General features: G+C 59.5%; 52 protein-coding genes, 1 tRNA gene and 1 pseudogene (2 of these 54 running past the window's edge). 34 read left to right on the forward strand and 20 right to left on the reverse strand.

The genetic code is table 11. The annotated features are described in order from the left end of the window. Together MRBLMR1_RS16900 and MRBLMR1_RS16905 are read right to left on the reverse strand one after the other, a co-directional pair. Nucleotides 1-81, reverse strand: partial view of a YcxB family protein gene (locus MRBLMR1_RS16900; protein WP_148142815.1) — the 5' portion only. The gene continues 417 nt to the left of window position 1, outside the view; 81 of the gene's 498 nt are visible here — the first part of the coding sequence; it begins with the start codon at nucleotides 79-81; the stop codon falls past the left edge of the window. Between the two features lie 34 nt (nucleotides 82-115). Beyond that, on the reverse strand, nucleotides 116-727 hold the full coding sequence (locus MRBLMR1_RS16905; RefSeq protein WP_246435939.1) for an invasion associated locus B family protein: 612 nt from the start codon (nucleotides 725-727) through the stop codon (nucleotides 116-118). 380 nt (nucleotides 728-1,107) lie between these two features. Here MRBLMR1_RS16905 and coxB point away from each other — a divergent pair, with 380 nt between their 5' ends. The 11 genes from coxB to MRBLMR1_RS16960 all read left to right on the forward strand — a co-directional run bounded on the left by coxB (nucleotide 1,108) and on the right by MRBLMR1_RS16960 (nucleotide 10,762). After that, nucleotides 1,108-2,034: a cytochrome c oxidase subunit II gene (gene coxB, locus MRBLMR1_RS16910; RefSeq protein WP_148144089.1), complete on the forward strand. Its 927-nt coding sequence runs from the start codon at nucleotides 1,108-1,110 to the stop codon at nucleotides 2,032-2,034. Between the two features lie 14 nt (nucleotides 2,035-2,048). Beyond that, nucleotides 2,049-3,743, forward strand: coding sequence for a cytochrome c oxidase subunit I (ctaD, locus tag MRBLMR1_RS16915; protein ID WP_148144088.1), 1,695 nt, complete (start codon nucleotides 2,049-2,051; stop codon nucleotides 3,741-3,743). Nucleotides 3,744-3,803: 60 nt separating this feature from the next. Further along, nucleotides 3,804-4,760: a heme o synthase gene (cyoE, locus tag MRBLMR1_RS16920; RefSeq protein ID WP_500065343.1), complete on the forward strand. Its 957-nt coding sequence runs from the start codon at nucleotides 3,804-3,806 to the stop codon at nucleotides 4,758-4,760. Continuing rightward, on the forward strand, nucleotides 4,760-4,897 hold the full coding sequence (locus MRBLMR1_RS16925) for a cytochrome c oxidase system small membrane protein (RefSeq protein ID WP_112504814.1): 138 nt from the start codon (nucleotides 4,760-4,762) through the stop codon (nucleotides 4,895-4,897). Before cyoE ends, MRBLMR1_RS16925 begins: the two co-directional genes overlap by 1 nt. Nucleotides 4,898-4,937: 40 nt before the next feature. Continuing rightward, nucleotides 4,938-5,552: a cytochrome c oxidase assembly protein gene (locus MRBLMR1_RS16930; protein WP_148144086.1), complete on the forward strand. Its 615-nt coding sequence runs from the start codon at nucleotides 4,938-4,940 to the stop codon at nucleotides 5,550-5,552. Nucleotides 5,553-5,611: 59 nt separating this feature from the next. Then, nucleotides 5,612-6,490, forward strand: a complete 879-nt coding sequence (locus MRBLMR1_RS16935) for a cytochrome c oxidase subunit 3 (protein ID WP_148144085.1) — start codon at nucleotides 5,612-5,614, stop codon at nucleotides 6,488-6,490. Between the two features lie 224 nt (nucleotides 6,491-6,714). After that, on the forward strand, nucleotides 6,715-7,494 hold the full coding sequence (locus MRBLMR1_RS16940; protein ID WP_148144084.1) for an SURF1 family protein: 780 nt from the start codon (nucleotides 6,715-6,717) through the stop codon (nucleotides 7,492-7,494). A 75-nt stretch (nucleotides 7,495-7,569) separates the two neighbouring features. Next, complete coding sequence (ispH, locus tag MRBLMR1_RS16945; protein WP_500065346.1) at nucleotides 7,570-8,622, forward strand: 4-hydroxy-3-methylbut-2-enyl diphosphate reductase; 1,053 nt, start codon at nucleotides 7,570-7,572, stop codon at nucleotides 8,620-8,622. A gap of 284 nt (nucleotides 8,623-8,906) precedes the next feature. Then, on the forward strand, nucleotides 8,907-9,884 hold the full coding sequence (locus MRBLMR1_RS16950; protein WP_148144082.1) for a homoserine kinase: 978 nt from the start codon (nucleotides 8,907-8,909) through the stop codon (nucleotides 9,882-9,884). Further along, the gene (gene rnhA, locus MRBLMR1_RS16955) at nucleotides 9,881-10,348 is read left to right on the forward strand and encodes a ribonuclease HI (RefSeq protein WP_148144081.1); all 468 of its coding nucleotides are present in this window, start codon (nucleotides 9,881-9,883) and stop codon (nucleotides 10,346-10,348) included. Before MRBLMR1_RS16950 ends, rnhA begins: the two co-directional genes overlap by 4 nt. 105 nt (nucleotides 10,349-10,453) lie before the next feature. After that, nucleotides 10,454-10,762 (forward strand): Dabb family protein, encoded by a 309-nt coding sequence (locus tag MRBLMR1_RS16960; RefSeq protein WP_148144080.1) that lies wholly within the window; start codon nucleotides 10,454-10,456, stop codon nucleotides 10,760-10,762. Between the two features lie 75 nt (nucleotides 10,763-10,837). On the opposite strand, the gene MRBLMR1_RS16965 is transcribed toward MRBLMR1_RS16960, so the two are convergent. Both MRBLMR1_RS16965 and MRBLMR1_RS16970 read right to left on the reverse strand, forming a co-directional pair. Then, on the reverse strand, nucleotides 10,838-11,323 hold the full coding sequence (locus MRBLMR1_RS16965) for a peroxiredoxin (protein ID WP_148144079.1): 486 nt from the start codon (nucleotides 11,321-11,323) through the stop codon (nucleotides 10,838-10,840). A gap of 131 nt (nucleotides 11,324-11,454) precedes the next feature. Beyond that, nucleotides 11,455-12,297 carry a protein-disulfide reductase DsbD domain-containing protein gene (locus MRBLMR1_RS16970; RefSeq protein WP_148144078.1) on the reverse strand — a complete coding sequence of 281 codons (843 nt, stop codon included), beginning with the start codon at nucleotides 12,295-12,297 and terminating at the stop codon, nucleotides 11,455-11,457. A 161-nt stretch (nucleotides 12,298-12,458) separates the two neighbouring features. Here MRBLMR1_RS16970 and MRBLMR1_RS16975 point away from each other — a divergent pair, with 161 nt between their 5' ends. From MRBLMR1_RS16975 to MRBLMR1_RS16985, 3 genes are all read left to right on the forward strand, one after another. After that, the gene (locus MRBLMR1_RS16975; RefSeq protein WP_148144077.1) at nucleotides 12,459-13,064 is read left to right on the forward strand and encodes a YqgE/AlgH family protein; all 606 of its coding nucleotides are present in this window, start codon (nucleotides 12,459-12,461) and stop codon (nucleotides 13,062-13,064) included. A gap of 87 nt (nucleotides 13,065-13,151) precedes the next feature. Continuing rightward, nucleotides 13,152-13,343, forward strand: a complete 192-nt coding sequence (locus MRBLMR1_RS16980) for a CsbD family protein (protein WP_148144076.1) — start codon at nucleotides 13,152-13,154, stop codon at nucleotides 13,341-13,343. Between the two features lie 140 nt (nucleotides 13,344-13,483). Then, entirely contained in the window at nucleotides 13,484-14,545 is a 1,062-nt protein-coding gene (locus tag MRBLMR1_RS16985) for a putative zinc-binding metallopeptidase (RefSeq protein WP_148144075.1), read from the forward strand. Nucleotides 14,546-14,697: 152 nt separating this feature from the next. Here the strand turns inward: MRBLMR1_RS16985 and MRBLMR1_RS16990 are convergent. From MRBLMR1_RS16990 to thrC, 4 genes and pseudogenes are all read right to left on the reverse strand, one after another. Further along, nucleotides 14,698-17,508: pseudogene (locus tag MRBLMR1_RS16990) on the reverse strand (EAL domain-containing protein); the annotation flags it as partial. A 98-nt stretch (nucleotides 17,509-17,606) separates the two neighbouring features. Further along, on the reverse strand, nucleotides 17,607-18,218 hold the full coding sequence (locus MRBLMR1_RS16995; RefSeq protein ID WP_148144074.1) for a GNAT family N-acetyltransferase: 612 nt from the start codon (nucleotides 18,216-18,218) through the stop codon (nucleotides 17,607-17,609). Nucleotides 18,219-18,237: 19 nt separating this feature from the next. Continuing rightward, nucleotides 18,238-19,533, reverse strand: a complete 1,296-nt coding sequence (locus MRBLMR1_RS17000; RefSeq protein ID WP_148144073.1) for a M16 family metallopeptidase — start codon at nucleotides 19,531-19,533, stop codon at nucleotides 18,238-18,240. Between the two features lie 22 nt (nucleotides 19,534-19,555). Next, nucleotides 19,556-20,950 carry a threonine synthase gene (thrC, locus tag MRBLMR1_RS17005; protein WP_148144072.1) on the reverse strand — a complete coding sequence of 465 codons (1,395 nt, stop codon included), beginning with the start codon at nucleotides 20,948-20,950 and terminating at the stop codon, nucleotides 19,556-19,558. Between the two features lie 125 nt (nucleotides 20,951-21,075). On the opposite strand from thrC, the gene MRBLMR1_RS17010 reads away from it, so the two are divergent. Together MRBLMR1_RS17010 and MRBLMR1_RS17015 are read left to right on the forward strand one after the other, a co-directional pair. After that, a complete protein-coding gene (locus MRBLMR1_RS17010; RefSeq protein ID WP_148144110.1) occupies nucleotides 21,076-21,639 on the forward strand; it encodes a PilZ domain-containing protein in 564 nt (187 codons plus the stop codon). Nucleotides 21,640-21,774: 135 nt separating this feature from the next. Next, nucleotides 21,775-24,564 (forward strand): autotransporter outer membrane beta-barrel domain-containing protein, encoded by a 2,790-nt coding sequence (locus MRBLMR1_RS17015; protein WP_500065353.1) that lies wholly within the window; start codon nucleotides 21,775-21,777, stop codon nucleotides 24,562-24,564. A gap of 1 nt (nucleotide 24,565) precedes the next feature. Here the strand turns inward: MRBLMR1_RS17015 and MRBLMR1_RS17020 are convergent, their stop codons facing one another. Next, complete coding sequence (locus tag MRBLMR1_RS17020; RefSeq protein WP_148144070.1) at nucleotides 24,566-25,255, reverse strand: HAD family hydrolase; 690 nt, start codon at nucleotides 25,253-25,255, stop codon at nucleotides 24,566-24,568. Between the two features lie 110 nt (nucleotides 25,256-25,365). Then, entirely contained in the window at nucleotides 25,366-26,058 is a 693-nt protein-coding gene (locus tag MRBLMR1_RS17025; protein WP_148144069.1) for an ArsR/SmtB family transcription factor, read from the reverse strand. Between the two features lie 116 nt (nucleotides 26,059-26,174). On the opposite strand from MRBLMR1_RS17025, the gene MRBLMR1_RS17030 reads away from it, so the two are divergent. Both MRBLMR1_RS17030 and MRBLMR1_RS17035 read left to right on the forward strand, forming a co-directional pair. Further along, nucleotides 26,175-26,504 carry an NIPSNAP family protein gene (locus tag MRBLMR1_RS17030; protein ID WP_148144109.1) on the forward strand — a complete coding sequence of 110 codons (330 nt, stop codon included), beginning with the start codon at nucleotides 26,175-26,177 and terminating at the stop codon, nucleotides 26,502-26,504. Beyond that, a complete protein-coding gene (locus tag MRBLMR1_RS17035; protein WP_148144068.1) occupies nucleotides 26,501-26,848 on the forward strand; it encodes an antibiotic biosynthesis monooxygenase family protein in 348 nt (115 codons plus the stop codon). The genes MRBLMR1_RS17030 and MRBLMR1_RS17035 overlap by 4 nt, the downstream gene beginning before the upstream one ends. 6 nt (nucleotides 26,849-26,854) lie before the next feature. On the opposite strand, the gene MRBLMR1_RS17040 is transcribed toward MRBLMR1_RS17035, so the two are convergent. Beyond that, the gene (locus tag MRBLMR1_RS17040; RefSeq protein WP_183822931.1) at nucleotides 26,855-28,495 is read right to left on the reverse strand and encodes a Na+/H+ antiporter; all 1,641 of its coding nucleotides are present in this window, start codon (nucleotides 28,493-28,495) and stop codon (nucleotides 26,855-26,857) included. A 220-nt stretch (nucleotides 28,496-28,715) separates the two neighbouring features. Here MRBLMR1_RS17040 and MRBLMR1_RS17045 point away from each other — a divergent pair, with 220 nt between their 5' ends. Continuing rightward, entirely contained in the window at nucleotides 28,716-29,225 is a 510-nt protein-coding gene (locus tag MRBLMR1_RS17045; protein WP_148144066.1) for a DUF6622 family protein, read from the forward strand. A 101-nt stretch (nucleotides 29,226-29,326) separates the two neighbouring features. Here the strand turns inward: MRBLMR1_RS17045 and MRBLMR1_RS17050 are convergent, their stop codons facing one another. Further along, nucleotides 29,327-29,917: a TetR/AcrR family transcriptional regulator gene (locus MRBLMR1_RS17050; RefSeq protein WP_148144065.1), complete on the reverse strand. Its 591-nt coding sequence runs from the start codon at nucleotides 29,915-29,917 to the stop codon at nucleotides 29,327-29,329. 157 nt (nucleotides 29,918-30,074) lie between these two features. Here MRBLMR1_RS17050 and MRBLMR1_RS17055 point away from each other — a divergent pair, with 157 nt between their 5' ends. The 3 genes from MRBLMR1_RS17055 (at nucleotide 30,075) to MRBLMR1_RS17065 (ending at nucleotide 33,427) form a co-directional block, all read left to right on the forward strand. Continuing rightward, nucleotides 30,075-30,833 carry an SDR family oxidoreductase gene (locus MRBLMR1_RS17055; protein WP_148144064.1) on the forward strand — a complete coding sequence of 253 codons (759 nt, stop codon included), beginning with the start codon at nucleotides 30,075-30,077 and terminating at the stop codon, nucleotides 30,831-30,833. Nucleotides 30,834-31,063: 230 nt separating this feature from the next. Next, complete coding sequence (locus MRBLMR1_RS17060) at nucleotides 31,064-32,173, forward strand: hypothetical protein (protein WP_500065357.1); 1,110 nt, start codon at nucleotides 31,064-31,066, stop codon at nucleotides 32,171-32,173. A 123-nt stretch (nucleotides 32,174-32,296) separates the two neighbouring features. Beyond that, nucleotides 32,297-33,427 carry a site-specific DNA-methyltransferase gene (locus MRBLMR1_RS17065; RefSeq protein WP_148144063.1) on the forward strand — a complete coding sequence of 377 codons (1,131 nt, stop codon included), beginning with the start codon at nucleotides 32,297-32,299 and terminating at the stop codon, nucleotides 33,425-33,427. A 127-nt stretch (nucleotides 33,428-33,554) separates the two neighbouring features. Here MRBLMR1_RS17065 and MRBLMR1_RS17070 read toward each other — a convergent pair whose 3' ends face one another. Continuing rightward, nucleotides 33,555-33,878 carry a hypothetical protein gene (locus tag MRBLMR1_RS17070; protein ID WP_148144062.1) on the reverse strand — a complete coding sequence of 108 codons (324 nt, stop codon included), beginning with the start codon at nucleotides 33,876-33,878 and terminating at the stop codon, nucleotides 33,555-33,557. Between the two features lie 179 nt (nucleotides 33,879-34,057). Between MRBLMR1_RS17070 and MRBLMR1_RS17075 the strand changes: the two genes are divergently transcribed. Next, the gene (locus MRBLMR1_RS17075; protein WP_148144061.1) at nucleotides 34,058-34,825 is read left to right on the forward strand and encodes a S24 family peptidase; all 768 of its coding nucleotides are present in this window, start codon (nucleotides 34,058-34,060) and stop codon (nucleotides 34,823-34,825) included. Between the two features lie 25 nt (nucleotides 34,826-34,850). Here the strand turns inward: MRBLMR1_RS17075 and MRBLMR1_RS17080 are convergent, their stop codons facing one another. Both MRBLMR1_RS17080 and mutY read right to left on the reverse strand, forming a co-directional pair. Continuing rightward, nucleotides 34,851-35,465, reverse strand: a complete 615-nt coding sequence (locus MRBLMR1_RS17080; protein ID WP_148144060.1) for an HAD family hydrolase — start codon at nucleotides 35,463-35,465, stop codon at nucleotides 34,851-34,853. A gap of 14 nt (nucleotides 35,466-35,479) precedes the next feature. After that, on the reverse strand, nucleotides 35,480-36,571 hold the full coding sequence (gene mutY / locus MRBLMR1_RS17085) for an A/G-specific adenine glycosylase (protein WP_148144059.1): 1,092 nt from the start codon (nucleotides 36,569-36,571) through the stop codon (nucleotides 35,480-35,482). 93 nt (nucleotides 36,572-36,664) lie between these two features. Here mutY and MRBLMR1_RS17090 point away from each other — a divergent pair, with 93 nt between their 5' ends. The 5 genes from MRBLMR1_RS17090 to MRBLMR1_RS17110 all read left to right on the forward strand — a co-directional run bounded on the left by MRBLMR1_RS17090 (nucleotide 36,665) and on the right by MRBLMR1_RS17110 (nucleotide 45,025). Next, nucleotides 36,665-37,183, forward strand: coding sequence for a DUF721 domain-containing protein (locus tag MRBLMR1_RS17090; protein WP_500065360.1), 519 nt, complete (start codon nucleotides 36,665-36,667; stop codon nucleotides 37,181-37,183). A gap of 143 nt (nucleotides 37,184-37,326) precedes the next feature. Beyond that, entirely contained in the window at nucleotides 37,327-38,028 is a 702-nt protein-coding gene (locus tag MRBLMR1_RS17095) for a DsbA family protein (protein WP_148144057.1), read from the forward strand. 36 nt (nucleotides 38,029-38,064) lie between these two features. Next, nucleotides 38,065-41,526, forward strand: coding sequence for a chromosome segregation SMC family protein (locus MRBLMR1_RS17100; protein ID WP_148144056.1), 3,462 nt, complete (start codon nucleotides 38,065-38,067; stop codon nucleotides 41,524-41,526). Between the two features lie 379 nt (nucleotides 41,527-41,905). Beyond that, nucleotides 41,906-44,578, forward strand: a complete 2,673-nt coding sequence (ppdK, locus tag MRBLMR1_RS17105; RefSeq protein WP_148144055.1) for a pyruvate, phosphate dikinase — start codon at nucleotides 41,906-41,908, stop codon at nucleotides 44,576-44,578. Between the two features lie 87 nt (nucleotides 44,579-44,665). Further along, nucleotides 44,666-45,025, forward strand: coding sequence for a VOC family protein (locus MRBLMR1_RS17110; RefSeq protein WP_148144054.1), 360 nt, complete (start codon nucleotides 44,666-44,668; stop codon nucleotides 45,023-45,025). Nucleotides 45,026-45,031: 6 nt separating this feature from the next. Here MRBLMR1_RS17110 and MRBLMR1_RS17115 read toward each other — a convergent pair whose 3' ends face one another. Next, a complete protein-coding gene (locus tag MRBLMR1_RS17115) occupies nucleotides 45,032-45,301 on the reverse strand; it encodes a hypothetical protein (RefSeq protein WP_148144053.1) in 270 nt (89 codons plus the stop codon). Nucleotides 45,302-45,507: 206 nt separating this feature from the next. Between MRBLMR1_RS17115 and MRBLMR1_RS17120 the strand changes: the two genes are divergently transcribed. Next, on the forward strand, nucleotides 45,508-46,401 hold the full coding sequence (locus MRBLMR1_RS17120; protein ID WP_148144052.1) for a DUF1499 domain-containing protein: 894 nt from the start codon (nucleotides 45,508-45,510) through the stop codon (nucleotides 46,399-46,401). A 42-nt stretch (nucleotides 46,402-46,443) separates the two neighbouring features. Here the strand turns inward: MRBLMR1_RS17120 and MRBLMR1_RS17125 are convergent, their stop codons facing one another. After that, nucleotides 46,444-47,355, reverse strand: a complete 912-nt coding sequence (locus MRBLMR1_RS17125; RefSeq protein ID WP_148144108.1) for an MBL fold metallo-hydrolase — start codon at nucleotides 47,353-47,355, stop codon at nucleotides 46,444-46,446. A 163-nt stretch (nucleotides 47,356-47,518) separates the two neighbouring features. Between MRBLMR1_RS17125 and MRBLMR1_RS17130 the strand changes: the two genes are divergently transcribed. After that, nucleotides 47,519-47,593: transfer RNA gene (locus tag MRBLMR1_RS17130), tRNA-Gln, on the forward strand. A gap of 4 nt (nucleotides 47,594-47,597) precedes the next feature. Here the strand turns inward: MRBLMR1_RS17130 and MRBLMR1_RS17135 are convergent. From MRBLMR1_RS17135 to MRBLMR1_RS17145, 3 genes are all read right to left on the reverse strand, one after another. After that, entirely contained in the window at nucleotides 47,598-48,590 is a 993-nt protein-coding gene (locus tag MRBLMR1_RS17135; protein ID WP_500065364.1) for a GNAT family N-acetyltransferase, read from the reverse strand. A gap of 388 nt (nucleotides 48,591-48,978) precedes the next feature. After that, nucleotides 48,979-50,067: a glycosyltransferase family 4 protein gene (locus MRBLMR1_RS17140; protein WP_148144051.1), complete on the reverse strand. Its 1,089-nt coding sequence runs from the start codon at nucleotides 50,065-50,067 to the stop codon at nucleotides 48,979-48,981. Nucleotides 50,068-50,076: 9 nt separating this feature from the next. Continuing rightward, nucleotides 50,077-51,486 carry an NAD(P)-binding protein gene (locus MRBLMR1_RS17145; RefSeq protein WP_148144050.1) on the reverse strand — a complete coding sequence of 470 codons (1,410 nt, stop codon included), beginning with the start codon at nucleotides 51,484-51,486 and terminating at the stop codon, nucleotides 50,077-50,079. 406 nt (nucleotides 51,487-51,892) lie between these two features. Here MRBLMR1_RS17145 and MRBLMR1_RS17150 point away from each other — a divergent pair, with 406 nt between their 5' ends. The 4 genes from MRBLMR1_RS17150 to MRBLMR1_RS17165 form a co-directional block, all read left to right on the forward strand. Further along, the gene (locus MRBLMR1_RS17150) at nucleotides 51,893-53,332 is read left to right on the forward strand and encodes a lipopolysaccharide biosynthesis protein (RefSeq protein ID WP_148144049.1); all 1,440 of its coding nucleotides are present in this window, start codon (nucleotides 51,893-51,895) and stop codon (nucleotides 53,330-53,332) included. A gap of 315 nt (nucleotides 53,333-53,647) precedes the next feature. Then, complete coding sequence (gene rfbF / locus MRBLMR1_RS17155) at nucleotides 53,648-54,421, forward strand: glucose-1-phosphate cytidylyltransferase (RefSeq protein ID WP_148144048.1); 774 nt, start codon at nucleotides 53,648-53,650, stop codon at nucleotides 54,419-54,421. 21 nt (nucleotides 54,422-54,442) lie between these two features. Beyond that, on the forward strand, nucleotides 54,443-55,003 hold the full coding sequence (locus MRBLMR1_RS17160; RefSeq protein WP_148144047.1) for a dTDP-4-dehydrorhamnose 3,5-epimerase family protein: 561 nt from the start codon (nucleotides 54,443-54,445) through the stop codon (nucleotides 55,001-55,003). Then, nucleotides 55,000-56,072: the 5' portion of a DUF4910 domain-containing protein gene (locus MRBLMR1_RS17165; RefSeq protein WP_500065367.1), read on the forward strand. 259 nt of this gene lie beyond the right edge of the window; only the first 1,073 of its 1,332 coding nucleotides appear in the window; it begins with the start codon at nucleotides 55,000-55,002; its stop codon lies beyond the right edge, outside the window. Before MRBLMR1_RS17160 ends, MRBLMR1_RS17165 begins: the two co-directional genes overlap by 4 nt.

Below are 56,072 nucleotides of genomic sequence, written 5' to 3' on the forward strand. Positions count from 1 at the left end.
CCAGACGAAGGCGCGGATCGCATCGCGCACGATATCGTCATCATATCGAACGGTGAAACGGTGGCTGCCTGCAAGGCCCATGGTCTTCCTGTCCTTCGACGCAGCTATCCGATGATCAGGGAAGTGCGTCGTAACCGGGGCCAAAACCGTTGAGTTCGACGGGAATGCCGACACGGTCCTGATCGGAGGATTCGCGCAGTGCGAACACGGCGTTCTTGCCGGCGCGCAGGATACGCATCAGTTCCTCGTCGATTTCCACTTCGACATAGCAGCCTTCAGAGAAGCAGCGGGTGAAATAGGCGCGGCCGATATTGTTGTTATCGACGTAAAGCTCCATGCCGTCCTTCAGGAGAACGCCAAGCGGTGCGAGAATGCGCAGGATACGCGCCTTGCGGTCGGCCGTCTTGAGCACGACGACCGAAAGCCCGACTTCCGGCCGGTCCTCGGCAATGACGTTCTGCATCAGCGCGCATTGCTCGGCGGAAGCGCCTGCCGGCCTGTCACAGATCACCGACCACGCGCCATGGCTTTCCTTCACATTGCCGGGCTGCTGTCCGGAAGGGCCAGGGGTGGGGGCGGGTGCCGGAGCCTGCGCGCTCGGGGCGGGACCTTTCGGTGCGGCACTCGGCACCGGCGGCGTCTGTGCCGGCTGTGCGAATGCGGTGGAGACCGTGCCCAGCGTCAGGAGGGCAATAAGGCTTGCGCCGATGAGGGAGGGACGACCCATGGAAACCTCTGGTTCGAATCAATGCGGCTTATCCTGTCTTTCGCGGTGCGAATTGGAAAGCCTTGCCGAGTTTTCAGCGGAGTACGGCGAAAGTAGGACCCTGTTCAAGTCACAAGGACGTCGCCGGCTTCAAAATCTGGTGGAATTTGTCAGCCGAAAGAGCATATCCTCATTGCAGGCTGCGACTCTGTGGAGGGAGGTGTGGTCTATTACGGAGGGAAATCAACCAGAGGATGTCGCGCGTCCACAATGCGCAAAATGCCGCAGGGGCATTTGTCGCAAGACGTTGCGGATATAAGCAAACTATGGTTGAACCAAGCTATAGCTTGGAGACTGCGTAAGAGTTGATCTGGATCACATGCGTGGGGAGAAAGTTTGTGATGAACAGGGCTTATGCGATGATGATGGCGATCATCTGTCTTATCACCGCCCCGATTGCGGGGCTGGTAAGCGCTTCGGTGGCGCATGCGGACCAGCCGCATCCCTGGCAGATGGGGCTTCAGGCGCCGGCAACCGAAATTATGCACCAGATAAGCTGGTTCGAGAAGTACACGCTCTGGTTCATCGTTCCGGTCACGCTTTTCGTTCTGGCCCTGTTGATCATCGTCGCTGTGAAATTCCGCGCCGACAAGAACCCGACGCCATCGCGCACTAGCCATAACACGACGATCGAGATCGTCTGGACGGTGGCGCCGGTCCTGATTCTCTTCATGCTGGCCATCCCGTCCTTCAATCTTCTGAACGCCCAGCTGGAAATTCCCGAAACCGACATGACGGTGAAGGCCACCGCCACCCAGTGGCAGTGGAATTACGAATATGAGGGATCCGGCCAAGGGGAGGGGGCGTCGCCTGTCGCTTTCGACAGCTACCTGTTGAAAGAACCCGATCGCGCCGCGGCCGGCAAGACGGACATAGCCGTTTATCCGCGCCTTCTCGCCGTCGACAATGAGATGATTATCCCGGTCGGAAAGACGGTACGCCTTCTCGTGACAGCCGCTCCGACCGACGTCATCCATGCTTTCGCCATGCCGGCCTTCGGTGTGAAGATCGATGCCGTGCCAGGGCGCCTTAACGAAACCTGGTTCCGCGCCGAACGCGAGGGCCTTTATTACGGGCAGTGTTCCGAGCTTTGTGGCAAGGACCACGCCTATATGCCGATCGCCATCCGCGTCGTCTCGGACGAGAAATACACCGCCTGGCTCGCCGCCGCCGCCAACGATCTGCCGGGAGCCTACAAGGCGCTTCTGGCATCTGCGGACAACAAAAATGCAGCCGGCGTCGATGTCGCTGCAAACGACGTCAAGTAAGGGAGGCGAGATCAATGGCTGAAACGACACATCACGACGACCATTCCCATCGCGCTGCTTATGACGACGCGCATGCGCATGGCGAACATCACCACAAGCCGGGCTTTGCCGCCCGCTGGCTGTTTTCGACCAATCACAAGGATATCGGCACGCTCTACCTGATCTTCGCGATCATGGCCGGCATTATCGGCGGCCTTCTGTCGGTCGCCATGCGCATGGAACTGCAGGAGCCGGGTATCCAGATTTTCCATGGCCTTGCCTCGATCGTTTACGGTTTCGAGGGTGATGCCGCGATCGATGGCGGCAAGCACATGTTCAATGTGTTCACCACCGCCCACGCGCTGATCATGATCTTCTTCATGGTCATGCCGGCGATGATCGGCGGTTTTGCCAACTGGATGGTGCCGATCATGATCGGCGCGCCGGACATGGCTTTTCCACGTCTCAACAACATTTCCTTCTGGCTGATCGTCCCGGCCTTCCTTCTTCTTGTCTTGTCGATGTTCGTCGAAGGACCGGCAGGCGCCTATGGCGCGGGCGGCGGCTGGACCATGTATCCGCCGCTTTCGACCTCCGGCCATCCGGGACCGGCAGTAGATCTCGCGATCTTCTCGCTCCACGTCGCCGGTGCCTCGTCCATTCTCGGCGCGATCAACTTCATCACCACCATTTTGAATATGCGCGCGCCGGGCATGACGCTGCACAAGATGCCGCTGTTTGCCTGGTCTGTTCTGGTAACCGCATTCCTTCTGCTCCTGTCGCTTCCGGTTCTGGCCGGTGCCATCACCATGGCGCTGACCGACCGTAACTTCGGCACCACATTCTTCTCGCCGGAAGGGGGCGGTGACCCGATCCTCTACCAGCATCTGTTCTGGTTCTTCGGCCACCCGGAAGTCTACATCCTCATCCTGCCCGGCTTCGGCATCGTCAGCCACATCGTCTCGACCTTCTCGAAAAAGCCGGTCTTCGGTTATCTCGGCATGGCCTATGCCATGGTGGCGATCGGCGCTGTCGGCTTCATCGTCTGGGCCCACCACATGTACACGGTCGGCCTGTCGCTCGATGCGCAGCGTTATTTCGTTTTCGCCACGATGGTGATCGCGGTGCCGACAGGCATCAAGATCTTCTCCTGGATCGCGACCATGTGGGGCGGCTCGATCACGTTTGCGACACCGATGATCTGGGCGATCGGCTTTATCTTCCTGTTCACCGTTGGCGGCGTCACCGGCGTGCAGCTGGCCAATGCCGGCCTCGACCGCTCGCTTCACGATACCTATTACGTTGTGGCTCATTTCCACTACGTCCTATCGCTCGGCGCGGTCTTCGCCATCTTTGCCGCCTGGTATTACTGGTTCCCGAAAATGTTCGGCTACATGTATAACGAGACGATCGGCAAGCTGCATTTCTGGGTCATGTTCATCGGTGTGAACCTGGTCTTCTTCCCGCAGCATTTCCTCGGCCTTGCCGGCATGCCGCGCCGTTATATCGACTATCCGGATGCTTTCGCCGGCTGGAACTACGTCTCATCGGTCGGTTCGTATATCTCCTTCGTGGGTGTACTCATCTTCCTGTTTGGCGTATGGGAAGCCTTCGCCAAGAAGCGGGTTGCCGGTGATAACCCCTGGGGCGAGGGTGCGACCACGCTGGAATGGCAGCTGTCGTCGCCGCCGCCCTATCACCAATGGGAACAGCTTCCCCGCATCAAGTAAGAATTCCGATCCGGGTGCTGCCTTGGCAGCGCCCGGCATCTCGTCAGGATCTGAATTGAAATGACTGTTATCGATTCCACCCAAGCGATGTCGCAAGAGGAAGGAAAGCTCCTTTCCGAAGCCGATGCGCGCGATTTTTTCGCGCTGCTGAAGCCGCGCGTCATGTCGCTGGTGGTTTTCACCGCCTTTGCCGGCCTTGTTCTCGCGCCCGGTGAGATCAACCCGGTTCTGGCGATCATCTCCATCCTCTGCATCGCCGTTGGTGCCGGCGCCTCCGGCGCGCTCAACATGTGGTACGATGCCGATATCGATGCCGTGATGACGCGCACCGCAGAGCGCCCGATCCCCGCCGGTCGCATCCGCCCTAATGAGGCACTTGCCTTCGGCCTGACGCTCTCGGCCTTCTCGGTCGTCATCCTCGGCCTTGCTGTCAACTGGTTTGCCGCCGGCCTGCTCGCCTTCACCATCTTCTTCTATGCCGTCGTGTACACGATGTGGCTGAAACGCTCGACGCCGCAGAACATCGTCATCGGCGGTGCTGCAGGCGCATTCCCGCCCATGCTCGGCTGGGCCTGTGTTACCGGTGGCGTGTCGCTCGACAGCGTCATCCTGTTCATGATCACCTTCATGTGGACCCCGCCGCATTTCTGGGCGTTGGCGCTGTTCAAGATGCGCGATTACGGCTCCGTTGGTATCCCGATGATGCCGAATGTCGTTGGCCAGCGCTCGACCAAGATCCAGATGGTCGTCTATTCGGTCCTGATGGCCGCCGTCGTCGCCGCACCGACCGTCACCGGTCTTGCCAGCGTCGGCTACGGCCTCTTTACCGGCATTCTGAGCCTCATCTTCATCTACTATTCCATTCTCGTGCTGCGCATGGCCGAGGATGACGAGAAGATGCTGCCGGCCAAGAAGCTGTTCTTCTATTCGATCTTCTATCTCTTCGCGGTCTTCTCCGCGCTGATCTTCGACCACATGGCGGCCGGTCTCGGCCAGTTCCTCGGAGGGTTTCTGTGATCGATACCGTCAAGCTCAGCGAGACGCAGAAAAAGTCACGACGAAACCGCAATGTGGCGCTCGGCCTCGTTCTCGCGGGGCTTTGCGTGCTTTTCTACATCATCACGCTGGTCAAGGTCGGCGGGTTCTGGAACTAGGCCGATAGACGGAGCCGAATGGAGCTAAGGGAGGAGCGACATGGCAGGCGGAATTCAGGGCGGGCATTCAGGCCAGGCAAAGCGGGTCAGCAACGCCTCGATCTTTGCCGGTTGCGCCGTATTTGTTTTCGGCATGGTTGGCGCCGCTTACGCGTCTGTTCCGCTCTACCGTCTCTTCTGCCAGATCACCGGCTATAACGGCACAACCCAGCGGGTAGAGCAGTATTCGTCGACCGTGCTCGACCGCACCGTTCAGGTTACCTTCGATGCAAACATATCAAGCGGCCTGAACTGGGATTTTAAGGCGGCGAAAGCCGTGCAGCCGAAGATCGGCGAGACCATCCAGGTCGAATACACGGCGACCAACCGCTCAGCCGTCGCCACCACCGGCACCGCCGTCTTCAACGTCACGCCGATGGAAGCCGGTGCCTATTTCAACAAGGTGCAGTGCTTCTGCTTCACCGAGCAGACGCTTGCGCCTGGCGAAAGCGTTTCCATGCCCGTCGTCTTTTACGTCGATCCGGAGATCGTCAAGGCGGAGGAAACCAAGAATATCAGAACGATCACCCTATCCTATTCCTTCTATCCGAGCGAGCCGGCAAAGCCGGTCGCTGCGGTGAAGACGGATGAGATAAAGGGTGAAAGCAAGCTTTGAGAGGAGCGCTTGCGGAAATTTCCGCATGCGGTGGAGAGGCATTTATCGGGGATTTTGACATGGCAGACGCGCATCAGAAGAATCACGACTACCACATCATCGATCCGAGCCCTTGGCCGCTCCTGGCCGCGATCGGCGCCTTCGTCATCACCTTCGGTGGTGTCGGTTACATGCGCTATCTCAAGGGCGCCGAGTTCCACATGTTCGGCCTCAACTGGGCCACCCCCTGGGTGTTCTTCATCGGCCTGGCGATCATCCTCTATGTGATGATCGGCTGGTGGGCGGACACGATCAAGGAAGGTGATGAAGGCCATCACACGCGGGTCGTCTCGCTGCATCTGCGTTACGGCATGATCATGTTCATCGCCTCCGAAGTGATGTTTTTTGTCGCCTGGTTCTGGGCCTTTTTCGATGCGAGCCTCTATCCCAACGAGGCGATCCAGGCCGCCCGCGTCGAAGCGCTCGGCGGTCAATGGCCGCCCAAGGGCATCGAAGTTCTTGATCCCTGGCACCTGCCGCTCTACAACACGATCATCCTGCTTCTCTCCGGCACCTGCGTAACCTGGGCGCATCACGCGCTCCTGCACAACGACCGCAAGGGACTGGTTACCGGCCTTGCGCTGACGGTCGCGCTCGGCATCCTGTTTTCCGCCGTGCAGGCTTATGAATATGCCCACGCACCCTTCGAATTCGCCAATTCGATCTATGGCGCCACCTTCTTCATGGCCACCGGTTTCCACGGTTTCCACGTGCTGATCGGCACGATCTTCCTGATCGTCTGCCTGATCCGCGCCATTAATGGCGGCTTCACCCCGGAACGTCATTTCGGCTTCGAAGCAGCCGCCTGGTACTGGCACTTCGTCGACGTCGTCTGGCTGTTCCTGTTCTTCTCGATCTACATCTGGGGCGGCTGGGGCGCACCGCTGGCGCATTTGTGAGGTTTTTTTGGGCAGCTGCCCCTCATCCGCCTGCCGGCACCAACCGGGGACGGGTCGCTTGCCCCGTCCCGTCCTCCGGACCCCCGTAATGACGGGGAGAAGGGCGCAAGCCGCGGCCCTATGCTTCAATCGTGGCACGTTCCCTCGCCCCGTTTACGGGGAGAGGGTTAGGGTGAGGGGCTAGTTCTCCGCGTGTGACTTTGTTTGAGATTGGTCGTAGCAAGATGAGAACCAACGTCGTCACGACCAACTCACGCAAGAAAACCTCATTGAAAACCATCCTCACCACCGCCCTTATCCTCCTCTCACTCGCCATCCTGCTCACCCTCGGCACATGGCAGGTAGAGCGGCTCTATTGGAAGGAGGGCCTTCTCGCCGATATTACCGAGCGCCGCGCAGCCCAACCGGTATCGCTTGCGCAGATCGAGCAGAGAGCTGCGGCTGGCAACGATATCGAATACCGCCGCATCACGCTTTCCGGCACATTCGATCACACGAAGGAACGGCATTTCTTCGCCACCTTCGAAGGCCGCACCGGCTTTTACGTCTACACGCCGCTGACGCTGGCGGACGGCCGCAAGATCTTCGTCAACCGCGGCTTCGTGCCCTACGAGATGAAGGAGCCGGTAACACGAGCGGAAGGCGAGGTTTCCGGCGAACAGACGATCACCGGTTACGCTCGCGCAAAACTCTCCGGCAAGCCGTCCATGCTGGTGCCGGATAACGATCTCTCCAAGAACATCTTCTACTGGAAAGACCTCGATGCCATGGCCGCAAGCGATGGGCTCTCCGACGTCATTGCCTTTTTCGTCGATGCCGATGCATCCGTCATCAATCCCGGCGGCTGGCCGAAGGGCGGTGTGACGCAATTCGACCTTCCCAACAACCATCTCCAATATGCCGCGACATGGTATGGTCTCGCCGCAGCATTGCTGGCCGTGGTTTTCGGCATGTGGTGGCGCAGCCGCAAACCCGCCTCATCACCGGCCGGAGAAGGGCGATAACGACATTTTCTGTTGGCGCGCCTCAATTGCCTCGCCTATATGAGGCTTCAGGCATTTTCCAACAGCGGATGCGGAATGAACATTCAGGTCACCAAACCGGCTCTTTCGATCAGGCTTTGCGGTCCGCGTGGTTTCTGCGCCGGGGTCGACCGGGCGATCCAGATCGTTGTTCTGGCGCTGAAACAATATGGTGCGCCGGTCTATGTCCGCCACGAGATCGTCCATAACCGCTATGTCGTCGAGGGACTGGAAGCCAAGGGCGCCGTCTTCGTCGAGGAACTGCACGAGATCCCCGAAGAACATCGCCAGCAGCCGGTCGTATTCTCCGCCCACGGCGTGCCGAAATCCGTGCCGGAAGATGCGCAGGCCCGCAATCTGTTCTATCTCGATGCGACTTGCCCGCTTGTGTCCAAGGTTCACAAGCAGGCCATGCGCCACCAGCGCCTTGGTCGCCATGTCGTGCTGATCGGCCATGCCGGCCATCCTGAAGTCATCGGCACGATGGGGCAGCTGCCGCCCGGAACCGTTTCGCTCGTTGATACGATTACCGATGCCGAAGCCTATATGCCGGAAGATCCTGACAATCTCGGTTTCGTCACCCAGACGACGCTCTCGGTCGATGATACGGCAGGCGTCATCGCCAAGCTGCAGGAGCGTTTCCCCAATCTTCAGGCTCCGGCGGCCGACAGCATCTGCTACGCCACCACCAACCGCCAGGAAGCGGTGAAGGAAGCGGCTCCCGGCTGCGATCTCTTCATCGTCGTCGGCGCACCGAATTCGTCCAATTCCAAGCGTCTCGTCGAAGTGGCCTTGAGGGCAGGGGCCAAGCGCTCGTTGCTCGTCCAGCGCGCCTCCGAGCTGAACTGGGACGAGATCGGCAGGATCCGCACGCTCGGCCTCTCTGCCGGTGCATCCGCCCCGGAAGTCATCGTCGACGAGATCATCGCCGCCTTCAAGGAACGGTTTTCAGCCGAGATCGAGCTGGCCATCACCGCCGAGGAAACCGAAAACTTCCTCGTCAACCGCGAGCTTCGCAGTGTTCCGCTGACTGTGGAGGATATGGCGTGGGTTAACGGCGATCGGCCGCTGTCGGCGAGCGCTGACGAAGCGAAGCAACTTGCTGAGTAATTGGCTGCCCCTCATCCGCCTGCCGGCACCTTCTCCCCGTAATGACGGGGCGAAGGACGCGAGCCGCGAGGTTTTGGCTTCTCTCCGACGTTGAGTGTGGCAAGTCCCCTCGCCCCGTTTACGGGGAGAGGGTTAGGGTGAGGGGCAAAGCCGCAACCGCCGAGGCATGAGAAAGCCGCCGCACCACAATTTCGCAATTCCACTTCCCACACGATGCCCGGCAAGGCAGATGGGGTTACACTTCCGGCAGATGATTCTGCCCCTTGACCGACTGTGAGACCGCCTTGGCCGTTTATACCGACATCACCGAAACCGACCTCAAGCACTTTCTGGCGCAATATGACGTCGGTGAGCTGACCTCCTACAAGGGCATTGCCGAAGGCGTGGAAAACTCCAACTTCCTGCTGCATACGACGAAGGATCCGCTGATCCTGACGCTCTATGAAAAGCGGGTGGAGAAGTCGGACCTGCCGTTTTTCCTAGGCCTCATGCAGCATCTTTCGGAACGCGGCTTGTCCTGCCCGTTGCCTTTGCCGCGCCGTGATGGCGAGCTTCTGGGCGAGCTTTCCGGCCGTCCGGCAGCGCTCATCTCCTTCCTTGAAGGCATGTGGCTGAGAAAGCCGGAAGCAAAACATTGCCGCGAAGTCGGCAAGGCGCTGGCCGGCATGCATCTTGCCGGTGAGGGGTTCGACATCAAGCGGCCGAATGCTCTGTCGCTCGAGGGCTGGAAGGTCCTGTGGGAAAAGTCGGCCGAGCGTGCCGACGAGGTCGAGACGGGCCTTGAAGCGGAAATCACCGCCGAACTCGCCTATCTCGAAGCCCATTGGCCGAAAAACCTGCCCGCAGGCGTCATCCATGCCGATCTCTTCCAGGACAATGTCTTCTTCCTGGGCGACGAGCTTTCCGGCCTGATCGACTTCTATTTCGCCTGCAACGACCTGCTCGCCTATGACGTCTCGATCTGCCTCAATGCCTGGTGCTTCGAGAAGGATGGCTCCTACAACGTCACCAAGGGTTCGGCACTGCTCGAAGGCTATTGCTCGGTGCGGCCGCTTTCGGATGAAGAACGCGAAGCGATGCCGGTTCTCGCCCGCGGTTCGGCGTTGCGCTTCTTCCTCACTCGCCTATACGACTGGCTGACGACGCCGGAAGGCGCGCTGGTGGTCAAGAAGGACCCGCTCGAATATCTGCGAAAGCTGCGCTTCCACCGGCAGATTTCATCGGTCGCCGAATATGCACCGGCAATCGAGGTGGCGTCATGAAGCAGGTCGAGATTTTCACCGATGGCGCCTGCTCCGGAAATCCCGGCCCCGGCGGCTGGGGTGCCATCCTGCGTTACGGTGAAACCACCAAGGAGCTGAACGGCGGCGAGGCGGAAACCACCAATAACCGCATGGAGCTTCTGGCCGCCATCTCCGCGCTCACCGCATTGAAAAGCGAATGCGAGGTCGATCTCTACACCGACAGCAAATACGTGATGGACGGCATCTCCAAGTGGATCTTCGGCTGGAAGAAAAACGGCTGGAAGACCGCCGACAAAAAGCCGGTGAAGAATGGTGAACTCTGGCAGCAGCTCGATGCCGCCAACCAGCGCCACAAGGTCAAGTGGCACTGGGTCAAGGGCCATGCCGGCCATCCGGAAAACGAACGCGCTGACGAACTCGCCCGCCTCGGCATGGAGCCGTTCAAGAAACCCAATCTTGGCCGGTCGCTTCTGGTAAAATAACCCGCCTTCGACGTCGCTCAGCCGCATCAGACCCGACTTGCCATTGCGGCGTCACCGCCTATGGTGATCGTGGCCAAATCGGGGCACGACAACGGGAGACCACGCATGATCCTTCACTGTGTTTTTCTGCGCTTCAAGTCGTCGGTACAGGACGCCGAAAAACAGGAAATCTACGCGGCGATCGCAGGCCTTCAGAACACGCTTTCGGGCATCGTTGATGTCAAATTCGGTCCGAACATATCGTCCGAAGGTTTGAGCGGTGGCTTTCTGGATGGCTTTATCGTGACATTCGAAAGCCCGGAGGCGCGTGATACCTATCTCGCGGCTCCGGATCATCTTGCCGTTGCCGAACGTATCGTCGCCTCCGCCGATGGTGGCCTGTCCGGCCTTATCGTCTACGATCTCGCAGCGTAGCCGCACCAATTTAGTTCACAATGCAAAGGGCGCCATCTGGCGCCCTTCGTCATTCTACAAATCCCGTCAGTTAGATCAAAGCTGTTCCAACATCGCCGCGGCACCCGAGACGGTGGCCTGGCCGGGGCTTTCCTCGATGTTGAGCGACTTCACCACGCCGTCCTCGACCAGCATGGAATAACGCTTCGAGCGCACGCCGAGCCCACCGCCGGAGAGGTCGATGTCGAGGCCCATGGCCTTGGTGAAGGAGGCGTCGAAATCGGCGAGAAAGTGGATCTTGCCGAGCGCGTTGGACTGTTGCGCCCAGGCGCCCATCACATGCCAGTCGTTGACGGCAACGACAGCGATATCATCGACGCCGCGTGCAAGAATGGCATCGCGGTTTTCAATGTAACCAGGCAGATGGTTGAGCGTGCAGGTCGGCGTGAAGGCGCCGGGTACGGCAAACAGCACGACCTTCTTGCCGGCGAAAAGACCGCTGGTCGTCACTTCCACCGGGCCATCTGCCGTCTTTTCCTTGAATGTTGCTTCCGGAAGCTTTTCGCCCACTGCGATCGTCATGTCGTCTCTCCTGCCAATGATCGCCCATGCGATCGTTCGCGGCACTATAAAGTTGGCGAATGACAAGACAAGAGAGGGCAGGGAGAACTGTCGATCAGTTTGCGATCACGGCATGCGGCGCCCGGAAAGGCTCACTCGAAGGCGAGCGAAGTCTCCATGGCGCGCTTGCCGGCAAGCACGAGAATTCCCCAGTGCTTACCCTTCATGTCATAGCCTTTCGGCAGCTTGCCGACCGGCATCTCGACGGAATAGCTGTCTTCGATGCGTTCGCCCTTGGTCTCGTTGAACAGCACATGTCCTTCCGGCCCGGTGACGATCACCTGCGGCTTCTTCGGTGCGTCCTTGGGTAATTGCAGCCGCAGCCGCAGCGTGTCGCCGTCGGCGGAAACGGAATAATGCGTGACGGCAAAATCGTCGGACGGATGTTCCGGCAGCTTGCCTTCCGCATCGTTGATGATCATCGCCTCGGCAAAGGACGTGCCGGCATCGGCCTTGAGCCCGAGGTTGAATTCGGCCTGGAAGGGAATGCAGATGTTTCGGCAGATGCCGATAAAGGCGGAGGCCGTGATTGCCGATGGTTGGTTCGGGTTCGTCACCGAAAGCTCGAAGGGAAAGCTGACGGCTGTATCATAGCCGATATCGCGCACGTCACCATTGTCGAAACGACGTGGCACCGGATAGGAGATCTTGCTGAGGCTGACGTCGGATGTCTCGGGAAACGAGATATGCGGCGGTATGCCTGCATCGCCCGGTTCGCGCCAATAGGTGATCCAGCCGGCCTTGGGCTCGATTTGCAGCGCGCCGCGCACGGTGCCGCGCGCATCAGGCGCCAGCGCAACGATCCTCATGCGCCCGCCCTCATTGCTCACCCAGTCGGTCGTTTCTGCCTGTACTGAGACCGGCATGAAGGCAGAGGTAAGCAGAAGTGGGATGGCGATGAAAAGGCGGCGGGTGGTGAAAGCGGTCGAGATCATGAGAACGGATTTATCCCAGCAATCCCATGCTCGCCAGCCACGTCTGATGAAAACCAATCATTTTCGGTTGAATGATCCCGTAGACTGCCCCATGTTGCCTTGGAAGGGTCGCCTGATGCGGCCGCCGCTACACGGCGCTTTAAAGGCACACGGGAGGCTCGATGGGAATTACGGCGCTCAAAGACAAGCGTGAACGCGGATTTCTCGACGGCCAGTTCCTGATCGCCATGCCCGGTGTTCAGGACGGTAGTTTCGCTCGCAGTGTTGTTTATATCTGCGCTCATTCATCAACCGGTGCTATGGGCTTCATCATCAACAGGCAGCAGGAACTCTCATTCCCCAACGTGCTTGAACATCTGAAGATCGTCGAGGAACCTCACACCGCTTTTCTTTCGGAACAGGCGCGTTATTTTCCGGTTCTTTACGGCGGTCCGGTGGAAACGGGCAGGGGCTTTGTTCTGCATTCCGACGATTTTTCCTGCGAGTCCTCGATCCCTGTCAGTGACGAGATTTCACTCACCGCAACGCTTGATATTCTAAGGGCGATCGCGGAAGGCCGGGGGCCGACGCGGGCAACTCTGCTTCTCGGCTACGCCGGATGGGGGCCGGGACAGCTTGAGGCCGAAATCAGCAACAACGGCTGGCTCAATTGCGCATCGCAGGATGACATCATTTTCGATCCTTGCGTTGATGCCAAATACGAACGCGCGCTTGCCCTTATGGGCGTCAGCCCGGAAATGCTTTCGACCGAAGCAGGACATGCCTGATCTGTTTCGGTGGAACGATATCCACCCTTCAGAGTTCTATTATCGCAAGGCGTTGAACAACGTCGAAAGAGATAAGGAGAACAAGGAATGGGTAGCACCAGCGATAAGATGGCAGGCAAGGGCAACGAAGTTGCCGGTAAGATCAAGCAGGCCGCAGGTGACATGACCGATAATCCGAAGCTCAAGGCGAAGGGCAACGCCCAGGAAGCCAAGGGCCATGCTCAGCAGGCTAAGGGCAAGATCAAGGAAGCGGGCAAGGATTTCGTTGACCGCATGTAATGTCTGGGACCTGACCAAATCCCGGTAATGTCGGACGGCATAGTCCGAAAAAATGATCTCCAGTCATTTGATAAACCTGTTTCGGCACTGCCGGAGCAGGTTTTCTCTATTCCCCTCCCTCCATCGATGCGGACCAGCCCATGCGCCTCTACGATTGCGATCACTGCGGACAGCCTATCCATTTCGACAACCGGGACTGCATGAATTGCGGCTCCCGTTTGGCCTTCGTGCCGGAGGCGCTTGCCATGCATGCGCTGCAGCCTGTCGAAGGCGAGGAGGTCTGGTCGCTATTCGCCAACCCGCAGCGGAAGGTCCGGCTTTGCGCCAATGCCGGCATGGATATCTGCAACTGGACCGTTCTCGCGGACGATTCCAATCCCTTTTGCCCGGCCTGCCGCCATAACCGTCTGGTACCGGATGCCTCCACCGAGGAGGGATTGCGGCAATGGCGGCGCATCAGCCAGGCTCAGCGTCACCTCTTTTATTCCATGCTGAAATGGAACCTGCCGCGCATCAACCGCGATGAGGATCCTGCAGGCGGTCTCGTTTTCGATTTTCTCGTTGACGAGATCCAAGCCGACGGAACGGTAAAGGCCGCATTGACCGGCCACGAAAACGGCCTCATCGCGATCCGTGCAGCCGAGGCGGACGATGCGACGCGTGAGCAGATCCGCGTGTCGATGAACGAACCTTACCGCACTATGCTCGGCCATTTCCGGCACGAGACCGGCCATTACATCTGGGACAAGATGGTCCGCGACGGCGGCAGGCTGGATGAATTTCGCGCGGTATTCGGTGACGAAACCGTGGATTACGGCGAGGCGCTCAAACGCAATTACGAGGAAGGCCCGCCACCGAACTGGCAGGAATTCTTCATCTCTACCTATGCAAGCTCGCATCCATGGGAGGATTTCGCCGAGAGCTTCGCCCACTATGTCCATATAGTCGACACGCTGGAAACGGCACGAGCCTACGGCATGTCGATAGACCCGCGCAGGCACGAAGAACTATCGGCGGAAGTGGATTTCAATCCCTATCGCGCCGACAGCGCCGAACAGCTCGTGTCCGCCTGGATCCCCTTCAGCCTGGCGATCAACGGTATCCACCGCTCGATGGGGGTGCCTGACCTTTATCCGTTCATCCTGACGCCGGCCGTGACGGCAAAGCTGCAATTCGTGCATGATCTGGTGTTGAGACGGTAGGGCGGAAACGACCCCTCCCAATCCTCTCCACAAGGGAGAGGGGTTAACCCGACCGCCTCGTCGGACCACAATTGCGGTAGGGGGCGTGCCACGGGTTTTCTCCCCGCTTGTTGGCGAGATGGCCGGCAGGCCAGAGGTGGACCTGGGGGAAGTTACGCCCGTTTCGTCAGCGGAAACCGTTCCTTCAGTAACCGCAGCATGGCTTCGCTGGTGGCAGGCGGGCCGAACAGGTAGCTCTGGCCGTAGTGGCAGCCCATCTTTGCAAGCTCCATCGCATGCTCATCCGTCTGGATGCCTTCGGCGACGACTGTCATTTCCAGCCCGCGGGCCATGGCGATAACGGAGCGCAGCAGGATCGAGCCCTTTTCGCTCATGTCGCTGACAAGCGTCTTGTCGAGCTTGATCATGTCGAACGGAAACTGGGTCAGGTAGGCGAGTGAGGAATAACCGGTGCCGAAATCGTCGAGTGCAAGGCTTAGGCCGGTCTCTTTCAGCTTGGCGAGGATCAGGCGAGCCTGTTCCGGGTTTTCCATCATCAGGGATTCAGTCAGTTCCAACTTCAACTGGTGCGGATTGACCTGAGTCTTCGAAATCAGTGCCCTGACATCGTTATAAAGGTCCGCATTCAAAAGCTGTGCGCTGGACAGGTTGACGGAAACGAAGATCGGCACTTCACCGGTCTGCTCCTGCCATGAAACAAGGTCCAACGCCGCACGCTCCATTGCAAACACGCCGAGAGGGCCGATAAGGTCCGACATTTCGGCGATCGGAATGAATTCAGCAGGCGGGATGCTGCCACGCTTGGGGTGTTCCCATCGCATCAGCGCCTCGAAGCCGGCGATCTCGCCGTCCTTCAGCGATATGATCGGCTGATAGGCGAGCGACAGTTCCTTGCGCTCCAATGCGCGGCGAAGATCCGTTTCGATCTGCAGGCGGTCGGTGCCGGACGTGCGGAAGATCGGCCGGAACGGCTCCACCTTATTACCGCCGCCGCGCTTGGCCCGATACATTGCAAGTTCCGCATCCGCCAGAAGCCCCGCAGCGCTTTCCTGCTGGTCGACGAAGGACGCAAGCCCGATCGAGGCGGTCAGCACGATCTCGCGATTGGCATAATTGATCGGCACCATGATGGCCTGCGATACGGCTTCGGCAAAATCGGCGATCTTCGCAGGGTCGCGCTCGGAAACAAGGATCAGGCCGAACTGGTCGCCGGCAAGGCGTGCCAACGTATCCTGCGGCTTCATTAGGCGCCGAAGACGCCGGGTAATCGCGATCAGCATGTTGTCGCCTGCCGCAATCCCGAGGCTGTCGTTGACCTGCTTGTAGCGATCGAGATCGATTGCCATCACGGTCGGGCGCACGGTGTCGCCGCTGGCGGCAAGCGTCAGCACGCCCTGCAGGCGATCGAGGAAAATCTGCCGGTTCGGCAAGCCTGTCAGGTTGTCGTGCAACGCATCCTGCAACAGCCGTTCGACCGAATTTTTCTGTTCGGTCACATCGACAATCGTGCCGACACAGCGGATGATCTCGCCGTTCGAGCCAAGCACGGGCCGCGCACGGATCTGCAGCCAGTGAAAATGTCCATCCTCGGCGCGAATGCGGAATTCGTGATGCAGGCGGCCGCGGCGATGTTCGAGCAGCACGTCGAGCGTGGCACGGAACCGGTCGCGGTCGTCGGGGTGGAGGCGGGGAACCCAGTTGCGCACCGGACCATGCATGGCGCCGGCCTCAAGCCCGAGACGGCCCGAAATATCTGGGGTCGTGACGACACGATCACGCGCGACATCCCAGTCCCACACGGTATCGCCGGAGCCGGTCAGCGCCAGCGATTGACGCTCCAGGTCGGAAAACAGTCCTTGCTGGTAAGCACCGCCGGCAAAGGCGTGCTGCATCACAGTGAAGCCGATCAGTAGCACGATCAGAACCAGACCGCCGCCCAGCGCCGGCTGGATAATGTCGTTGTCGAGCTGTCCCGTCACTGTCAGCCAGCTGCCGAACAGCCAGACGAGGATCAGCGTCCAGGTCGGCACCAGCAGGATCGCGCGGTCGTAGCGGTTGAAGCCGAGATAGATGATCAGCAGGATGCCGACCGTACCCGTCAGCGCGAAGGAAAGCCGGGCAATACCTGCGGCAACGGAAGGATCGTAGATTGCCACGCCCCCAAGCAGGACGAGACCGACGACCCAGGCAAGCGTCGCGTAACCCAGATGCACATGCCAGCGGTTGAGGTTCAGATAGGTGAACAGGAAGATGACGAGCGACGAGGCGAGCGCCACTTCCGCACCCGCACGCCATATTCGCTGGTCGCTGGATGTGATGGTGATCAGCTTGTCGAGGAAGCCGAAGTCGACGCAGATATAGGCGAGCACGGCCCAGGCAAGCGCTGCCGCCGCCGGTAGCATCGATGTGCCCTTGACGACGAACAGGATCGTCAGAAACACCGCCAGAAGACCCGCAATGCCAAGCACTATGCCGCGATAGAGTGTGAACGAGTTGACCGTATCCTTGTAGGCGTCCGGCTGCCAGAGGTAGATTTGCGGCAGCGAAGGGCTGGCCAGTTCGGCAACAAACGTGATCGTCGATCCCGGATTGAGCGTGATGCGGAACACGTCTGCATCGGGGCTCGGCAGACGATCGAGCGAGAAACCTTCCGATGGAGTAATCGCGGTAATACGCTGCGAACCGAGATCCGGCCAGAACACCTTCGATCCGACAAGGCGAAAATGCGGTGCGACGATGACGCGCTCCAGCTGCTCTTCCGAGACGTTGGAAAGTGCAAAAACCGCCCAGTCGCCCTGATGCCCAGGATTGCTGGATCTGACTTCGATGCGTCGCCGAATCCCGTCACCGCCCGCCGCCGTGGAAACCTGGAAAGCCTCACCCTGATTGGTATAGATGTCGGTCGTGGCCGTCAGGTCGAGCGCCGTGTCGTCACGCGAGATTTTCACCGGCTCGGCGGCACGCGCACCGTTAAGCCCGAAGGCCAGAATGGCGACGATCATCATCAGCAGAAACTTCAGGCCAAAGGCCCGATACGCAGAACTAAAACGCATACCGTCAATCATGGTCCGACCATTTCCCCGAATTCGCCGTCTTCCGGCAACCGGGAAAACATCATGTGGTCGCGCCATTCGCCGTTTATTTTGAGATACTTCCGCAAAAGACCTTCCCGCTCGAAGCCGGCTTTTTCTAGAAGCCGCATGCTTTTCCAATTGTCCGGAATACAAGCTGCCTCGATCCGGTGCAACTGAAGTCCGCCATAGATATACGGGATTGCCACTCTCAATGCGGCCAACATATGGCCTTGGCCCGCATGTTTTTCACCCATCCAATATCCGATCATGCAGCTTTGTGCTGCACCCCGGCGAATATAGCCGATGGTAAGTCCCCCGAGCAGGGTCATGTCGTCCTTGCGGAAAAGCAGCATCGGCATGGCGAGACCGGACGCACATTCCTGGTTTGCGCGCAGGATTCGGGCGCGAAACGAGCTTTCCGTCAGTTCGTCGGCCCGCCAGGTCGGTTCCCACGGCTGAAGGAAGCTGCGGCTCTCGGAACGCAGCCGATACCATTGCTTGTAATCGGAATTATGCGGCAGCCTCAAAAGATGCTGAGGTCCGGATAACTCGGGCGTGTCCGGCTGACGGGACAGAAACCGAAACACCGATCTACCCATTGTGCTTCGGAGCCTCTGTTCAGCTGGCGGCTTTTGCCTTGATGACAGGTGAGGATAGAGCCGAGGCGATATCGGACATCGGCGCGAGCTTCTCGATCGGGCCAACGGCCGAAAGGGTCGGTACGGTGTCGAAGAACAGGCGGCCTGCCAGATCGGTCAGCCGCTCGGTGGTAATGCCTGCGAGACGCTCCATCATCTCTTCGTTGGGGATAGAGCGACCATAAAGCATCATCTGCCGGGCGATCTGGCCGGCGCGGGCGGCCGGGCTTTCCTGACCCATGAGCAGCTGCGCGCGAATTTGTGCGCGAGCCCGGTCGATTTCCACCTGATGGATCGTGTCGGCAGACTTGTGCAACTCGTCGATGATGACCGGGATCAGCTTTGGCAGATCGTCGGCACCGGTTGCCGCGTGAATGCCGAAAATGCCGGTATCGGAAAAGCCCCAGTGGAAGGCATAAACCGAGTAACAGAGGCCGCGATGCTCACGCACTTCCTGAAACAGGCGCGAAGACATGCCGCCGCCAAGGATATTGGCGAGGATCTGCGAACAGTAGAAATCGCGCATGTGATAGGCCTTGCCCTCGAAACCGAGCAGGACCTGTGTATCCATGAGGTCGCGTTCCTCACGAATATCGCCGCCGATATAGCGTGCAGCATCAAAGACGGGCGGTGCGCTGGGCGAAGTTGGCAGACCGGCAAAACGCTCTTCCACCTGTTTGCAGAAGGTCTGGTGGTCGACCGCACCGGCGGCCACCACGAACATCCGGTCGGTCGTATAATTGCGCGAAAGGTAGCCGCGAATCTGACTCGGCGTGAAGCTTTTCACCCGTTCCGGTGTGCCGAGGATGGCGCGACCGATCGTCTGGCCGCGATAGGCGACTTCGGAGAATTTGTCGAAGACCACATCGTCGGGCGTGTCGTTGGCCGCACCGATTTCCTGCAGGATCACGTGCTTTTCGCGGCGCAGTTCTTCCTCGTCGAATTCCGACTCCGTCAGGATATCGGCAAGGATATCGACCGCCAGCGGCACATGATCCTTGAGCACGCGCGCATAATAGGATGTGGTTTCTGTAGAGGTCGCCGCATTCAGCTCTCCCCCGACATCCTCGATCTCCTCGGCGATGTCGCGGGCGCTGCGCCGTGCTGTTCCCTTGAAGGCCATGTGCTCGAGCAGGTGGGCGATGCCATGCTCTTCTTCGGTCTCGTTGCGAGAACCCGACTTGATCCACACGCCGAGTGCCACGCTTTCCAGATGTGGCATGCTTTCGGTGACGACAGTCAGCCCGGAGGGGAGCCGGGTAATCTCTACATTCATACTATGTCTTTCCGGCGCGCCGTTACTTGGTCCGTGCGTTGCTGCCGATAAAGGTCTCGACGGCTTTCAGCTCCGGTTCAAGTATATCGAAGCGCTCCTCCCTTTGCATAAGATCAGACAACCATGATGGGAGCGCCGGATCAATTCCGCAAGCGGATTTTACCGCAGCCGGGAATTTGGCCGGATGCGCCGTCGACAGCGTTACCATCGGGCTGGATGGCTTGGCATTCTTCGCGGCGACGAAGACGCCGGTTGCCGTATGTGGGTCGAGAAGGTAACCGGTGGCCGAAAGCGTCTCGCGGATCGTGGCGGCAACTTGGCGTTCGGTAGCACGTCCGGCGCGGAACTCGCGCTTGATCGCCTTCAGCGCCTTTTCCTTGATCTCGAACGAACCGGATTGCTTCAACCCGTCCATTGAGCGGCGCACTGCAGCGTCGTCGCGATCATAGGCTTCGAACAGGAGGCGTTCGAAATTGGATGAAATCTGGATGTCCATCGAAGGCGAGGTCGTCGCCTTGACGCCCTTCATCTCGTAACGGCCGGTCTTCAGCGTGCGGGCCAGGATGTCGTTGTCGTTGGTGGCAATCACGAGGCGATCGATCGGCAGGCCCATCTTCTTGGCCACATATCCGGCAAAGATATCGCCGAAATTGCCGGTCGGCACGGTAAACGAGATTTTCCGGTCCGGCCCGCCGAGAGAAACAGCGGCGGTGAAATAATAGACGACCTGGGACATGATGCGCGCCCAGTTGATCGAGTTGACGCCCGAAAGCTTGACCTTGTCGCGGAAGGCAGCGTCGTTGAACATCTCTTTGACGAGGTTCTGGCAGTCGTCGAAATTGCCCTTCACCGCGATCGCATGCACGTTCGACGCGGTCGATGAGGTCATCTGCCGCTGCTGAACCGGCGAGACCTTTTCATGCGGGAAGAGAATGAAGATGTCGGTGCGCTCGCGGCCGGCAAAGGCATCGATCGCAGCACCGCCGGTATCGCCCGATGTGGCGCCGACGATCGTCGCGCGTTCACCGCGCTCGGCAAGAACGTGGTCCATCAGGCGCGCAAGCAATTGCATCGCCACGTCCTTGAAGGCGAGTGTCGTGCCGTGGAAGAGTTCGAGAATGAAATCGTTCGGCCCGACCTGCACCAGCGGCACCACGGCCGGGTGGCGGAAAGTGGCATAGGCCTCGTCGATCATGGCCTTCAGCTTGTCATCGGCAATCTCGCCATCGACGAAAAGCGACAGGATCTCGAACGCGACTTCCTGGTAGGATTTGCCACGCAGGGCACGGATCTGTTTTTTCGAAAGGGTAGGCCATTTGCGCGGGACATACAGGCCGCCGTCTTTTGCAAGCCCGGCCATGAGCGCATCCCGAAAGCCGAGAGCGGGTGCTGTACCACGGGTAGAAATGTATTCCACGACCTTGAATCCCTAATCGATTTTTGTTCTGACCGCTGATATAGACTATCGAAATCGGCGGTGAAAGACCGGAAAATGCCGGGTCGGTACCGTATCGGAAACGAGGCTGCAAAGGGTTGAGTAACGTGGTTGGCAAGTTCTCTCGCGGTTTTCTGACGTTGTCTTTGGTGGCTGGCTTAGGTGGCTGCAATTCTGCTTCGCAGGGACTGGACCTGAGTTCCAACGCTGCTCCTGCCAATGCCCAGCCGGTCCAGGCTGTCGTGCAGGCCTATTGCCCACAGGTGGTTATGCGTGACCAGGATGCCGTCTATCGCTCCTATGCGCGCGGCGGGCAGGATAACCCTGACAAACTTCTCTACCAGGCCTCGTTCAACGACGCGACGCGCCAGTGCACGGCAAACGAAACCACGATGACCATTAATCTCATCGCCCAGGGCCGTGTCGTGCAGGGACCTGCCGGCACGCCGGGTTCCGTCACCCTGCCGGTTCTGGTCGAAGTGGTCGATGGTGACAACGTGCTCTATTCGCAGAAGGTGGCCTTCCCGGTCGAGATCCCGGTGGGCGGCACACAGTTCATCTTCTCCAAGGCCGACGTGCAGATCCCGAACAATGCAGGCGGCGCAACGCGTTTCACCCGCGTTCGTCTCGGTTTCGACACCGGCCCGGCCAAGAAGCCGCGCCGGTCCTGATTTCGACCTTGTGAAAGAACCGCCAGCCGCTGCGGGAAACGGTCGCCATTAAGGCTCCGTTAACCATAATTCCTTAACTCATATTAGCAGATCATTAAGGGTGCTTCGCCCTGAACTGCCCTGCGTGAGGTGGGAATGTCTGCTCCGGCGATCTCGGCGGGCGCGAAACGGCGTCTCAAGCTATACACGGCTATCGTCTCGGTGGCCTGGCTGTTGCCGGCTGCCGCCTCGGCGCAATCCACCTGGACGGGCACCTCCGATAATGACTTCTCCAACGGCGCCAACTGGACACCGGCAGCACCCGGTGCGACCGGCAGTGCCGCAATTGGTTCCGGCGCACCGACCGTCTCGACGGATACGACCGTCAGCACGGTCGATGTTTCCGGCGGCACGCTGCATGTTGACGCCGATCTTTCGGCGGCCGGCGGTACCAGCCTTGCCGATCCGGGGCGCATCGAAATCTCCACTGGCGGAAGGCTATCCTCGGATGTCGGGATGAGTGGCGGCAATCTCGCCAATTCAGGCACGCTGGACGGCAACCTGCATATGACCGGCGGCGAGACGGTCAACGACGGCACGATCACCGGCACCGCGACCATCGACGACGGCAAGCTCACCAACAATTTTGTCGTAACCAATGTCGATGTGTCGGCCGCTGCCGAATTCGTCAACAACTCTGGCGCTGAGGCAGGAAATGTCACCAATGCCGGCACGTCGTCGAATGCCGGAACGATAACGTCGCTGACCAACACGGGCGGCTCCTTCACCAACAACAGCGGCGGCAGGATTACCGGCGATACGAACGTCATCGGCGGGACGGTGACCAATAATTTCGTCGTCACCTATGTGGATGTCGCGGCTGCGGCGATTTTCGTCAACAACTCGGGCGCGACTGCAGGTGCCGTCACCAACGCCGGCACATCGTCGAATGCCGGCACGATTGCCTTACTGACCAATGCTGGTGGAACTTTCACCAACAATGCCGGCGGCACGATCACTGGAACGACGGTGATTTCCGGCGGTACTTTGACCAACAATTTCGTCGTTACCGATGTGGACGTGGCCGCCGCTGCAATCTTCGTCAACAATACCGGTGCCTCGGCAGGCGATGTGACGAATGCCGGCAATTCCTCGAACGCCGGCACGATCGCCTCGCTGACCAACACCGGCGGCACTTTCACCAACAACGATGGCGGCACGATCACCGGTAACACCGTGGTATCCGGCGGCACGCTCGTCAACAATTTCGTCGTCACCGATGTCGATGTTGCGGCAGCAGCCAGCTTCGTCAATAACTCGGGCGCGACGGCGGGTGATGTCACCAATGCCGGCAGCGCCTCGAATGCGGGAACGATTGCCTCGCTCACCAATACCGGCGGCACGTTCACCAATAGTGATACCGGCACGATCACCGGCGACGCGACCATAGTCGATGGCACGCTGGTCAACGACGGTACCATCGGCGGCACGATCGGTATCGGCTCGGACGGCGTGCTGACCGGCTCCGGCGCGATCGGCGGGCTGACCGTTGGCTCCGGCGGCACCTTCGCCCCGGGTCCAGGTATCGCGACCGTTGCAGTGAACGGCGATGTCACCTTCGAAAAGGGCTCTACCTATCAGGTTGAAACCGATGCATCCGGCCTGTCCGACCGCCTCGATGCCGCCGGAAGCGTGACGATAAACGGCGGCACGGTTGATGTCCTGGCCGGGTCGGGCACCTATTCTCTGGCCACCACCTACACGATCCTGACCGGCGACAGCGTCACCGGCACCTTCGATGAGGTCAATTCCGATCTGGCCTTCCTGTCGCCGATCCTCAGCTACGACCCGACCACGGTGACATTGGGCCTTTACCGCAACGACGTCGATTTCGCCGATGTGACGGAGACGCGCAATACGCGCGCGACGGCCGAGGCGGTCCAATCTCTCGGTGCCACCAATTCCGTCTTCCTCGGCGTGCTTCCGCTGAACGCTACCGGTGCCCGCGATGCCTTTTCGCAACTGAGCGGCGAGCTGCATGCCTCGCTGAAAAGCCAGTTGCTGCAGCAGGCAGGCCTTGCCCGCGAGGCGGTGATCGACCGGATCAACGGCAATGTACCGGTTAAGGAAACCGAAGGCGGCGCAAGTTTCTGGATGACCGGGATCGCCGCGACCGACCGCTTCGACAGCGACGGCAATGCTGCAGATATGAATGGCCATATCGCGGGCCTGTTTGCCGGCATCGACGCCGGCGTCTCGGAGCATTGGCGTATCGGCGGCCTGTTCGGTTACACGAATGCGTCTGCGGGCACCGATGCCGACTGGGACAGCTATAGTGCCGGCCTGTATGCGGCAGCGGAATGGGGAAAGCTCAACTTCACGACGGGCGCGATCTATTCGAGAAACGATATCTCCACCGAACGGAATATCGCTTTCAGCGCATTCGAGGACCAGCTTGAGGCCGATTACCAGAGCGCGACGCGGCAGGTTTTTGCCGATCTCGGCTGGCGCGAGAAGGTCGGTGCCGCCACGCTCGAACCCTTTGCCAATCTCGCCTATATCAATCTCGAAACCGATGGTTTTCGCGAACAAGGCGGTGCGGCAGCGCTTTCGGCAAACGGCAACACGGATGACGTGACGCTGACCACCCTTGGCCTCAGATGGTCCGCCGATATCGGCAATGAGGATCTGCCGACGACGTTTTCCGGCATGCTGGGATGGCGTCACGCGATCGGCGATCTGACGCCATCCTCGCGGTTTGCCTTCTCGTCCGGCAGCCCCTTCGTCATTGAAGGCGTCTCACTGCCGCGCGATACGGCCGTGCTGGAGGCTTCACTCACCGCGCAGATCTCCAAGACGACACGGGTTAAGCTCAGTTATTCAGGCGAATTCGCCCACTCCTTTGCCGCCCATGCGGCAAAGGCCAGTCTGGTCGTAGATTTCTAAATCAGATCGCGTCGGCCCATTCGCCGAGTGCGGCAACCACGGCCGGCAGGTCCTGCATGCGCGAGATCACCGTTTCGGCACCCGCATCCGTCAGGCGGTCAGCGTGGCTCGGATAGGTATGCGATGCGCCGGTAAAGCCGACGACCCGCATGCCCGCAGCTCTGGCAGCGTGGACGCCATGGGTCGAATCCTCGACCACCAGGCAGCGCGACGGATCGACACCGAACTGCTGCGCGCCATGCAAAAAGATGTCCGGCTTCGGCTTGACCCGATCCGGTCCCAGATCCTTGGCCGAATAGATATGCGGCGCGAAATAGGGTTTGAGGCCGACCTTGGTCAGCATCATGTCCAGCCGTGCGCTGGAGGAATTGGAGCAGATGCAGCGCTGTGTCGTCAGCCGGGCAAGTGCGAACTTCACGCCCTCGATGATCTTCACATCGCGTTCCAGCCGGGCATCGAGCAGCTTTTCCGACTTGTCGAGCAGCGAGGCGGAAAGCGGAATATCGGCTTCCTTCTCGATGCTAAGCAGGATGTTCTTCCAGGTCATGCCGGCAAAACGCTCACCCATTTCCTCGACGCTGATCGGGTAACCGGCTTCCGTCAGCAGCTGGGATTCCACCCTTGCAGCAATGATTTCGGAATCGACGAGCACGCCGTCGCAATCGAAGAGGATGAGGTCGAAACCGCTCATGATGGAGATATACCCTTTTAAGACGTCAGCCGCCTTCTAGCGGATGGGTGCCGGAAGCTCAACCAGTACGGTCGCATGGCTGGGTCAATCGGGGCGGGAGGCTGCTCACTTCAATATGGGGTATCGAGCGGGAACTGTAGCAAAAACCTCCGCTCGCCTTCGGGCGAAAAGAGTACCGCACGGCTCTCCTCGCTGCGTCGCGCCCAGCCCTGGGCGAGCATATGGGCAAGCAGCGCCTTGCCGAGCGTGCCTGCCAGATGCGACCGGCGCTCGCTCCAGTCGAGGCAGGATTTGCACAAGGGGCGGCGGCTGGAGGCGAGGGCTGATAAATCGATGCCGAAGGCTGAGAGCTGCGCGCGGCCCTTTTCCGTCACCGAAAGGTTCTCCCCATCCGATGCGATCTCGCCATGGCAGACGAAACTGTCGAGCATCCGCACGCCGAAATCGCCGGCAAGGTGATCGTAGCAGACGCGCGCCTTTCTGAGCGCCGGGTCCTTTGGTCCCGGCCTGTAACGCAGATGTCCGCGGCTTGAGGCAAACCCCATCATCGTTTCGATCAACCGGGCTGCCGCTTCGTCGGCCAGCGCGAAATAGCGATGCCGCCCCTGCTTGCGCTGGGATAAAAGCCCGCCGGCCTCAAGTTTGGAAAGATGTGTGCTCGCCGTCTGCAACGTGATCCCGCCAATGGCTGCAAGCTCGGTCGCGGTCAGCGCCCGCCCACCGGTGAGTGCTGCCAGCATGTTGGCGCGGGCGGGGTCGCCGATCAGAGCGGCGATCTGGGCAATGTCTGGACCTTCGTTCATGCGAAAGCTTCTAGCATGTTTTTGCAATCGATACTTCGATCGCTATCGAAGCATTCTCGCTAACCAGCATGGCAAAACACCCCCGTCACGAGGAAAACGAACCCAAGGGAAATGCCATGATCACCTGCTTCATCCGTTACGAGATCGACCCATTCAAGCGCGACCGTTTCGAACAATATGCCCGTGCCTGGGGCCAGTCGATCCCGCGCAACGGTGCCGACCTGATCGGTTATTTCGGTCCACACGAAGCATCGGCCACAACCGCATACGGCATCTACAACATCGAGAACCTGGCGGCCTATGAGGCCTATCGCACCCGGCTGGCCGTCGATCCGCTCGGCCGGGAGAATTACGAATTCGCCAAGCGCGAACGTTTCATCCTCAAGGAAGACCGCATCTTCCTGAAAAACATGTCTCTGCCGCATGGAGCTTTTGAAAAACCATGATCGCCGTCATCTTCGAAGTTGTGCCCTATATGGGCGAACGCCACCGTTATCTCGATCTTGCCGGTGATTTGCGCGCCGAGCTGGAAAAGATCGATGGCTTCATCTCCATCGAGCGTTTCGAAAGCCTCACCCTGCGCGGCAAGCTTCTGTCGCTCTCCTTCTGGCGCGATGAAGACGCGGTTAAGGCATGGCGTAATGTCGAGGCACATCGCGCCGCGCAGCAGGCCGGGCGTAACGGCATCTTCGCCGATTACCGACTGCGGATCGGTCATGTCCTGCGTGATTACGGTATGTTCGAGCGCGACGACGCGCCGACGGATAGCCGGCAGGTGCATGCGGCATAAGCCTGGTCAGACGGTGTAGCGCGCCTCGGCAAGGTCGATCTCGCGGATGAGCTTGCGGGCGATCTCCTCGGAGACCTTTCGGGCGCGGCTGAGGCGAAAGATCTCGTCGCGCTCGGCACGCAATGCTGCGAGCCGCAGCCGCTTGTCCACCTCTTCCATCCGCCGGACCTCTTCGGCCTCGTCACCGATCTTCGAGCGCCCGTCGATACGTTGTCGGTAGAGTTCCATCAGCCGAGTGCCGACTTCGCCATAGAGATCGGCATCCGTGCGGCCCTCGCTCATCGCGTGCTGCAGTTTCTCGATCATTCGGATTGCGGCCTCCGCCGAGGCGATACGCGCCGTATCCTCTTCCTGGTGATGGTCGGGCTCGGGTGGAAGTTCGAGATCCTTCAGCAGGAAAGGCAGGCCGACGCTGGCCGCAACCAGCGAGAAGATGATCACGCCGGCCGCAAGGAAGATCGCAAGGTCGCGGGCCGGGAAGGGCGTGATGCCGTCATCGAGAAAGAAGGGCAGCGTCAGGATACCGGCAAGCGTGATGGCGCCGCGCACGCCGGCGAGTGAGGTGGCGACCAACAGTTTCCAATGCGGCTTGTGGATCTCCTGTCCACGGCGGGCTGCCCGGAACAGGGTGAAATGCAGCGATACCCACACCCACACGAAACGAAGTGCGGCAAGCGCTGCGTTGATCGCGATCACGTATGCGATCAACCAGATTGGATCTACATGCCCGGTCTCGGTGACAACCCGTGCCGCACCCGAGATGATGCCCGGCAACTGCTCGCCGAGCAGCACGAAGATGATGCCGTTCAGCGCAAACTGCACCGTATCCCACACGGCATTGCGCCTGACGCGGGTAATGCCGAGCGCTTTGCCCCGCAGTTCGGCATAACTCATGGTAATGCCGGCGGCGACAGCGGCAAGAATGCCGGAACAATGCAGGTGTTCGGCAACCAGATAGGCGCCGAAGGGAATGAGAAGGCTGATCAGGATCTGCGCGCCTGGGTCTTCGCCGAGCTTGCGGGAAACGGTGTCCTTTATCCGCACGACAAGCCACGTCACGCCGAAGCCGATAAGAATGCCGCCGATCGCGACCCAAAGAAACGTGCCCAGCGCGTCCGTCAGCGAGAATGTGCCAGTGACGGCCGCCGCAACGGCAAACCGCATGCAGACAAGGCCGGATGCGTCGTTGAGCAGCGATTCCCCTTCGAGAATGTGCATCAACCGGGGAGGGATCGGCACGCGCGCCGCAATCGCCGAGACCGCGACCGGATCGGTCGGCGAAACAATGGCGGCAAGTGCGAAGGCGACCGCAAGCGGCATGGCCGGGATCATCCAGTGGATCAGAAGCCCGACGCCGACGACCGTGAACACCACGAGCCCGAGCGCCAGTTCCAGGATGACGCCCTTGTCGCGGAACAGCCCTTCCTTCGGAATGCGCCAGCCATCGAGAAACAGAAGCGGCGGCAGAAACAGCAGGAAAAAGATATCCGGTTCCAGCACCACACCATCGCCGGTGATCCCGGTGATCGCAGCCCCGAAGGCGATCTGGATCAGAGGTAGCGGAACGGGCAGCGGAAGCAGCCTGGAGATCGTGCCGCTGAGGATGACGGCAAGCAGCAGGACCAGGGCTATCGTGATACTGTCCATGGTTTTTCCATTCCCTGCTGTTCCAAATCAAGGCCCTGAATAGGAAAGCCGTCCACGCTAGGCAAGGGCGGAAACTGGCTGTTTGGCAGATGCGGGCATCATCTTCCTGCGCATAGGTTATGTTTTTCATCGGCCGCGGACTTGGAGAATTCGGCTGTGATTGCCGCCTCGTCATGTGTCGCAAACTGCCTGATTGTTTTGTGAATTTTGGATAAACTATATGGCGGGCGCATTTCAGATTTTGGCTCATACACCGGTCTATGTGTGGTTCGTGCTTGCCTATCTTGTCTGGCAGGGGGTGGCCGCGACAAGGACGAGAAAACGTCCACTTTGGCGACTTCTGATCGTCCCGCTTATCTTCATCTTGCTGGGCATCTGGCCTCTGATCGGAAGCTTGGCACTGGACATCAAGCTGGTCGCCATCTGGCTCGGTGCAATCCTCCTTTTCGCGTTGCCGGGCATCGTTACCGGCCCCTGGGTGATCGCTCGGGACGCATCACGCCGTACCGTGACGATCTCGGGAAGCATCGTGCCTCTCGTCAGGAACCTGACACTGTTCGCGTTGCATTATGCGCTTGCTGTCGCGCTTGCACTCAACCCTGATGGGGCTCAAATCCTTACCATGGCGGGCTTTGCGCTATCCGGAGGCTCGATCGGTTATTTTGCCGGCTGGGCGTTCGCATTGCGCCGGCACCTGCTTGATATCCCCATTACAAGGCATTCAGCTTAGCCCTGCGAACCGGGTGCCATGCCGCTCCGGCATCGAAGTGGGGCGAAACCGCAGCCTCTTGAACCCTGACGTTCCTGGGCGACGGGCCCTGCTTCCCAAGGTTACGAGCCTCTGGTTGGCCATGCGGCAAGTGCCTGTTCGGCAACCGCTTCCAGCGTCTCGCGGCTGAACCCGGCTTTGGCCTGTACAGCCATGCCGTGAAGTACGGCCATCAGATACGCCGCCAGCGCATCGGGTTTGGCCGTCTCGGGCAGGTCGCCTTCCGCCTTTGCCCGCTCCAGGCGCTCGCGAAACAGCGCTTCGCCGCGCGCGCGCACCTCGATCAGCATTTGCCGCACGGGTTCGGCACCATCCGACCCGGCCAGCAGGCCGGTGATGTTGAAACAGCCCGTATGCTTGGGATATCGCGTGTTGAGATCGATCGCATTGTACAGCATGTGAGCGGCGACTTCCCGCGACGTCGGTTTCTGAAGCGCATCCGGGATGTAGTCGAGATACCGCTCGTAGTAGCGGTCGAGCGCTTGGGCAAACAGCGCTTCCTTGTTGCCGAAGGCGGAATAAAGGGCAGGCCTCTCGACGCCGGCCGCCTCTGTAAGGTCGGTGTACGATGTTCCCTCGTAGCCCTTGCTCCAGAAGACGCACAGGATCGCATCCAGCGCCTTCTCCACGTCAAATTCGCGATGTCGTCCCATTCGATCAACTCAACCACATTTCGTAACGACCGTTATTAAACAGCTTGACGCTTGAGGTCAAATTTCATACCGATCGTTATCGTAATGGCCATTACGTAAATCAGCCTGGCGTCTCCCGACATTCGGAAACGCCTTCGTTTTTATGGAAAGGTTACCCATGTCGAAGACATTGAAGGGCAAGGTCGCTCTCGTTACCGGCGGCTCTCGCGGCCTTGGTGCAGCAATAGCGCAAGCGCTGGCGGAGGAGGGCGCCGACGTTGCTATCAGTTACGTCGCCTCTGCGGATAAGGCCGAGGCCGTGGTCGAGAAGCTGAAGGCAAAGGGCGTCCGTGCGCTGGCGATCCGAAGCGATCAGGCGGATATGGCAGCCGCCAAGCCGCTGGTGGACAAGGTCATCGCGCATTTCGGCAAGCTCGATATCCTCGTCAACAACGCGGCGATTGCAGTTCAGGGCAAGACCGTTGACGATCCCGCCCTCGATACGGTCAATCTCGATCGCCAGTGGCAGATCAACGTCTTGGGATCGGTTGCCGCGACTCGCGCCGCAGCGCCGGTTCTGACCGATGGCGGGCGGATCATCTTCATCGGTTCGCTATTTGGCACCCGCATACCGGTTTCGGGTGTTGCCGACTATGCAGGCAGCAAGTCGGCGCTTCTCGGTTACGCCAAGGGCGTGGCCCGCGATTTGGGCAGGCGCAACATCACCGTCAATGTTGTTCAGCCCGGTGTCATGCCCACCGACATGGCCAAGGGTGCTCTGGGCGACGAGGTGCCGGAAGCGCTGCTGGACATGCATCCGATCCGTCGTATTGCGACGCTCGAGGAAGTCTCGGCGCTCGTCACGCATCTTGCCGGCCCGAACGGCGGCTACATGACCGGCGGTATATTCGATATCGCGGGTGGCTTCGCGATCTGACGGGAAAGCCCGCAATACTGGCAGGCATTCGAAAGAGCGCCTGCCACCCCACCTTAATCTCGCCACAGGGTTGATATCATTGCATTCCGACCTGCAGCCGCCTGTCGTCGAAAGAAAATTGAGTGCCCGAAATACCGTCATCCGCGCGCGTGAAGCGGCGCGTCGTCCTGCATTTTCCCGGATTTGAACCGCTTGACGCGGAAAGGCACCGGGCCCGCTATGAAAGGGCGATGCAGAGGACTGCGGAACTCTGGGGGCTTGATGCAGATGTAGGCACTTTGCAGCAAGAGGACCGGCGAGCCTATTTCGACATCGAAACCAGCCGCCCGGAAGATGCTTGGCGAACATCGAGCCGTTTCTTCGTCTTCGATCACGGCGCGATCGTCGATCATCTGGGCGCGCGTCCGCTGGTCACCCGTCTGGCACAAGGTTTCCGCAGTGCTGCAGCCGTTGTCATCGAAGGCGGTGCCTTCGGTTATTTCCGCCATGCCTGGCGTTTCGGCCTGTTCTTCATCTTCCCGTTTCTTCTGGTCGGCCTCGGCATGGGGATCAGCCTTGCGCTGGCGACTTATCCGCTCTGGCTGGGCCTCGGCCTGTGGCAGCTCCCGCTCGGTATCGCCCTTGGCTACCTCTTTTTCGCAAAGTTGTTCATTCCCTGGTCGGACCGGTTCCACACCCTGCATCTGTTTTCCGATTGGGAGATGGCAGTTGCCGTGTCCCGTCTCGACAACGCCATCGTTAACGACTGGATAGAGGCCTCCACCCAAGCGGCAAGACAGGCCTTCGAGTTGCCGGCCGATGAATATGTCATCAGCTCCCACAGCATGGGTTCCAGCATGGCGGCCCAGACGATCGGCCTTCTGCTTGAGCGGGAACCAGAGCTGTTCGCCGGCAAGCGTGTGGTCTTCGTAACCCTTGGCGGCGCCACGCTTCAATGTGCGCTGCTGCGCTCGGCAAGCGTCCTTCGTGCCCGTGTCGGCTTAATCGCCGGTGCAAAAAATGTCACCTGGCTCGAAGTCCAGTGCCTGACCGATGTCATCAGCTTCTACAAATCCTCGGTCACCGCTCTGACCGGCCACCCGGATGCGCCTCAGCCGCGTCTGGTTTTCCTGAGGATCAAGAACATGCTGTTCGCCGATCGTTACAAGAGGATCAAGCTGGATTTCCTCAGGGTGCATCGCCAATATGTGCTGGCGTCGGATCGGCGCTCGAACTTCGATTTCGGCCTGATGACCGCCGGGCCGCTTGCGGCCGTAACCTTCAGGCGATTCTCCGGAGAATGGGGTCAGGACGCCGAGCTGGACTACCCGCAAGGAGCCGTGAACGGAGAGCTGCATTAACAAAATAGCGGCGTTTCCTCAAAGTTTTCCCGAAATAATTCAGCAGCTTCAGCATTTGGTAACCAGATTGGGTAACCATAACAGTCGATAAATTCGTTTTATGTATAGCGTAGCGAGTGTGATATGGCTGCTGTTCTTCCGCTGTCTGACCTGAAGCATCAGATCCGTCCCGACGCATGGGTTAACTCCATCATCAAGGGTGATTGCGTTGCAGCCTTGGAAGCGCTCCCGGATCATTCCGTCGACGCGATCTTCGCTGACCCGCCGTATAACCTCCAGCTCGGCGGCACGCTGCACCGCCCGGATCATTCGGTCGTCGATGCCGTCGATGACGAATGGGACCAGTTCGCCTCGTTTGAAATGTACGACGCCTTCACCCGCGCCTGGCTGCTCGCCTGCCGCCGCGTGCTGAAGCCGGCCGGCACGATCTGGGTGATCGGCTCCTACCACAACATTTTCCGCGTCGGCTCGATCATGCAGGACCTGAATTTCTGGCTGCTGAACGATATCGTCTGGCGCAAGGTCAACCCGATGCCGAACTTCAAGGGCCGCCGGTTCCAGAACGCCCATGAAACGATGATCTGGGCCAGCCGCGACGCCAAGGCCAAGGGCTATACCTTCAATTACGATGCGCTGAAGGCATCGAACGACGACGTGCAGATGCGCTCCGACTGGCTGTTCCCGATCTGCTCGGGCGGCGAACGTCTGAAGGGTGAGGACGGTAAGAAGGTGCATCCGACCCAGAAGCCGGAAGCGCTGCTCGCCCGTGTCATCATGGCTTCGACCAAGCCGGGTGATGTCATCCTCGACCCGTTCTTCGGTTCCGGCACGACCGGCGCCGTCGCTAAGCGCCTCGGCCGCAACTTCGTCGGTATCGAGCGCGAACAGAATTATATCGACGCAGCGTCTGCCCGTATCGAAGCGGTAGAGCCCCTCGGCAAGGCGGAACTGACCGTCATGACCGGCAAGAAGGCCGAGCCGCGCGTTGCCTTCAACGTGTTGATCGAAGCCGGTCTGCTAAAGCCCGGCCAGGTACTGACAGATGCCAAGCGCCGCCACAGCGCGATCATCCGCGCCGATGGAACCCTGGCATCCGGCGGTGATGCCGGCTCGATCCACCGGCTCGGCGCAAAGGTACAGGGCTTTGATGCCTGCAACGGATGGACCTTCTGGCACTTCGACGACGGCCAGTCCTTGCGTCCCATTGATGAACTTCGCGTCGTCATCCGCAACGATCTCGCCAAGCTGGACTGAACCACCAGTCCTTAGCCCCAACCTGGCCGAGATCTGAGAGTTCCTCTTTCGGTTTTGTACCTCTAGTCCTGAAAGAGGATAATGGCGTCCGGGTGGCTGTACCCGGACGCCATATTCATTTGTCGTTTCAGAAGAAGCGGGTCCGGCGAAGCCGGACGCGGTCGGCCAGAAGAGCGCAGTAGCTGGCCAGGTAGACGCCCTTCTCGGTCACGCTGATCCGCAATGATCCATCGGCCTCGAATGTCTCCGTTGTCGTATCCACCACGGCTCCATCCACATAGATGATCTCGACTTTGAGGCTTCTGCCTGTCCGGGCAAGTGTGACAGACTTGCGCAGCCCGTCCTCCATGTCGAAGGCGTAGTTTCGGGTAAAGTCTTCTTCGGACGTCTCCAAAGTCTGGGCAAGCTTTTCGGGATAAGGCATCAGGGCGGCGTCGCTATGAGCTGGCACATGGCTTTCCGGTCACCTGTTGCTAAGGTGAGCAGCTTAAATATGCGAAATCGACTTGCGGTTGTGACTGCGGCAACTAATCTGGATTGCAGTCATGGTCTGCGATTGGGAAAATCACCCGCAGACTAGTAAAAATATTTTCACCTGTAAACTGATTTCTACTCAGGGTTTTGGATGAAATGAGAATTCCACTCGAGGGGGATGTCGCGGCGAAGATAGAGGCCAAGCTGGCCAAGTTTTCGCGCGGATGGGCAAAGCTGGAACTGGATCCTCTGCGCCGCGCCACATCGTTCAAGGTTCTGGTGCTCTGCGAAATGCTGGGCGGCCGGACAAAGGCTGCCGAAGCTGTAGAACTGGCCGACAATACATTGGACAACTACCGCCACGGCAAGAAGGATCCGACATTTGCCAAATTGGAATTGATGGCGGAAAAGGCCGGTATCGCCGCTCGTTATCTCGGGGGCGAATGGTCGTTTGAAGATGACGCGATACGCATCAGTCTCGCCGCACCGGTAACATCATCTGGTTTCGCCGCGCCGCCCGGCCTAATGGACAACCCCTCTCAACCCTATGTCCACGGCTATGACGAGATCAGGCCATCGACGACTGCGGCAGCAACAGCGATCGAGAACTACTGGGCGAGATTGGGTCTCGATCCGGACACCGTCACCACATTGCTGGCCGAGGGAGACAGCATGCTCCCGACGATCGCCGACCAGTCGCCGGTCTTCGTCGATACCGGAGACCGTGATCTTGCCGATGGTGGCATCTATGCATTGCGGATCGACAATCGCCTGATCATCCGCCGTGTGCAGCGTCTGGTCGGGGGAGGGCTGCAGCTTCTAGCCGACAACAATGCCGCCTATCCGCCGCAAGAACTCGGTGAGACTGCATCGGCCGAACTCGAAGTCATCGGTCGCGTGCGCAGCACAGCCATCGCCTGCTGACGATAGCTGCGCCAAGCCGGGTTACTTAGACATCGATGCCGTGAGCGATGAGATCCTGCTTCAGCTTCTCCGCGCCGGTAAACTGCACGGCTTTCCAGCCTGCAGCGCGTGCGCCTTCGACATTCACCATCGTATCGTCGATGAAGATCGAGTTTTCGGGGGTGAGGCCGAAATCCTTCGCATGCCGCTCGTAGATCGCCACATCCGGCTTGATCAGGCCGATCTCACCCGAGACGGTGATACCGCGCGTCGCATTGAGGAATGGATACATCCTGCGCGCCTCGACAAACGTGTCGGCCGCAAAATTCGTCAGCATCGTCACGTCATGGCCCTTGTCGATCAGCCCGAGCATGATGGCGACGCTGTCGTCATAGGAATGCGAGACCATTTCGGGCCAGTATTTGCGGAAGGCGCGGATATGTTCCTCCCGCTCGGGATACTGGGCAATCAGCAGAGCTTCTGCGTCTTCCCACTTGCGGCCGCGGTCCTGCTCCAGGTTCCAGTCATGGGTGCAGACATTCTGGAAAAACCATTTCCGCTCTTCGGCATCGGGAATGATGCGCGAAAACGGCAGGTTGGGATCGTAGTGAATGAGAACCTTGCCGATATCGAAGACGATGTGGTCGATCTTGTCTGCCATGATGTTTCCTGCGGTCAGTGTTTTGCAAAGGCTGTCGGAATAGCCTGAGTGATTACCTTTTTCATGACAGTCGGCAAAGCCTCGTCATCGAGCTTTTCGATAGGCACCCACCAGCCTGTCGGCTCTTTACCGGCAGGAATCCGCGTGCGGAAAACCGAAAGCCTCAGTTCGAAATGGGTGAAGACGTGGGTAATGGCGCCGCACGGATGCCAATCCGAGTCGAAGGGTGCATGGTCGATGTCGGTTCCGCCGTCGATCCGCGCTGTCCATGCGGTGGTCGGCACTTCCGTCATTCCGCCGAGCAGGCCGGTTTCGATGCGCCGTCTCAGCAAGATCTCGCCATTCTCTGTCACGGCGACGAAGGCAGCGCCGACGCGGACCGGCTTTTCCTTTTTCGCCGCCTTGACCGGAAAACGCTCCGGCTCGTGTTCCGCCAGCGCCAGACAGTCATCGCGGAAGGGACAGAGCGCGCAGGCAGGGCGCTTCGGCGTGCAGATCGTGGCCCCCAGGTCCATCATCGCTTGGGCGAAATCCCCGGGCCGGTCGGTCGGCGTCAGTTCGCGCACCCTGGCTTTCATCTCGGGCTTGGAGCCGGGTAGTGGCGCATCGATCGCATAGAGGCGCGAAATCACCCGCTCGACATTACCGTCCATGACGGCCGACGGCCGGTTGAAGGCGATGGCGGCGACAGCTGCGGACGTGTAGTCCCCGATACCGGGAAGCGCGCGCAGTCCCTCTTCGGTATCAGGGAATATGCCGTGATGGTCGTTGGCTACCGCTTCGGCGCATTTCTTCAGGTTGCGGGCGCGGGCGTAATATCCGAGCCCCGCCCAGGCGGCCATCACGTCCTCCGAAGGCGCTGCCGCCAGATCGGTTACCTTGGGCCAGCGCTCCAGGAATTTTGTAAAATAGGGTTTGACCGCCTGAACGGTCGTCTGCTGCAGCATCACTTCCGACAGCCAGACATGATAGGGATCGGCCCGTTTCCCGGCCGTCGCCGCCGACGGGCTGACGCGCCACGGTAGTTCCCGGTGATGGCGGTCATACCAGGAAAGCAGCTTATGTGCATGGGTGAGCGTGGGTATCGGGGATAACGTATCGAGCATCGTTTGCCGTTTTAGGGGTGTGTGCCCTATACTTGGAAGATGAATGCGCCGGCATCAAGGACGGCTCAAGCCTGTGGGGCCGGTTATCCAGCGATGAATTATCCATCCAAGAAGACGCCATTTATCCGCAAGGGTGCAAACCAGATCGCCGAGATCGCCAATGGCATCATCGATCCGGTGCTGGCCAAGCGCGCCGGCATCTCGACGGCGCTTCTCGGTTCCTGGGACGAAATCGCCGGCGAAGAATTCGCCGATTGCACCCGGCCGGAAAAGATCACCTGGGCCCGCAATGACGGTTACCGGGACGATGGTTATACGTCCGGCGTGCTGACGATTGCCTGCGAGGGCGCACGTGCGCTGTTTCTCACCCACGCCCAGGGCGAACTGATCGGCCGTATCAACAGCTTCTTCGGTTTTCCGGCCGTGCGCCAGATCCGCATCGTCCAGAAGCCGGTTTCGCCGCAACTCAAGCATCCGCGCACGCCGCGCCCCTTGAAGGGCGAGCCGGCCCGCAAGCTGCACGACATGATGGAAGGCATCGAAAGCGAGGCGCTGCGCAAGGCGGTCGAGCGTTTGGGCACCGCAGTGATGCAGCAAAAGCGCACACGTTGAGGTGAAGCCGGGCTTAAGCCCAGGTTTTCCCAGCTTTCGTCACAATTCTTTGAAGTAAGTTACCTATCGGCAACTTGCCGAGGATTGAGCGCCGGGATACGGAGGTTCCAATCTTTTCTTATTTGCTCTCAAACGGGTGTCCTATGCTTTTGAACGATATGACCATGACCAGGCGCGCGCTTCTCGGCGGTGTTGCCGTCACAGCGCTCGCTCTTGCCTTTCCGCTCGGCGTTACCGATGCTCTCGCTCAGGAAAAGCCGGAATCGCAGGGCGATGTCGACATGGCTGCAGCGCTGAAGCCCGGCACCCTGCCGGAAATGGCGCTCGGCAGTGCCGATGCCCCGATCAAGGTCATCGAATACATGTCGATGACCTGCCCGCATTGCGCAAACTTCCACAACGTCACCTTCGACCCGATCAAGACGAAGTATATCGATAGCGGCAAGGTGCAGTTCATCATCCGCGAATTCCCGTTCGATCCGGTCGCAACCGCCGCCTTCATGCTGGCACGCAGCAACCCGCAGAAGCCGGAAGAGCTGGCAACGCCGGAACAGTATTTCGCGATGGTCTCCATGCTGTTCAAGCAGCAGCGCGCCTGGGCGGCTCCAGCCGACAAGGATGTCCGCAACGCGTTGATGCAGACGGTCAAGATTGCCGGTTACACACAGCAGACTTTCGAAGCCTGCTTGACGAACCAGAAGCTTCTCGATGAAATCAATGCTTCTGTGAAGCGTGGCGCGGATGAATTCGCCGTCAACTCCACGCCGACCTTCCTGATCAACGGGAAGAAGTATTCTGGGGACATGTCGGTTGAATCCATGTCGGCGCTTTTCGACAGCATCTGATAACGCTCTCTCCATCGGGAGAGTGAGGGGCGCAGCATGAAGTTCAACAAGCTGCGCCTCGTCGGTTTCAAGTCCTTTGTCGAACCGACCGAATTTTTCATCGAGCGCGGCCTGACCGGAGTGGTCGGGCCGAACGGCTGCGGCAAGTCCAATCTTGTCGAAGCGCTGCGCTGGGTGATGGGCGAAAATTCCTACAAGAACATGCGCGCGTCCGGCATGGACGACGTCATCTTTTCTGGCTCCGGCAATCGACCGGCCCGTAACACCGCCGAAGTCGGCCTCTATCTCGACAATTCCGATCGCACCGCCCCTGCAGCTTTTAACGATGCCGACGAGATCCAGGTCACCCGCCGGATCGAGCGCGAGAATGGCTCCGTCTATCGCATCAACGGCAAGGAAAGCCGTGCCAAGGATGTGCAGCTTCTTTTCGCCGATGCCTCGACCGGCGCCCGCTCGCCCTCCATGGTCGGGCAGGGCAGGATCGGCGAACTCATCAACGCCAAGCCGCAGGCTCGTCGGCAATTGCTGGAAGAGGCCGCCGGCATCTCCGGCCTGCATTCGCGCCGCCACGAGGCGGAACTTCGCCTGCGCGCCGCCGAGACCAATCTCGAGCGTCTCGAAGATGTCGTCGTCCAGCTGGAAAGCCAGATCGAAAGCCTGAAACGTCAGGCCCGACAGGCAAACCGCTTCAAGTCGCTGTCGGCCGATATCCGCGCCCGCGAGGCGATGCTTCTGCATATCCGCTGGGTCGAGGCCGAGCAGGCGGAGCTGGAAGCCCAGACCGCGCTGAACCAGATCACCGTCACGGTAGCCGAAAAGGCGCAAGGCCAGATGGAGGCGGCCAAGGATCAGGCCGTCGCCAGCCTCAAACTGCCGGAACTGCGCGAGGAGGAGGCGAAAGCCGGTGCCGCCCTGCAGCGCCTGCAGATCGCCCGAAGCCAGCTGGAAGAGGAGGCCGGACGACTGCTCAAGCGCCGCGACGAGCTGACCCGGCGCCTGGCGCAACTGGCCGAAGACATTCGCCGCGAGGAACAGCTCGCCGCCGACAATACGTCTTTCCTTGAAAAACTGGACGAGGAAGAAGCCGAGCTGAACGACATGCTGGCGGATAGTGGTGCCGAAAGCGCCGATCTCGGCGAAGCATTCGAGGCGGCAGGCGCAGCCCTTACTGAGAGCGAGCAACTGCTGGCGACGATCACCGGTGAGCGCGCCGAAGCCGCCGCCGGTCGCAACCAGCTCGAACGTCTGATCCGTGATCTTTCAGAACGTCGTCAGCGCCTCGATCGCCAGCGGCAGGATGCGGCGGCCGAACTCGATGCCGTTTCCGAACGGCTCGGCGCACTTGATGACCCGGAGGAAAAGGCGGAACTGGTCGAAGCCGCCGAGATGGCGCTGGAGGATGCTACTGCCGCTGCCGAAGAGGCCGAAGCCGCACTCAACTCCACCCGCTCTGCGGAAGTCTCCGCGCGCCGTCCGGTGGAGGATGCAAAGACCAAGGTCAACGGGCTGGAGACCGAAGCCCGCACGATCAGGAAGATGCTCGCTGCCGGCGCCGCCTCAGGCGACTACGTGCCGGTTGCCGAAATGATCCATGTCGAGCGCGGTTACGAGGCGGCGCTTGGGGCAGCTCTCGGGGACGATCTCGAAAGCCCGGTCGATGACGCGGCCCCCAGTTATTGGTCGGTGACCGGTGACAGCTCCGACGATCCGCGCCTGCCGGATGGCGTCGAGCCGCTGTCGGCCCGTGTCACCGCCCCGCCGGAACTTACTCGCGCATTAGCGCAGATCGGGATCGCCTCTGCCGGTAACGCGCAGAGCCTGATGGCATCGCTGAAGCCCGGCCAGCGGCTTGTGACCAAAGAGGGTGCTGTCTATCGCTGGGATGGCCATGTCACCGGATCGGAAGCACCCGGAGCGGCTGCACTGCGCCTGTCGCAGAAGAACCGCCTTTCCGAACTCGAAGCCGAGATCGACGAAGCCCGAGATGTTCTGGCCGAATGCGAAAGCCTGCTCGCCGATGCCGTCGCCGAGATCGCAACGAGCGAGCGGCTGCTTGCCGATGCTCGCGACCGGGTGCGGCTTGCCACACGTCAGGTTGCCGATGCCCGTGAGGCGCTGGCCGCTGCGGAACGCGCCTCAGGCGATCTCATGCGTCGCCGCGATGTGGTCACCGAGGCGCTCAATCAGGTCGATACGCAAATTGAGGATGTCGATGTTCAGGGCGAAAACGCCCGTATCGAACTCGAAAATGCCCCGGACCTGTCGGATCTCGACAATCGCCTGCGTGACCAGCAGGCCACTGTTGCAACCGATCGTGGCCGGCTGGCCGAAGCGCGTGCCCGCTATGAAGGCCTGAGCCGAGAACTCGAAGCCCGCAAGCGCCGTATCGCTGCCATCGCCCAGGAACGCTCGTCCTGGAAGGCCCGCGCCGATAGCGCCGCCGCCCATATCGACAGCCTGCGCGAGCGCAAGGAAGAGGCGCGTGACGAGATCGTCGAGCTGGAAGCCGCGCCCGAAGAGGTCGACGATCGTCGCCGCAGCCTGATGTCCGAACTGCAAAAGGCGGAGGCTGCGCGAAAACTCGCAGCTGACGAACTGGTCATTGCTGAAACTCGCCAGCGCGAAGCGGACCAGCGTGCCGCAACCGCTCTTTCTGAGCTTGCCGATGCGCGCGAAAAACGCGGGCGTGCCGAGGAGCGACTGGTTTCCGCAGCCGAAAGGCGCCACGAGAGCGAACAGCGTATTCGCGAGGCCTTGAATGTCTCGCCGCCGGAAGTCCTGCGCCTCACCGGCCTGCAGCCGGGCCAGCCTGTTCCGGATATCCGCGCCATCGAACGCGAGGTCGACCGCCTGAAAATGGAGCGCGAGCGGCTCGGCGCCGTCAATCTGCGTGCCGACGAGGAGCAGAAGGAACTTTCCGACAAGCTTGCGACGCTCATCCGCGAGCGCGACGACGTGGTCGACGCGATCCGCAAGCTGCGTGGTGCCATCCAGAGCCTCAACAAGGAAGGTCGCGAGCGCCTGATTGCCGCTTTCGATGTGGTCAACACCCAGTTTCAGCGCTTGTTCACCCACCTTTTCGGCGGCGGTACGGCAGAATTGCAGCTGATCGAATCCGAGGATCCGCTGGAAGCCGGGCTTGAAATCCTCGCCCGCCCACCCGGCAAGAAGCCGCAGACGATGACGCTTCTCTCAGGCGGCGAACAGGCATTGACGGCGATGGCGCTGATCTTCGCCGTCTTCCTTACCAATCCCGCTCCGATCTGCGTTCTGGACGAAGTGGATGCGCCGCTCGACGACCACAATGTCGAGCGCTACTGTAACCTGATGGACGAAATGGCCGCCTCGACCGAGACACGCTTCGTCATCATCACCCATAATCCGATCACCATGGCGCGCATGAACCGGCTCTTCGGCGTGACAATGGCAGAGCAGGGTGTTTCCCAGCTGGTTTCGGTCGATCTCCAGACCGCTGAGCTGCTGCGTGAGGCGAGCTAAAAAAACGAGAGTTTTTTGCGCCATAATTGATTGTAGTCACATATACGTTGTTTCACCCATATAGGGGATGCGCGGGATGTGGTATATGGCTATGCAGAATTACGGATTCGGCGGGGGCTGGGGGGCGTCTTTGGGCGCAAAGGCCATTCGGCGAATATGTACCCCCCGCGTGGGTTTCCTGTCCTACGCGGAAGGCTTTGCGGGGCCGAGTGTGATCCGGCCCCGCAAAGCTTTTATCTCTCCCGTCTTCGGATTCACCTCCAAATTGCGCCAAATTGCCTGTTGCATAATGCTGCAGCGCACATAATCCTGCCGCCATGATTTCCCAAGCTGTTGCAAAAGCTCTGAATTTCAGAGAAAAATGCGCGGGGAGGCAGGAATGGCAAAACGGGTTTACTGGTTCGGCGGTGGTAAGGCAGAAGGCGGCGCGGTGGATATCGCATTGCTGGGCGGCAAAGGGGCACATCTCGCCGAAATGGCGAGCCTTGGCTTGCCGGTCCCCCCGGGGCTGACCATTACCTGTGACTGCTGCCACGAATTTTTCCGCAATGGCAAAAAGATCTGCGACGACCTGAAGGCTGATGTTCTGGCCGGGCTGAAAGCGGTTGAAAAGGAAACCGGTCGCATCTTCGGCGGCAGTGAAAGGCCACTGCTTCTTTCCGTCCGTTCCGGATCGCGCGCCTCCATGCCCGGCATGCTGGACACGGTCCTCAATCTTGGCCTCAACGACGAAACGGTGCAGGCGCTCGGCCATGATGCCGGCGACGCCCGTTTTGCCTGGGACAGCTATCGTCGCTTCATCCAGATGTATGCCGATGTCGTCATGGGCCTCGACAACGAAATTTTCGAAGAGGTGCTGGAAGACGAGAAGGGTCGCCTCGGTCGCCAGCACGATACCGATCTGTCGGCCGTCGAATGGCAGCATATCGTCACGCTCTACAAGCGCCTGATCGAGGACGAACTGGACGAGAGTTTTCCGCAGGACCCGCATGTCCAGCTATGGAAGGCGATCGCAGCGGTTTTCTCCAGCTGGCACAACGCCCGCGCCGTGACCTACCGCACGCTCCATCGCATCCCCGAAACCTGGGGCACGGCCGTCAACGTCCAGGCCATGGTCTTCGGCAATCTCGGTTCGACTTCCGCCACCGGCGTTGCCTTTACCCGCAACCCGTCCACCGGCGAAAAGGCCCTGTACGGCGAGTTTCTCGCCAATGCGCAAGGCGAGGATGTCGTCGCCGGTATCCGCACGCCCCAGTCGATCACCGAGGAAGGCCGGCTTGCATCCGGCTCTGAAAAGCCGTCGATGGAAAAGCTGATGCCCGAGGCGTTTCAGGAATTCCGCGGCATCTGCGATCGTCTCGAACAGCATTATCAGGATCTTCAGGACGTAGAGTTCACCGTCGAGCGCGGAAAACTCTGGATGCTGCAGACGCGAACGGGAAAGCGCACGACCAAGGCCGCCATGCGGGTTGCCGTGGAAATGGTCGAGGAGGGGCTGATCTCGGAAGAACAGGCGGTCTGTCGCATCGACCCGCCGTCGCTGGATCAGCTTCTGCATCCGACCATCGATCCGCGCGTCCCCCGCCACCAGATCGGCTCCGGCCTTCCCGCCTCGCCGGGGGCGGCGACCGGCGAGATCGTTTTCACCGCTGAACAGGCGGTCGCGGCGGAAGCCGAAGGAAAACGTGTCGTGCTCGTGCGCATCGAGACCAGCCCGGAAGACATTCACGGCATGCATGCGGCAGAAGCGATCCTGACGACACGCGGCGGCATGACCAGCCATGCGGCGGTCGTTGCGCGCGGCATGGGTATCCCCTGCGTCGTCGGCGCGGGCTCGATGCGGGTCGATCTGCGCAACGAAACCCTGACCGGAGCCGGCGGCGTGACGCTCAGAAAAGGCGATATCGTTACCGTTGACGGTTCATCAGGTCAGATCCTCAAGGGCCGCGTCGCCATGCAGCAGCCGGAACTCTCCGGTGACTTCGGAAAGCTGATGGCCTGGGCCGACAGGGCGCGCCGGATGCAGGTCCGCACCAATGCCGACACCCCTCAGGATGCGCGCTCGGCCCGCTCCTTCGGGGCGGAAGGTATCGGTCTTTGCCGTACCGAACACATGTTCTTCGAAGGTGACCGCATCCACGCGATGCGCGAGATGATCCTTGCCGAAGACGAGGCGGCGCGCCGTGCTGCTCTGGCAAAACTCTTGCCGCTGCAACGTTCGGATTTCACTGAGCTTTTCACCATCATGCACGGCCTGCCGGTAACCATCCGCCTGCTCGATCCGCCGCTGCATGAATTCCTGCCCAAGACGGAAGCCGAGATCGACGATGTCGCGCGTGCGATGGGCATGTCCGCCGATTTTCTTGCCCGCCGCATCGATGCGATCCACGAATTCAACCCGATGCTCGGCCATCGCGGCTGTCGCCTTGCAATCTCCTATCCGGAGATCGCCGAAATGCAGGCGCGAGCCATTTTCGAGGCCGCAACCGAAGCGGCCAAGGCGACCGGCGAGCCGGTGGAGCTGGAGATACTGGTACCGCTGGTCAGCCTCCGGGCAGAGCTCGATTACGTCAAGGGCGTCATCGATGCCGTTGCCCGCGATGTCTGGAAAGAGACCGGCATGGAGATCGGTTATCTGGCCGGCACGATGATCGAGCTGCCGCGTGCCGCGATCCGCGCCCATGTCATTGCCGAAACCGCCGAGTTCTTCTCCTTCGGTACCAACGACCTGACCCAGACCACATTCGGCATGTCGCGCGATGACGCAGCAACCTTCATCCCGACCTATCAGCGAAAAGGGATCATCGAGCACGACCCCTTCGTCTCGCTGGATTTCGATGGCGTCGGCGAACTGATCCAGATTGCCGCCGAGCGCGGCCGCAGAACCAAGCCTGATCTCAAGATGGGTATTTGCGGCGAACATGGCGGGGATCCGGCATCGATCCATTTCTGCGAAAACGCCGATCTAGACTATGTGTCCTGCTCGCCCTTCCGTGTGCCGGTGGCGCGCCTCGCTGCAGCCCAGGCCGCTATCGCCAAGCGCAACGCCTGACCCTTCAGCCGTGAAGGGCGCTCAGGATGGCGTGAACTTGGCCGTTCATGTTAGTATGCCCCTGGCGGAAAACCTGGGGAGGGGACGATGCCGAATCTCGATCATGTCAACATCCACACCCGCGATGCGGCTGTGATGATCGATTTTTTGACGACGCTTCTTGGCGTGGAGGAGGGGTATCGCCCGCCTTTCAGCATGCCGGGCCACTGGCTCTATCTCGAAGGCCATCCGGCCATCCATCTGAATGTCGTGGAGCGCCCGGAGGATTTTCCGCAAGGCATGCTCAACCACGCAGCCTTCGCCTTTTTCGATCGGAACGATGCGATCAGCCGGGCGACGGCGACCGGTTATCGTCTCGAACACGATGAGATACCGGGGGCAGGTATCGGTCAGATATTCGTCTATGGCCCCGAAGGCATCAGGATAGAGCTGCAGTACAGGCAGTAGCGGGTCTTACGGTCTGTGAACGATCACGCGCCGTTCGACCACGATCGGTGAGTGCCAGAACATCTGGTCGTTGCGTTCCATCATCGAGCGGGTCTGTGCGCGTCGGTCGAGTTCGATATCGAGCAGGCATCGCGCCATGGCATCCGTTTTGGCGCGAAAACCGTAGCCTGCGCAGGTGCGCTCGTCGGCCGCTCGCCGCTCCTCCGGTGTCATCGTCTGGCACGAGGCCAGAATGAGAAGCAGTGCCGAGGGGATGAGAATTCGGGAAAGACGCATGGTCATGCTCCATCAGGTCGCACGGACGAGCCGCGAACAGGTATGTAGAGCATTCGACGATGAAATGCGCGGGGCATGAAAAAAATCGAGGTGGAAAAACCGGCAGCAGAGGGCGTCAGCAGTGGCCCATGAAGCTTTGAGATTCCATTCTTGCGACACCTGTCCTACACAGTCTTGATTGTTTCGTCCGGAGCTTGCGCCGCAAAATGACTGTCCGTTTCGTCCGGCCCGTTTCCCAATCCGCCTATCTTGGCCAGCGGTTGGCTTTGTCGGCATTGCTGCTGTTCGTGATTGTGGCTCTTGCCCATCGTTTCGGCCCGTTGAACGAACCGGATTTCCTGGCGCTTCTGTTCCTGTCCGCAGCCATCGCTGCCGTATCCCTGCCGCTTTCGCTCGTTGGCCTTGTTCGCTTGTGGCAGGTTGGGGCCGATGGCGGCGTTGCGGCCATGAAGGGGCTGATCTATGCGGCATTGCCGCTTGGCACAGTCGCTTATGGGGCCGTGCAATATTATGCGAAGCCGGCAATCTACGACATTTCTACCGATCTGGCTGATCCGCCGGCTTTTATCTCCGAATTGCATTTCGCCCAGCGCTGGCTTCCCAGACCCCCGGTGCCTGCGGCAGGCGAGCGGCGTGCCCAGTTCGCAGCTTACCCGGGTTTGATCGGCAGGCGGTATGAGGGTGCGCTTGACCGTGTTTATGATGGCGTCCGCAAGGCATCCCTGTCCGCCAGAATTGCGATTGCAAAGACCAACGGGCTTTCGCTGGTCGAGCCTGACCGGACCGAGCGAAGCGCGCCGAAAGATGACCAGGCGCCGGTCCCCGATATCGCACCAGTGCCGGTGCCACGGCCCGAACCATCACTGGATGGCGCTGTCGGCAATCCGACCGAGGTCGTGTTGCAGGGGGCGACCCGCACATTGATCGCCGGATTGCGTTTCGATGTTGTCATCCGTTTGCGCGAGGATGCCGAAACGACCTTTGTCGATATCCGTGTCGTCTCTCGCTATGGGCCGCATGATCTCGGTTTCGGTGCGGAGATCGCCGAGGATTTTCTCGACCGCCTCGACGCCGAACTGCTCGGGCTCTCTGGCGGCTAAAGTCGCAACCGGATTGCGTAAGCAATGCGACAGGCAATTCTGTCAGACCGGCCGATAGATTCCGTGCAGCGAGGGTGGCCCATCGGTTGCTACCCTCCCTTTTTCAAGAAGGTCTTCGATATGGGCAAGAACCGAAAGCGCTGCCGCGCCATGCAGCTTGGGATCGGTCTTCACGTAGATGGCCTTGACCATGTCGGCGATCAGTCTGTCGCCGGCCAGAATGCGTTCCATCACGGCTCGCTCCCGCATACGTCGATGGGTCCGCAAACCCCGCAGGAATGAAGCAGGCTCGCGCACCGGGCCGCCATGGCCGGGGAAATAGATCCGGTCCTTGCGGGCCAGCAGCTTTTCGACAGAAGCCATGAAATCGGCCATGGATCCGTCCGGGGGCGCAACGATCGTCGTTGCCCAGGCCATCACGTGATCGGCCGAAAACACGATGCCGGTATCCTTCAGTGCGAAGACGGAATGGTTCGCCGTGTGGCCGGGCGTGTGAATGGCCGAAAGCGCCCATCCATCGCCTTCGATCACCTGCCCGTCGGCAATCGCGATATCCGGCAGAAATTCCGTATCGGCGCTTTCCGAAAAAGGATTGATCTCCCCTTCATGCAACGGCCGTGCCGCGCGATGTGCGCCTTCTGCAACCGTTGACGCACCCGTGGCGTCCTTCAGGCGCGCTGCCAGCGGCGAATGATCTCTGTGTGTATGGCTGACGAAGATATGGCTGACTTCCCGACCGTTGATGGCCCGCATCAGCGCATCGAAATGCGCTTCGTTGTCGGGGCCGGGATCGATGACGGCCAGCGAGGATTTGCCGACGATGTAACTGTTGGTGCCGTAAAAAGTGAAGGGGGAGGGATTGTTGACGGTCAGTCGCTGAACGTCCTGCGCAATCGGAACGGCATGGCCGTAGTCCGGTGAGAATTCGGTGTCGAAATCGATATCGCTTGCCATGCCTTGCGTCTTGCCAGCCTTTTCCTTCGCCATATCCCGCTTTATTCCAAAAACTATCGCAAGGAAAATAGCCGGATGAACGAAGATAGCCGTTGAGGGCGGGATAAAGCTTTGCTAGAGGAAGCGCCTGCCGTGCGGCATCTTCATGCGGTCACGGAAGTGTTGGGGCGTCGCCAAGCGGTAAGGCACCGGTTTTTGGTACCGGCATTCCCAGGTTCGAATCCTGGCGCCCCAGCCATATTTCAGCAAAATGTGTTAGTGACCGAGGAATCCATCCGCCGGATCTGTCGCAGCACGCGATAGGGCATGCTGGCCTTGGTAACGATATAACGGGGCGATGTCTTGCCGCCGAAGCCGGAGAACAGCAGGATCGAGCCCGCGTTGACGATCCCGTCGAAATCGAAGACACGGCCCATAGCCGCAGCAGACTGGATCGCGTTCCAGAGCAGAAGCGGTACGACGCCGTTGCCGGCATCCGGTGCGCGGGTCGACATCAGGTAATAATAAGTGCTGTTGTCGAAGACACAGAAAATCGCCGCCTTCGGCCTGCCGGTTGCGCTCTCTCGTGCGACCCAGATGTGGCCGCGTCCGCGAGTGACCGCCTGGATCGCGACTTCCTTGCAAACGCCGAAATCGATATTGGCCTGCAGGCTCTTTTCTTCGAGATGGGCCGCAGAAAGGTGGAAGAAGGCTTCCGGATCCGAACTTTCATGAACGTCGAAATTCTCCGCGGCCCGGCGGATGACATTGCGTGTCTTGTCGCGCATCGCCTTCCAGATTACGGCGTCCGGGTAGGGCTCTATTTCGAAAGTGAACTGAACCTGGACATTGTAGCCCTGTGCCTGAAAGGGCAGGGCGTCACATACGCCGCGATGCATCTTCTGACGGAAGGATGAAAGCGGCGGGAGTTTGCGGATAAGTTCCTGCGTGATCGAATGGCGTTTGACATAGCGATTGGCTTCGCTGCCGCCGCCGTCGTCGATGCCCGGGCCGAGAAAATGCGTCAGCGTCGGCATGTTGCTGCTCGTCAGGCCGTATCGGGAATTGACCATATAGGGAAGGCGCCCGACCGTTCGTCCGCCATCGGTCACCTCGACGAAATCGACCCGCCCGCGTGTGGCAGCTTCCAGCCACCATTGTTCGTGGAATATTGTCGGCGTCAGCTTGTTGAACGCCATCTCTGCTGCCGCTTTTAACTGGCCCTGTTGGTCAATACTCTTGCTACGCGTGATCATCGAACCTAGCCTCAGTACTATAGATTCTGAACTATGCCTGCTGAGTGGGTATCTGTCGGAGTTATTTGCATTGTATTTGCGGCGTCATGTTAAACGAAAATTAATTAATGTGAATAAGAGCATTCATATTTATTGATTCAAGTTTAATTGCTGCGCTGCAAATAAAATAGATCGAGCGGCAAAGTAAAAATATTAATTCGCTGAATCAATAGCTTGTCGACTGGCCTGTAGCGGCTGTCGGCGAGGTTTCGTCGGAGGAAATCTAGATCGCTTCGGGTTCTAGGCCTGCTGCTCAGGCAAAAAGGCACAGGTTGTGGGGGGGCAGGTGAGTGAAACCTGCCGCGTCCTTGCTTCAGAGCGGGATAGGGTGGTCGCCGAAAAATATGGATCAGACAGCCTGACGCGTCGCGCCGATGAATTTCGGTTTTGCCATGGCGGACCGGTAGACCGCCGTCGTTTCCAGGGCGACGCGTTCTATGGTCAGGTTGTCGATGCGAATCTGGCTCTTTTCCTGCCATTCGCGAAGAGTGGCGGGATCGGCAAGGAGGTTGGCAAGGGCTGCGGCCAGCATCTCCGGTGCCGATGGAGGCACGAGTATGCCGGCTTCGCCGAATTCCAGCAACTGCGGAATCCCGTCGACCTTTGTCCCAATGATGGCGCAGCGCGCCTCGCGCGCCTCGGAAATCACCAGAGGCGCAGGATCGGCAAGCGACGGCAGGACGAATATGTCGGCCGCCAGCATGTAAGGATAGGGATCGTCGAGCGAGCCGACGAAGGTGATTGCGTCACCGCAGCCCGTCTGCCTCGCCAGTTCCCGGTATTCTTCGCCCATAGGGCCGCTGCCGACGATGAAAAGCCGCGCTGCGGGATATGTGGCGTGAACAATCTTGAACGCCTGTATGAGGTCCACGACCCCCTTGCGCGGGTGTAACCCGCCAACGAATAGGATGCTCGGATGCGCAAGATCGGCAGGAGCCGCTTGCCTGTTGGCAAAACGTGCAGTGCCGATCGTGCCGTTGAGCACGACATGCAGCTTTTTCGCCGAAATTCCGCGCTGCTGCATGGAGCGACTGACGGATTCGCTGACGGCGATCACCCGGGTGCCGAGCCCCATCAGGATGGCGCTTTTTTCAAATTCATTGTGAACGGTGGTGACCAGCGGAATCCCGGACAGCTTGCAGACCGGATAGGCCAGTACGGCGCTCGTCATCATATGCGCATGGATGACATCAGGTTTCCACTCGTTGACATGACGTTTCAATGTCGCGACCGAGCGGACGACCGTCAGCAGTCTCCGTTCGTGATCGACGATGCGGGTCGCTACATGGTTGCTTGCCAGCAGCTCGTCGAAATCGCCGCCGCCGCTGGCGATGCATACCTCATGACCGAGCCTTCTTTGCTCGCATGCGAGATCGACTGCTGCATGGACATGTCCGTTCAGCCGGTAGGTGTGGTTAAGAAGATGCATGATACGCATGTTCGGTTACTATCCGCTTTTACATGGAATAAGCTCAAGTCTCTTGTCGTGCCGTTCCCGATGGTCCGGATTATCTGCGGGTTCCGGGTGACGGTACCCCAAAGCCCGTTCCGCTTCCAATGTCGAAACTCTGGCTGTCGGTTGATAGTTGAATGCGCCGTGGCGTCCGAAGGATTCGATCCCGAACTGTCTCAGTCGATCGATTTGCCGGGCAGCTTCCGCCGGCGCGCCGTGCGTATAGATCGGATAGGCGTTTTTAAGAACCTGGCCGCCCTCCAGCTTCAGGTCGCCGTTAAATATGGCGTTGCTGGCAACATGCGCCCTGAATTCCGCTTCTGCAAGTTCAATGCTGGTGATCGTGTCGTTGCTGACGACCTCGACAGCGAAATATTCGCGGCCGTCATTGCGGCTATAGAAATCGGAATAGATCGTCAGCCGCTTCCATGCTGCTTCATAGGAGAAGTTGTAAAGGATGGATTGGGTAAACCCGCGATCGCCCGAGAAGCTGAAATAGAGACTGATAAGCGTGATTGTCTCCAGCGACTTTTCCTGTTCCAGCCCGCAAAGTCGAAGCATGATGTTGATCGGCATGGTCGAGATCACTCGCGCAGCCGCTATTGTCTTGCCTTGTGCTGGCGTTACGATGAACTGTTCATCTTCCTTGGCCACCTTGGATATCGGCGTGCCAAGCCTGAAGGTGACCCCGTTTTCGATGAGGCCTTTCTTGGCTGGCTCGTAAAGGACCGCATAGCCTTCCTTCGGTCTTGCCAGTTGCTTGTTCTTTAGATGCGGCAATTTCCTCTGGCGCATTTTCCGGAGCAAGCCTCGCAGCGACGAGTGCTCCTTGATCCACATCATGCGCTTTTCGGCCAGTTCCAGGTCGATATGTTCGGGTGGAACGCCGTAAAAGCGCGCCATATAGTTTTCCAGCCCCGAACGCTTGAGGAGGTAGCCGCCGATCCAGAACCTGGCGAAATCCTTGGCGTTGCGCAGCCGACGGCGCCAGATCCGCGCATGGATGATGGAGAGGACAATTCGGCAGATGCCGGCCGGCCCGGCGCCAAGGATGTCATCGACGATCGAAATCGGGTAGCGCGTAATCTGCCTCTGAGGATTAAGCCTTCCCCAAGTCGGATGGACATGAACGTAATGTTCGAGCAGTTCCGGAAAATGCTTGAGCAGTGGAGAGTCATCCTGAAAGATCAGGCTGCCGATGTCGAAGGTGAAGCCATTGGCCGACCAGTCGATGTGGTTCCCGCCAATGTGTTGATATTCGTCGATAATCGCAATGCGCGCGCTGTTTTGTCGAAGGAGTACCGATGCAGCAACGAGGCCGGTTATGCCCGCGCCCAGGATGATTGCATCATAGACGTCAGCCTCGGATGCCGTTTCCGGCTGCAACTTGTAAGAATCAAGCATCGATTCTCCCTCATAGTTGGCTAGGAGGCTAACAATACTTTCAATAAATATCACATACATCAAATCCGCACTATAATTACTGGCGTGTCAACGCAGGAAATGCACAATAAGTTTGGATTTAATAATTCGTAATTCACGACGTATTTCGAGATATCTTTGATTTCAGTATAGATTATCGTCTGTTTGTGTGTATCGTTGATTTAGTCGAAAGGTCTGTTTGCGCTCTTTATCGGCATTGTCGGCATTTATCGATCGGAAACGCTCCGCTTCGGCTAGGTTGAATTCGCGTTTATGACGTCCTCTGTGCCGGTTCGTCGCTTCGGACGGAAGGACGTTTTCCAGAATAAGCGAGCCTTATTCTCGAAGGCTTGCTGACGGTCTCTTTTGTTTGAGGGTTGGGTCGTCCATGCTTGCATTTGCCACGCTAAGAGGCGCATCCTGGCTGATCTTCTCGCGCCTGTTCGGCCGCGTTGTCGACTTTGTCAATCTTCTCATCCTGGCGCGCCTGCTCGTGCCTGCCGATTTCGGCGTCACTGCTTTGGCCATGGCGCTGGTGCTGATTATCGACAGTATATTGGAGGTGCCGGTTACCCAGGCGCTCGTGCGCCTTCCCACGATAGACAAGCAGCATCTGGATACGGGCTTCACGCTTGCCGTTCTGCGAGGCATCGCTGTTGCCGCACTCACAATCGGCTGCGCGTGGCCATATTCCTGGATCAATGGTGATCCGGAACTGGTACCCGTTGTCTGTATTCTGGCGATCGGCACGGTGGTCAAGGGGCTCTACAGTCCGGCAATGGTCTACTTCGCCCGCAATATCGATTTCCGTCCGACCTTTATTGCCGAGACGACCAGTAAGGTCTGCGGCCTGATCGCCGCTATCGTCATCGTCTATACGGAGGGCGGTTATTGGGCGCTGGTCGCCAACTATGTCGTCGCGGCAAGCGTCACGACAATGATGTCATATGTTTTTGCCCGCTATCGCCCCGCCTTCTCTCTTCGGCGTCTTGGCGATTTTGCCGGCTTCATGGGCTGGTTCACCGCCTCGCAGGTCGTGTCTGCACTGAATTGGCAATATGACCGGCTGATGATCGGCGCCTATGTTCCGAAAGCTTTGCTTGGCCGCTATACGGTGGCGAATGACGTTTCGTTGATACCGACGCAGAGCTTTATCGGCCCGGCTCTGCAGCCTCTGATGTCTGCATTTTCGAAGATGAGTTCGGACCGGGCAAGGGTCGGTCAGGCATTTCTGAAGGCAATCCGCATCGCCATGCTGATCTGCGTGCCTGCCACGCTCGGCATCGCCCTGACCGCGGATCTGGTCACTAATCTTCTGCTCGGGCCGAAATGGGCTGAGGCTGCGCCTTATCTGGCCTTGCTGTCCATCTCCATGCTGCCGGTGCCCTATTTTCAGACGCTGATTTCTCTTAGTCTTGCCCTTGATCGTCCGGATCTTCTGTTTCGGATAAATCTGATCGATTTCATCCTCCGCACGATCGCTGTCACGACCGGTTTCTATTTCTTTTCGATCGAGGGCGTTATCTACGCAAAGCTTCTGATGGCCGCCGTAATGGGGGCCTATTACGTGTTTCAGCTGCGGCAGCTCCTCAATCTCGGGTTCCGGCGGCAGCTCCGGAATCTGTGGAAGGTCGCGGTGGCCGGCGCCGTGATGGTCGTTGCCGTCTATTGGTTGCGAATGCAATTCGCCGGTCTGGAAATCCCCGATTTCCTGGAGATGGTCCTGATTGCAGGTTTCGGCGCGGCAGCTTACGGCGCAACGCTGCTGGCTCTGGGCTTGAGGCTTAAGCTCGGCGGTGGCCGCTTTGAGCTGTTTGATGCACGCTGACGTCGTCGCGTGCTCAAGGGCAAGGCTTCAGGCTCTGGCGTCCGATGGGCCCCGGCTGCCAAAGCAGTCACAGCGGAAGCGCGATGGCCATCAATATCTGTCGGATGATGGATAACCTGACCCAATTGTCTGGATGATGTTTTTATTACTGTCGAGTTCTTCTTTAAAGCTTAACAATAAATAAAAACTCTTGCTCGCTCCGTTAATTTATGTTTTGCTTGGGTCATCACGTGAAATTGCCAGCATTCGAGTATCCTTAGTATTTCAATGTGAGATCCATTTGCGGCTCTCACAGAGCGGGTGGCGTGTTTTACTATGAAAGCTGTAATTTTGGCGGGAGGTCTTGGAACAAGACTTTCCGAGGAGACGTCGACTGTACCAAAGCCTTTGGTTGAGATAGGCGGACAGCCAATTCTCTGGCACATCATGAAGATATACGCCGCTCATGGCGTGAAAGACTTCATCGTGTGCTGCGGTTACAAGGGGCATCTGATCAAGAAGTTCTTTGAAGACCTGCGTATGCGTGGATCGAGCGTGACTTTCGATCTTGCAACATCGGAAGTTACCTATCTCGACCCGCCTTGCGAAGATTGGCGCGTCACGTTGGCGGATACGGGCGCAGATACGATGACCGGCGGCAGGCTTGCCCGGGTTCGGCATCTTCTCGGCAACGAGCCGTTTTTCATGACCTATGGCGATGGCGTCGGTGACATAGACCTGACCGCGCTTCTGAAATTCCACAAGGACCACGGCAAAAGCGCAACCGTGACTGCCGTGCAGCCGGTCGGCCGGTTCGGTGCCATGTATCTGGAAGACGAGGATCCGCGCGTCCAGTCCTTCAATGAGAAGCCAGAGAATGGCGGGACCTGGATCAGCGGCGGTTTCTTCGTCCTCAACCCGTCCGTGCTCGGGCTGATCGAAGGCGATGAGGTGATGTGGGAGAGAGGTCCCATGGACGAGTTGGCCAAGCAGGGCGAGCTTATGGCTTATCGCCATCGTGGCTTCTGGCACCCGATGGATACGCTGCGGGACAAGACGGTGCTTAACGAGATGTGGGCATCCCGTTCGGCTGAGTGGAAAGTCTGGTAGCCGCAGGCTTGAGGAGGCGTCATGAACTTCACCTCTCTCGGCGGCTCGGATGCGAAACTTATCGATCTGAAGGTTCACGGCGATAGCCGCGGCAGTTTTGCCCGCACATGGTGCACGAAGCTTTTTGATGATGCCGGTGTCGTGTTCACGCCCATTCAGGGAAATACGTCCCTGACGAAAACGCGCGGCGCTGTTCGCGGCATGCATTTTCAAAGGGCACCGCATGCTGATGCCAAGGTCGTCCGCTGCAGTCATGGGCGTATCCATGACGTGATCGTCGACCTTCGCGAGGGATCGAAGACATTGGGAGAGAGCTTCCATGTCGAACTCGGTGCCGACGATGGAAGGATGCTGTTCATTCCGGCCGGTTTTGCCCACGGGTTTCAGGCGCTGAGCGAGGACGCGATCGTAGAATACCTGATGGGTGATGCCTATTACCCGGAACTTTATGACGGAGCGCGTTACGATGACCCGCTCCTGTCGATCGAATGGCCGGAGCCGGTGACGGAAATCTCCGACAAGGATCGGGAATGGCCTGATCTTCTGGCGAGAATGCCCTGGCTCCAACGGAGCGCCGCATGATGCTGGATGGTGTGTTCAAGACTGCAGGCAATGACGACGGTGGCATCCTGCCGCCGCTCGACATGATGTCCTTGCTTCGCACCCTGTTTCCGTTGCCACGCAGCCTGACGGGGAATGGCGTGCGCGCAACGCTGCAGGCAGTGAAGCAGCATATCCCGCTCGATATCCACGAAGTTGCCACCGGCACGCAGGTCTTCGACTGGGATGTGCCGCGCGAATGGAACATCCGGGCAGCGTCGATCAAGGCGCTCGATGGCCGTGTGCTCGTCGATTTTGCCGATAACAATCTGCATGTCGTCGGTTACAGCGTGCCCGTCCGCGGCACGTTCACCCGCGGGCAGCTGGCCGCGCATATCCACACGCTGCCAGACCAGCCGGAGGCCATCCCATACCGCACCTCCTATTACGCCGAGAACTGGGGCTTCTGCTTGCCGCATTCGCTCTGGCAGACGATGCCGGACGAGGATTACGAGGTCGAGATCGATAGCGCGCTGGCCGATGGCGCGCTGACCTATGGCGAGTTCCTCATTCCCGGCGAGACAGATCAGGAGATCCTGATCTCCGTGCATGTCTGCCACCCGAGCCTCGCCAACGACAACCTGTCCGGCATCGTCGTTGCCACTGCGCTCGCAAGACATTTCCTGGCGCAGCCGAAGCGCCGCTTCGGCATCCGTTTCCTCTTCCTGCCGGCCACCATCGGCGCGATCACCTGGCTGGCGCAGAACGAGGATCATCTCGACCGCATCGCCCACGGCCTTGTCCTGACCTGCATCGGTGACGATGGAGCGTTCCATTACAAGAAGACTGTCGACGGCGCGGTGGTCGATCTCGCGGCCGAGCATGTGTTGCGGCATAGCGGGCATGCGTTCGGAATGCTCGAATTCTCGCCTTATGGATACGACGAGCGGCAATACGGCTCCCCTGGTATCGCCCTTCCGGTTGGCTGCCTGATGCGTGCCATCCACGGCACTTTTCCGGAATATCACACCTCGCTCGACAATTGCGACTTCGTCACATCGGAGGCGCTCGACCAGTCTTTCCACCTTCTGGTGGATCTTATCGACCTGCT

This window comes from Neorhizobium sp. LMR1-1-1.1, from assembly GCF_040675795.1.
In the GTDB taxonomy this organism is placed as follows: Bacteria; Pseudomonadota; Alphaproteobacteria; order Rhizobiales; family Rhizobiaceae; genus Neorhizobium; species Neorhizobium cellulosilyticum.

Bases quoted from the DNA above. Each gene is read 5' to 3' on its own strand.
- MRBLMR1_RS17160 (WP_148144047.1), top strand. From the start codon at position 54,443: ATGAACTTCACCTCTCTCGGCGGCTCGGATGCGAAACTTATCGATCTG.
- MRBLMR1_RS16905 (WP_246435939.1), bottom strand. From the start codon at position 727: ATGGGTCGTCCCTCCCTCATCGGCGCAAGCCTTATTGCCCTCCTGACG.
- mutY (WP_148144059.1), bottom strand. From the start codon at position 36,571: ATGCTCGATACGTTATCCCCGATACCCACGCTCACCCATGCACATAAG.
- MRBLMR1_RS17020 (WP_148144070.1), bottom strand. From the start codon at position 25,255: ATGAGCGGTTTCGACCTCATCCTCTTCGATTGCGACGGCGTGCTCGTC.
- MRBLMR1_RS17030 (WP_148144109.1), top strand. From the start codon at position 26,175: ATGATCACCTGCTTCATCCGTTACGAGATCGACCCATTCAAGCGCGAC.
- MRBLMR1_RS16965 (WP_148144079.1), bottom strand. From the start codon at position 11,323: ATGACGATCGCAGTGGGCGAAAAGCTTCCGGAAGCAACATTCAAGGAA.
- cyoE (WP_500065343.1), top strand. From the start codon at position 3,804: ATGACTGTTATCGATTCCACCCAAGCGATGTCGCAAGAGGAAGGAAAG.
- MRBLMR1_RS16960 (WP_148144080.1), top strand. From the start codon at position 10,454: ATGATCCTTCACTGTGTTTTTCTGCGCTTCAAGTCGTCGGTACAGGAC.
- MRBLMR1_RS17090 (WP_500065360.1), top strand. From the start codon at position 36,665: ATGAATTATCCATCCAAGAAGACGCCATTTATCCGCAAGGGTGCAAAC.
- MRBLMR1_RS17080 (WP_148144060.1), bottom strand. From the start codon at position 35,465: ATGGCAGACAAGATCGACCACATCGTCTTCGATATCGGCAAGGTTCTC.
- MRBLMR1_RS17125 (WP_148144108.1), bottom strand. From the start codon at position 47,355: ATGGCAAGCGATATCGATTTCGACACCGAATTCTCACCGGACTACGGC.
- MRBLMR1_RS17140 (WP_148144051.1), bottom strand. From the start codon at position 50,067: ATGCGTATCATGCATCTTCTTAACCACACCTACCGGCTGAACGGACAT.
- MRBLMR1_RS16935 (WP_148144085.1), top strand. From the start codon at position 5,612: ATGGCAGACGCGCATCAGAAGAATCACGACTACCACATCATCGATCCG.
- MRBLMR1_RS17135 (WP_500065364.1), bottom strand. From the start codon at position 48,590: ATGATCACGCGTAGCAAGAGTATTGACCAACAGGGCCAGTTAAAAGCG.
- MRBLMR1_RS17040 (WP_183822931.1), bottom strand. From the start codon at position 28,495: ATGGACAGTATCACGATAGCCCTGGTCCTGCTGCTTGCCGTCATCCTC.
- MRBLMR1_RS16980 (WP_148144076.1), top strand. From the start codon at position 13,152: ATGGGTAGCACCAGCGATAAGATGGCAGGCAAGGGCAACGAAGTTGCC.
- MRBLMR1_RS16940 (WP_148144084.1), top strand. From the start codon at position 6,715: ATGAGAACCAACGTCGTCACGACCAACTCACGCAAGAAAACCTCATTG.
- MRBLMR1_RS17065 (WP_148144063.1), top strand. From the start codon at position 32,297: ATGGCTGCTGTTCTTCCGCTGTCTGACCTGAAGCATCAGATCCGTCCC.
- MRBLMR1_RS17115 (WP_148144053.1), bottom strand. From the start codon at position 45,301: ATGCGTCTTTCCCGAATTCTCATCCCCTCGGCACTGCTTCTCATTCTG.
- MRBLMR1_RS17150 (WP_148144049.1), top strand. From the start codon at position 51,893: ATGCTTGCATTTGCCACGCTAAGAGGCGCATCCTGGCTGATCTTCTCG.
- MRBLMR1_RS17110 (WP_148144054.1), top strand. From the start codon at position 44,666: ATGCCGAATCTCGATCATGTCAACATCCACACCCGCGATGCGGCTGTG.
- MRBLMR1_RS17145 (WP_148144050.1), bottom strand. From the start codon at position 51,486: ATGCTTGATTCTTACAAGTTGCAGCCGGAAACGGCATCCGAGGCTGAC.
- ispH (WP_500065346.1), top strand. From the start codon at position 7,570: ATGAACATTCAGGTCACCAAACCGGCTCTTTCGATCAGGCTTTGCGGT.
- MRBLMR1_RS17045 (WP_148144066.1), top strand. From the start codon at position 28,716: ATGGCGGGCGCATTTCAGATTTTGGCTCATACACCGGTCTATGTGTGG.
- MRBLMR1_RS17060 (WP_500065357.1), top strand. From the start codon at position 31,064: ATGCAGAGGACTGCGGAACTCTGGGGGCTTGATGCAGATGTAGGCACT.
- MRBLMR1_RS16985 (WP_148144075.1), top strand. From the start codon at position 13,484: ATGCGCCTCTACGATTGCGATCACTGCGGACAGCCTATCCATTTCGAC.
- MRBLMR1_RS16975 (WP_148144077.1), top strand. From the start codon at position 12,459: ATGGGAATTACGGCGCTCAAAGACAAGCGTGAACGCGGATTTCTCGAC.
- MRBLMR1_RS16930 (WP_148144086.1), top strand. From the start codon at position 4,938: ATGGCAGGCGGAATTCAGGGCGGGCATTCAGGCCAGGCAAAGCGGGTC.
- MRBLMR1_RS17120 (WP_148144052.1), top strand. From the start codon at position 45,508: ATGACTGTCCGTTTCGTCCGGCCCGTTTCCCAATCCGCCTATCTTGGC.
- MRBLMR1_RS16970 (WP_148144078.1), bottom strand. From the start codon at position 12,297: ATGATCTCGACCGCTTTCACCACCCGCCGCCTTTTCATCGCCATCCCA.
- MRBLMR1_RS17095 (WP_148144057.1), top strand. From the start codon at position 37,327: ATGCTTTTGAACGATATGACCATGACCAGGCGCGCGCTTCTCGGCGGT.
- MRBLMR1_RS17015 (WP_500065353.1), top strand. From the start codon at position 21,775: ATGTCTGCTCCGGCGATCTCGGCGGGCGCGAAACGGCGTCTCAAGCTA.
- rfbF (WP_148144048.1), top strand. From the start codon at position 53,648: ATGAAAGCTGTAATTTTGGCGGGAGGTCTTGGAACAAGACTTTCCGAG.
- MRBLMR1_RS17050 (WP_148144065.1), bottom strand. From the start codon at position 29,917: ATGGGACGACATCGCGAATTTGACGTGGAGAAGGCGCTGGATGCGATC.
- ppdK (WP_148144055.1), top strand. From the start codon at position 41,906: ATGGCAAAACGGGTTTACTGGTTCGGCGGTGGTAAGGCAGAAGGCGGC.
- MRBLMR1_RS17025 (WP_148144069.1), bottom strand. From the start codon at position 26,058: ATGAACGAAGGTCCAGACATTGCCCAGATCGCCGCTCTGATCGGCGAC.
- MRBLMR1_RS17100 (WP_148144056.1), top strand. From the start codon at position 38,065: ATGAAGTTCAACAAGCTGCGCCTCGTCGGTTTCAAGTCCTTTGTCGAA.
- MRBLMR1_RS17055 (WP_148144064.1), top strand. From the start codon at position 30,075: ATGTCGAAGACATTGAAGGGCAAGGTCGCTCTCGTTACCGGCGGCTCT.
- rnhA (WP_148144081.1), top strand. From the start codon at position 9,881: ATGAAGCAGGTCGAGATTTTCACCGATGGCGCCTGCTCCGGAAATCCC.
- MRBLMR1_RS17035 (WP_148144068.1), top strand. From the start codon at position 26,501: ATGATCGCCGTCATCTTCGAAGTTGTGCCCTATATGGGCGAACGCCAC.
- coxB (WP_148144089.1), top strand. From the start codon at position 1,108: ATGAACAGGGCTTATGCGATGATGATGGCGATCATCTGTCTTATCACC.
- MRBLMR1_RS17000 (WP_148144073.1), bottom strand. From the start codon at position 19,533: ATGAATGTAGAGATTACCCGGCTCCCCTCCGGGCTGACTGTCGTCACC.
- MRBLMR1_RS16995 (WP_148144074.1), bottom strand. From the start codon at position 18,218: ATGGGTAGATCGGTGTTTCGGTTTCTGTCCCGTCAGCCGGACACGCCC.
- ctaD (WP_148144088.1), top strand. From the start codon at position 2,049: ATGGCTGAAACGACACATCACGACGACCATTCCCATCGCGCTGCTTAT.
- MRBLMR1_RS17075 (WP_148144061.1), top strand. From the start codon at position 34,058: ATGAGAATTCCACTCGAGGGGGATGTCGCGGCGAAGATAGAGGCCAAG.